The organism is Paenibacillus sp. Root444D2 (assembly GCF_001426375.1).
GTDB lineage: Bacteria > Bacillota > Bacilli > Paenibacillales > NBRC-103111 > Paenibacillus_E.
Genome location: NZ_LMEO01000001.1, coordinates 1 through 57671, shown reverse-complemented (window position 1 = coordinate 57671; position 57671 = coordinate 1). Strand labels below are relative to the sequence as shown.

Sequence of the window (57671 nt, the reverse complement as noted above, 5' to 3'; positions counted from 1 at the left end):
GTCGGCGGTTGGGACGGTCTGGATAAGCTGAACGAAGAATTCTCCAAGATGAGCAAGCCGGACATTTTCTCGCCGATATCCATGGACTACGATGCAGTGAAGACAGAATACGCTGCTGTAAATCAAGTCATCGACCAATACGGCAAGCCGCTCATGATGGGATTGGTACCGAATGTGGACCAGGCCATCAAGACTTACCAGGATAAATTGAAATCAGCTGGCATCGATAAAGTTCTTGATTATGTGAAAAAGCAAGCAACGGCATACTACGATGAAAAAGGCATTAAGTAAAAGAAGAATAAACAACAAGTAAAGAACACGGGGCCGAAAGGGCTGCAGCCGGTGTGATCGCCTGCAGCTAGACGTTGGCCTCTTGTTTTTTAGAATCGGGTTGAGGAGCTGACGTTATGAGCAACGTGCAAGTATGGCAATCGACGATGGATGAGTCGAAAAAATTAACACAAATGGAATCGCTTACATTTTCCGAAAGTAATAAGGATATAACTGATTACTTGATCATTATTGACGAAGAGGTCACTTATCAGCAGATGGACGGTTTTGGAGCTTCTTTTACCGATGCCTCGGCCTGGCTGGTGTATAACGCTTTAACTGAGGAGCTTAGGGGTGATCTCATACGGAAGCTATTTGACCGGGAGGAGGGCATTGGGATTTCGTTCATACGTCAGCCGATGGGAGCTAGTGATTTCGCATGGAAGATCTATAGCTATAACGATGTCGAGCCTGGAGAAAGCGACTATGAGCTTGCAAGGTTTTCAATCGATCACGATCGGACCTACATTATACCTGTTATCCATCAGGCTTTGCAGTTGAACCCTGAGCTCAAGGTGATGGCTTCGCCATGGAGCGCACCGGGCTGGATGAAGACTTCCGATGCGATGATCGGCGGCACGTTGAAGCCGGATTGCTACGGGGTTTATGCAGATTATTTCGTCAAGTTTCTAGATGCCTATCAAGCGGAGGGGATTCCAATCTATGCGGTTACCATGCAAAACGAGCCGGGCTACGAGCCGAAGGAATACCCGGGCATGATTGTGAAGCCGGCGGAAGAAGCCGCGTTTATCAAATCGCACTTAGGACCACGCCTAGCTAAGCGGAAGTTGCCGACCAAGATCATGTGCTACGACCATAACTGGGACGCTCCCGGCCATCCCCGTGAGATCTACGAAGACCGCGAAGCTAGCAAGTATATCGCAGGAACCGCATGGCACGTGTACGGAGGGCGCCACGAGGCAATGTCGCAGATTAAGGAACAGTTCCCGGATAAGGATGTTTGGTTTACCGAGGCATCCGGAGGGCAGTGGATTCCGCCGTTCCACGACGCGTTCATGGACCAGATGAAGCATGTGATCCGTACGACTAGAAACTGGTCGAAGTCAGTTATTTGGTGGAACATAGCTCTGGATGAGAACAACGGACCTACCGTCCTGTCCCGTAGCACGTGCCGCGGCGTGGTCAAGATCAATCAGCAGACAGGAGAGCTTACGTATAATCTTGATTACTACACCCTCGGACATATCAGCAAGTTTGTGAGTCCAGGTGCTTATCGGATCGAATCCAACACGTTCGAAGACGACTTGGAAACGGTAGCGTTTCGCAACGTGGATGGTTCCAAGGTATTGATTGTTTCAAACCGAACGACGAAGCCGAAAACGTTCACCGTTGCAATCTATGAAAGGACATTCGAGTACACGATTGATGGGGAAGCAGCCGTTACTTTTAAGTGGGAACGATGAGGGGTAAATCAATACCGATTGTGTTGGGCATGATCATTGTGCTGATTGCGATGCTCGGCTTCCATAAGTACGGTCTTCATTCATCACAAAGCCCAGTGAACATGTGGATCACCACAGCCGATCAAAGTAAGCTGCTTCATCAAGAGGCGGATCTAGTTTGGGTAAAGGACAACACACCGAATAATACTACCATTGTCATCGACTGGGAGAAGGAGTATCAGCAGATTGATGGCTTCGGTGCGGCTATGACGGATTCGTCCGCCTGGCTGATTGCGAACAAGCTGAATTCTGAGCAAAGAAGCGATCTGATGAATAAGTTGTTCGATCATAAGCAAGGCATCGGCGTTAGCTATTTGCGGCTCCCGATGGGAGCCACGGATTTCTCGTTAAAGAGCTACACGTACGATGATGTGCCAGAAGGGCAAACGGATCCGAATCTGCATAACTTTTCGATCGATTATGACAAAGCTTACATCATCCCGACCCTGCGCAAGGCCAAGGACCTCAATCCGGATCTGAAAATCATGGGCTCTCCCTGGAGCGCGCCGGCCTGGATGAAGATGTCAGACTCCTTGATTAAAGGAAGCTTGAATCCGGACTTTTATCAAGCCTACGCTGATTATTTCACGAAGTTCGTTCAGGCTTATGCTGCAGAAGGGTTGTCATCGATGCTATCACGCCGCAGAATGAGCCCCACTTCGAGCCTGACGGATACCCGGGGATGAGAATGGAACCGGCTGATCAAGCGAATTTTATCAAATCTCATCTGGGTCCAGCCTTTGAGAAGGCAAAGCTTGGAACGAAGATCGTGATATGGGATCACAACTGGGATGAACCGTACTTTCCGATTCAGATTCTGACCGACCCGGAAGCAAGCAAGTACATTGCAGGCTCTGCGTTCCACGGTTATGCAGGCGAAGTGTCCAGCCAGCAGAAGGTGCACGACTTGTTTCCGAATAAAGACATTTACTTCACGGAGAGCTCGGGAGGAAATTGGGCCCCTGATTTCGCGGGCAGTCTGAAGTGGGATATGCAGAACCTCATCATCGGCTCGACTCGCTACTTCGCAAAGACGGTGCTGAAGTGGAATTTGGCCCTTGATGAATTGAATGGACCAAAGAACGGGGGCTGTCCCAACTGCCGCGGCTTCGTGAAAATCGATCAAAAGACCGGGGCAATCTCCTATAACCCGGAGTATTATTCATTTGGGCATGCGAGTAAGTTTATAAGGGCTGGAGCATATAGGATTGATTCGAACACGCTGGGCAGCGGAAATATCGAGGACGTCGCCTTCCGAAATCCGGACGGATCCGAGGTGCTCATCGCGTTTAATTCAGCTGCGGAGAGAAGGAAGTTCAAGGTGCAGCGGGGAAACAAGTCGTTCTTCTACACGCTTCCGGCTGGCGCGGCAGCTACATTCGTATGGACGGGAGAGAAGAGAAGCACGAAGTAAGGCGAGATTCATAAGTCATTAATAAATAAAACCGCCATATTAGGCGGTTAAAGAACTAAGGTTCATCGATATATTCTTCTTCGTTCGGGATGCTGTTCAAAAGGTTTTTGTCTATTTTTTTCTGATCTTGCTCGGTGTTGGTGTCGCAGTTAACAATACAATTCATTATTTCTTCGGAGTTGTCCTGAATATTTGTGTACTCAACCATGTTTGAACCTCCTTTCATTGAATTAGAGTTTCCAAGATCAAACCAATTATTCGAGAAGTGATTTGGACGCTAATGTAGAAACATCGTTTTCTCAATTGCTATTATTAATCAATAGTGAGTGTTGACCCGGTTTCAAGCAATGTCTTCATTCCCGAAAGTACAACCGGTAGACCCATTTCAAGAATCTTTGCAGTGTTTATGGCCTGTTCAAACTCATCATGCACGACGGTTACAAGGGTCACACCGTTTAACTCGGTATGTGAATCAATTTCCCACGTTATACGTGAAGGGCTCTCAGAGGCCGTGTCTGGAAAAGCGGGGAACTGCCAACTCAAAACCAGCTTATGCGGAGGAGCTATTTCGAGAATGATCCCTTCTGCTAGTTTTTTCTCCTCTGGGTTCCATAGTTCGAAAGAGGAGCCGATTTCCCAGTTGGATCGGATCGAGCAATTGTACCAAAACTTAGACGTCTTGGCCGGATCTGTAAGTGCTTGCCAAACTTGTTCGGGTGTCGCTTTAATAGCAATCCGATTTACATGTCGAGGTTTGTTCTCCATATTCGTTTCACGCTCCAATTCGTTTTTAAGAGATGTTAATTCGATAGCCCAGGGCTCGGCGTATTTGCTCACCCATCTGTCGTAAATTTGCCGTATGGGCACTGAATTTAGATAATGCAGCTTTTCTCTGCCAACTTTTCTGGTGGTAATGAGGTTAGCTTCCTCCAGAATATTAAGATGCTTCATTACACCGAATCTTGACATTTGTAAAGGGGTACAAAGATCGTTCAACGTTCGCCCATCAGTTGCGTGAAGCAGGTCTAATAGTGTGCGACGGCTCGGATCAGCAAGTGCCTTAAATATATCGTTATCTACTTGGAACGCCTCCTTCTCACAGTATGCTTACGAGCATGCTTTTTTTGTTATAGACATGTTACCAAATGGTAACGTATTATAAAGGTGACAGTATAGTCACATATTAGCACAAACAAGTTTGATTGTCAGCCGGCGACAAACAGACCCATCTAACTCGACTAGATATTTTAACATAATCACCCAGTTTGAAAAATATTGTTGTCTCAAAGCATTTCAATTAAGCACAAAAAAGGAGATGTTTTATTATGAAATCGATTGAACAGAAAAACATTGAAACGGTAACAGCATTTATTGAGGCTTTCTCGAATCAAAATGATTTGGATCGTACAGATCAATTTTTTTCTAACCAAATAGGGGAAGCATTTTCTGATAAACACTACTCCGTGGAAGAGGTCATAGCCCAAGGGGAGAAGGTAATAGCAAGAATTTTTATGACAGGTACGCATAAAGGTACGTTTGCAGGAAATTCACCTACGGGCAATTTAATTAAAGCCACTCAGTTTCGTGAATTTCGAGTAGTAGATGGCAAGATTGTCGAGCATCGTGGTTGGTTCGATACAGCGTCACTTTTGCCCCAAATTAAAGCCAATTAACCAAAACAAAGGAGATGTATTATTGTGATGACTATTGAACAGAAAAATATTGAAACGGTAACAGCGTTTATCGAGTCTTTTTGGAATCAAAGTGATATGGATAGTACAGAACAATTTTTGTCAACTGATTATCAAGAGCACTCATATCAATCTAAAGAAGGTCTGAAACAATTTGCTGGAAAAATATTAGAGGCCTTTCCTGATAAACGCTATACGGTGGAAGAGATCATAGCCCAAGGGGAGAAGGTAATCGTAAGAATGGTTGTGAAAGGTACGCATAAAGGGGTGTTTTTTGGAAACTCACCTACAGGCAATTCAATTGATGTCACGCTGTACCGTCAATATCGAGTCGTAGATGGTAAGATTGCCGAACATCGCGGTTGGATTGATATGATGACAATGTGGCGCCAAATACAAGGCAACTAATTTCCGCATGCAATCAATTAGCAACAGTGAATACATGCAGAATCAAATCATACACTCAAAATAGGAATTCATATCGAGGAGGCACATTATAATGTTGAAAATCGGAATCATATTGGGAAGTACAAGACCTGGACGGGTGAGTCCACAAGTTGGAAATTGGGTTAAGGAAATTGCAGATAAACGCGGAGATGCCAACTACGAGTTAGTGGATATCGCAGATTACAAATTGCCCTTTTTTGGTGACGCGGGCAGCGAAGAACAAATCAAAAATTGGACTGAAAAATTGAAAAGCCTTGATGGGTTTGTATTTATTACGCCAGAATACAATCACAGCATTACTGGTGCTTTGAAAAATGCACTTGATTTAGCACGTGAGGAATGGAATAACAAAGCTGCGGGTATCATCAGTTATGGCTCAACTGGCGGGGCACGAGCGGCTGAACACTTGAGAGGAATATTAGGAGAGTTACTAGTTGCTGATGTGAAAGCACATCCAACCTTTTCGATATTTACTGATTTTGAGAATTATAGCTCATTTAAGCCAGCTGAATTGCATCTCAATAATATAAAGCTTATGCTGGATCAATTAATAGCATGGAGTGGAGCGCTTCAAACATTGCGCAAGTAGGTGCTGGACTAGACTATCGATTACCAGATAAGAAACGCATGGTCCTTCAAGTTAGGGATCATGCGTTTCTTATTTATTTGCAAAATAAACGGATTAGTGATTTGATACATACATAAATACGATTTATAAATAACCTTATAGGAACGATGATGATTATGAAAATTGAATTTGAAAATGAAACGATAGAATTTAATGTTCAATATGGAATTAGAAAAAAGATTACGATTCATATCGATTCTATGGGTTTCATAACCGTTAAAGCTCCTAATGATACAAGTAAGGAGATGGTTATGAGTGCTGTGAAGCAACATGGGAAAACGATCCTGGAGAAAGTACAACTCATTGCGAAAGCTCGAGAAACTCCGAAGACAAGAGAGTATCAGGATAACGGAAAGTTTCTTCATCTTGGGAAATATTATTTTCTTCATGAATTAATCGAGACGAATGAGTTAAATGAAGAAGAATTGAAAATGAATCTGAAGAAATTCTATTTCTCAAGCTGCAAGAAGATTATAGGGGAACGAATCAAAATTTATCAAACTCAACTGAAAGTAAAACCCAAAATCATTGAGGTAGATGAGTCAAAAACCAAGTGGGGAAGCTGCAGCTCGGATAAAAAAATAACCTTCAATTATCGGTTAGCCATGGCGCCAGTTGAAGTTATTGATTATGTCATTATCCATGAGCTATGTCATCTTCTTCATATGAATCATGATCGATCATTCTGGAGACGTGTAGGAAGCATTATGCCGGATTATAAAGAAAAGGAAGCGTATTTGACAAGGCACGGGCATGCTATGACGCTTTGAGAAACGAGAACTCAAAAACAATAGGAAAAGTCAGCCGGTCTAAGTAGATCAGCTGACTTTTTTCTTTGCAAACATTCAGCGGAATGTCACACAATGTGTGTTCCAAAGGTAGTAACATCGCATTTATATTACAAATTATGGTATTATGTTTAAGGGTTAATGGAATGAGGGGGAAATATGGGAGCAAATAAGTTTACTGGAATACTTGCGATAATTGTCATTGCGGGCACGATCTCTTTGGCCGTTGTACATGATTCTGTAAATCGTAAAGTTAAGGACTTTGCAATAACAATTGATAACAAAACAGATGCTTCGACATGGTTAGCGACTCCAGAATCGTTATTTGACGGAAATGAAAACATGAAACTTAAGCCTTTACTAGGCCCAATGTCAGGGGCAGTTGCACTACATTACCAAGGGCCAAGTCAAATGCTAGCTGTCAATATCGAATACTGGAAAGACGGCGTGAAAACAAATATATCGAGTGGTATGGGAACGACCTTTCAGGGAAAAAACAATCAAGGTAATTATCAATATGACGGAGATTTCGTATATTCGTTTCAGGACCGTCATGATCCGAGTGGAACTGTATATAGTGAACTGGTTTATGCATTTATTTCCGAAAGTGGTTACGCCAGCACGGCCGTCAGGGTTGACAAACCAGCTGGGCTGAACATCATAGGGGAGATGAGATTGCAACAGAAGGAAAAAGTCCCGCTTGATGAAAGTACGATAGTTTGGGGGTTGCAGGGTACTGATAAGCAACAGATGTTATCTTACTCTTCAATTGCTGAGACTCTTCAAAGCGTACAGTGGGCGATGGTCGTTCGGGTTGGGTTTAATGCTAATAAGTATCTAACGAGGAACGTTAACTAATATAAAACGCTAATGAAGCAGGCGCCGCGGCGACCTGCTTTTTTTTTGTGATAGTGGACAGGTTAAAGTGATGAATATCATTCCTTTTGGAAAACTTATCAATGTAGTTTAACAAAGGGGGATTTTTCAAATAAAGAAAATGGGTGTAGTGACTGTTATTACGGTGGCAGATGGATTTAATGAGTTCATTAAGTTTAATGTGCCTGTAAACGAGAATGCAGATGGAAAAGGCACGGCTTTAATCAACTCTTAGAAGGATTAGACCTGATGTTCGCAATGAACCCTCCTTCGATGCTGCATTTCATCGTTTTACTGTTTTTGGTATGTTGGATTATTACGCCAATCAAATCGGACTTGCAAAACAGGAACAGATTAAAGGTGCAGATGGCTTTGGTGAAGTTGATATGCCTTGGAGTTCAAAGTTGAAGTAAACATGCTGGGAAAATTAATCTTGATTATTACTTTATTTTTGTGACTTTTGATGCATAATCAGCTATCAAGACTGAATATGCATCAATTTAATGACATTAATAATTAATATGGATAAATAAAGGTATTACTAACATAATCCTAAGAAAACAGTCAAACTATCGGTAATTGTCGAAGGTTGACTGTTTTTGCGTATTCCCAAAAGCCCGCGTTTTGCTAACAAAAAAAATGCTACACAGCAGGAATAGACTTTATTATAATGTAAATATATCGAAAAATTCTTTTGCCAAAAAAGGACAAAGGAGGAACGCCTTGAAATCTTTGGATGAACGGATCCAACAGATTATGGACAAGCATCGGATCGTTGGTTTAGCAGCATCGATGATTTATGAAGGGCGTAAGATTTGGAGTGGAGGGTATGGATGGGCGAATGTGGAAAGGCGCATACCCGTTTCGACTCAAACCATTTTCCGGATTGCTTCCATTTCGAAGACAGTGGTCGCGACAGCAATTATGCAGCTTGTGGAGAAGGGCTTATGCGGTATCGATCAGGATGTAGGAGACCTACTTGGGTTTCCGGTGCGTAATCCAAAGTATCCAGATAAACCGATAACGCTCAAACACATCATGACCCATACTTCGGGTCTGCAAGATGAATATGTTCGATTTGTCGTTGATTCGCGAAGTGAGAACCCGCCACAAAAACGTCTTGCGGATATTTTACTGCCAGGCGGAACTTATTACACGGACAACCTCTGGGGAGAAGGGAAGCCTGGGGATCCGGATTGCTTTGAATATTCAAATCTGGGTGCCGTCATCTTGGCAACTGTCGTGGAACAGCTTTCGAATGAGCGTTTTGACGAATATTGCAAATGTCATTTGTTCGAACCGCTTCAAATGAACGAGACGAGTTTTCATATCGGCGATCTGAAGGATATGGATTCCGTTGCTGTGCTTTACGAATATTCCGATGTTGATGATCGATTTGTGGTAGGAACGGACGATTTTCGTGGAAGAAAACCGGACGCAATCGATTACAGCGGATATGTTCCGGGCACCAACGGAGCGCTTTTTAGCCCACAAGGCGGTCTGCGCACAAATGTGGATGACTTAACGCGTTTTTTGAAAGCGCATATAAATACGGGTGAATTGAACGGCGTTCAAATCCTGAAGCCTGAGACAGTGGATCTTATGCACTCCCCTCATTGGTCGGGACATCGGCGAGCCGGCTTCTTCCGTAATTGCGGGCTCCAGTTTCAGATTACAGACGATCTGATCCCGGGGCACAGACTTATTGGACATTCCGGTGATGCTTATGGACTGCTTAGCGATATGTATTTTCATAAACAGGAGAAATGGGGATTTATTTTGCTGATGAACGGTCTTATCCAACGAAAAGAGCAGGGCGTTTATTTTGAAGCAGAAGAAGAGCTTACACGCTTATTGCATGCCACTTTCCTCTAGTAGGTGATTCATTATTTACAACATGTTAATTCGATGTTAGAATATATTACATCATTAGTATTCTAGCTTCTGGCGGTCGTAGGAAGCAATACCCTTCCCACATCCCGCTCGGAAACCGAACAGAATGCTAATTAGGAGAGTGGTCGTTTGCTATACGACAAAGACACAATTTATGTTATCGGCGACGCTCAAGCTTCCGTGAACAATCCCATTACCCAGCAGTACAACGCATTTTTTATCGGACTTGTCGTGGATACCACTAGCCATAAAATTATCGATGCAGGATGTTCATCCACAATTCCGCTCACATCCGATTTTGTCCGCTCAATCTTTATCGGTCACAATATGCTGCTCCTTGATGTGGTGACGGAGGAAATCCGACGCAGATATCATGGATCATCCCAAAAGGCTCTGATCGTAGCGTATAAAGACGCACAAAAAAAATATAAATTAGCACTTAACGGCCGGGAAGAACTGGGTTTCCAATCTTCCGGTACAGTGTAAGCTGCTTTATTTATCCGTATGGAAACATACACGTAAATAAAACCCAGCAAATAGTCTCTTGGAATGAATGTTCCCAAGGCTGTTTGCTGGGTTTTTGCAACTCTACACTATGGGGGGATAACCTATGAAACTGTATATTTCCATTGATATGGAAGGCATCACCGGACTTGTCGATAACACGTTTATCGATTCTAGACAGTACAACTACACACGTGGGCAGCACATCATGACGGATGAAGCTAATCATGTTATTGGAACTGCTTTTGATGAAGGCTGCAAGGAAGTCATTGTCAATGATAGTCACTCCAAAATGAACAATCTGTTGATCGAGAAGCTCCATCCCGAAACACAGTTGATCTCAGGTGATGTGAAGCCTTTTTCTATGGTACAGGGACTGGACGCTTCTTTCGAAGGGGCCGCTTTTCTAGGCTATCATACTAGAGCTGCTACCAAAGGGGTACTAAGTCATACGATGATCTTCGGAGTACGAAATATGTACATTAATGATAGAGTAATTGGCGAACTGGGTTTTAATGCTTATGTTGCCGGACATTACGGCGTACCAGTTCTATTGATAGCTGGGGACGATGAGACTGCGATTGAAGCGGAGGAGCTAATTCCGGGAATCACGACAGCGATTGTGAAAAGGAGGATATCACGGACTTCGGCTTTGTGCCTAACCCCGGAAAAAAGCGGACAGCTGCTCCGGGAAAAAACGAAGGAAGCATTGGTTAACCGCAGCAAGATCAAGCCGCTCGTACCTCCCGATAATCCGGTACTGAAGATTGAATTTGCCAACTACGGTCAGGCAGAATGGGCACACTTGATGCCAGGCACGACCATTGATGATAACAGCCCAATTGTTACTTTCCAAGCTAAACATATTTTGGAGGCTTACCAAGCCATGCTGGTTATGACGGAATTGGCGATGAGAACGGCATTTTGTTAAAAGGCGGGAGTGGGTGATAGCGTGGCACAATATATTCTTCGTAGGTTTATCTCCATGATTGTCACACTGTGGCTAATAATTACGGTTACTTTTGCACTGATGCATGCTGTTCCAGGGTCTCCGTTTGAAAAGGATGGTAAGAATTCGAATCCGACGGCGGTTGAGAACATGATGGCGTTTTACCATTTGGACAAACCCGTTTCTACCCAGTATCTGCTTTATCTAAAATCACTGCTTTCATTGGACCTTGGACCGTCCATCGGTCACTTTCCCGATACCGTCAATTCAATGATCGACAGGGGATTTCCAGTTTCATTTAAGCTCGGTATTGTGTCCATCCTTATTTCTATCGTGACCGGTATCGCGCTCGGCACTGTCGCTGCGTTGAGGCAGAACCGAATCATCGACTACCTCGCCATGATCTTTGCCGTTATTGGCATTGCGGTACCTAACTTCATTGTGGCGACCTTGCTGATCAAATATGTTGCAGTCGAGTGGAAGCTCCTTCCGGTAGCCACTTGGGGAACTTGGAAACATGTCATCCTGCCCGCACTTGCGTTATCGACAGGGCCTCTTGCGATAATTGCAAGATTGACAAGGGCCAGTATGTTGGAAGTGTTGACGGCAGACTATATTGAAACGGCAAGGGCCAAAGGACTGTCGCCCGTAACAATTGTCATTAAGCACGCACTCCGTAATGCGGTGCTTCCGGTTATCACACTGCTTGGCGCTTTGGTAGCCAACGTTCTCACGGGGAGCTTCGTTATCGAAAAGATTTTCGCCATTCCGGGAATGGGCAAATATTTCGTTGATGGCATTAATAATCGTGATTACTCGCTGATTATGGGAACGACTGTTTTCTATAGCGCTCTTTTGGTCTTTATGATGTTCTTGGTAGATATCGCCTACGGCATCATTGACCCCCGCATCAAGCTGCACAGGAAGGAGGGGTAGGATGAACGTTCCAGATTCCTTATTTGTCCCAATGAACAAGAGTAAAGGTACGGCTGAAGCGATTGTCCGAATACGGCTGTCGTTCTGGCAGGAGGCATGGATTAGGCTTCGTGCAAACAAGCTGGCGATGGTGGGGTTAATCATCGTTCTATTGATGTCGCTGCTGGCTATCCTTGGACCGTTCCTTACCGATCATAGCTACTCGAAACAGGTGCTGCTCGATGCCAATCAAAAACCATCGGCAGCCCACTGGTTCGGTACGGATGAACTTGGACGTGACGTCTATGCCCGTATCCTTTATGGAGCACGCATCTCGCTATTTATCGGTCTCATGGCTGCTTTGATCGATTTGCTAATTGGCATTATATATGGCGGCATTGCCGGTTACTTAGGCGGACGGATCGACAATCTCATGATGCGGTTCGTTGATCTTTTGTACGGGATTCCTTATTTGCTTGTCGTCATCCTGTTGATGGTCGTCATGGGCCCAGGCCTATTGACCATTATCGTGGCTTTAAGTGCCACAGGCTGGATCGGAATGGCACGCATCGTGCGCGGACAAGTGCTTAGTTTGAAATCATCGGAGTACGTGCTGGCGGCAAGGACGTTAGGCGGAGGCGCGGGTTATATTATCCGCAAACATTTGCTGCCTAATGCTCTTGGAGTCATTATCGTGCAAGTGACGTTCTCGGTGCCATCGGCCATCTTCGCAGAAGCGTTCTTAAGCTTTCTTGGCCTAGGGATCCAGCCTCCCTTGGCAAGCTGGGGCGTCATGGCCAACGACGGCCTGTCGACCATTTTGTCAGGCCAATGGTGGCGGCTGTTCTATCCAGCGTTTTTCATATCGATGACGATGCTTGCCTTTAACTTGGTGGGCGATGGACTGCAGGACGCTTTTAATCCGAAGAGGAGGAGGTAGCCAACGTGAATGCAACGAACTCGTCCGACGTTCTATTGGAAGTGGACAATCTTCATGTCTCGTTCACCACACATGGTGGAGAAGTGAAGGCGGTTCGCGGAGTCAGCTTTATGCTAGGTAAGGGAGAGACTTTGGCTATTGTAGGTGAGTCCGGCTGCGGTAAAAGTGTAACCGCCCGCAGCATGACGCGCCTTCTTCCCGAGCATAGCTCGAAGATCAGCCAAGGCAGCATCCGCTATAAGGGCAGGGAACTGACATTACTCAGTGAGAAGCAGCTGCGAGAGCTAAGAGGCTCTGAAATTTCAATGATTTTCCAAGATGCGATGACAGCCTTAAATCCCACCATCTCCATCGGTGAGCAGATTATGGAAGGAATCATCCGCCATCAGAAAATATCGCGTGCAGAAGCCCGTAAACAAGCAACTGAAATGCTCGGTCTGGTAGGCATTTCCAACCCCGAGATGCGTTTGAAGCAGTATTTGCATGAGTTCAGCGGAGGTATGAGACAGCGGATTATGATCGCTATCGCAGCGGTGTGCAAGCCTTCCGTACTGATTGCAGACGAGCCGACTACGGCTCTAGATGTCACTATTCAAGCCCAAATCATTGAGCTGTTCAAAATGCTCCAGAAGAAAACTGGTGTTTCCATTATCATCATCACGCATGACCTTGGTGTTGTTGCGAATATGGCCGATCGGGTCAATGTGATGTATGCCGGTAAGGTCGTTGAAGCAGGGACAGTGGATGAGCTGTTCCATAATCCGCAGCATCCCTACACCAAAGGGCTGCTAGCTTCCATGCCGCGTCTGGACACAGATAAGTCGCTTCCGCTTACACCGATTGCGGGAACACCGCCGGATCTGTTTGCTCCGCCCAAAGGCTGCGCTTTTGCAGCGCGCTGCAGTTATGCCATGGAAGTATGCGGTGCCTATCAGCCGGAGCAGACTGCTGTATCGAGCAGCCACTCGGTTGCCTGCTGGCTTCAGGATCCGCGCTCTCAATTTGTATTCCAGCCGCCGATGAAGAGTAACATGATGTCGGCTCTAGGATAAATAAGATCATGAACGAAGGGGAGAAGTGCTCATGAAAAAAGTTTCAGCAATGCTAATCAGCTCCGTATTGGTTATCGGTACGTTATTAGCCGGATGCAGCAAAGATCCAGGGTCCGGAACGCAAGAGTCTGGAGCCAAACAGACGGAAGCAGCCAAAGAAACGAAGTCCAAAATTCTCCTTTACAACAACTTAAAAGAACCGACATCCCTCGATCCTCCGAAAGGGTTTGACCAAGTTTCTTATGATATTGTCAACAACGCGTTTGAGGGATTGACGCGTCTTGGCAAGAACCACTCTCCTGAGCCAGCTATGGCGAAAGAGTGGAAAGTCACTCCCGATGGGAAAAAGTACACGTTCACGCTTCGTGACGGTATGAAGTGGTCCAATGGAGATCCTGTAAAAGCTGCCGACTTTGAGTATGCATGGAAGCGTCTGTTGGATCCGAAAACTGCTTCGGACGCAGCTTTCCTCGCATATCCCATTGAAGGTGCAGAAGCTTTCAACTCCGGTAAGGGGACAGAGGGCGATGTGAAAATTAAGGCTCTGGATGACAAGACACTTGAAGTTGCTTTGACACAGCCTGCTTCTTGGCTGATTGGCATGGTATCCAGTCCGGCGTTCTTCCCGGTACATAAGGCAACAGTTGAAAGCAACGCCAAATGGGCCGGCGAAGCGGCTACGATTGTAAGTAACGGGCCGTTCAAAATTACCGAATGGAAGCACGATAGCGAGCTGAAAATGGTGAAAAACGACCAGTACTGGGATGCCGCAAACGTAAAACTGACGGGTGTTACTTTCAAAATGATCAATGATACCAACACCGCTTACCAGCTGTTCACTACTGGCGAGCTTCATACAACCGGATCCATTCCGGCTGACATGAGCGATAAATTGTTTGCTGAAAACAAAGTGAAGGTTGAAGATGCCGCAGGAACTGCGTTCTACCGCTTTAATGTGAAAATGGCACCTTTCAATAACGTCAACATTCGTAAAGCTTTTGTTGCGGCTGTAGACAGACAAAAGCTTGTAGACTTGGTATTAAAGCAAAAGCAGAAACCGGCAGACGGTTATGTATCTCCTGGACTAAAGGATCCTGCGGGTGGAGACTTCCGCACGGTTGGCGGCAGCCTAATCAAGTTTGATGCAGCCGAAGCGAAAAAGCTTTTGGAAAAAGGGATGCAGGAAGCTGGATACACGAAGCTGCCTGAAGTTACTTTAACTTATAACACGAATGATGTGAGTCAACGGATCGCTCAAACGCTTCAAGCTATGCTCAAAGATAACCTAGGTATCGATGTGAAACTGGCAAATAAAGAAGGTAAAGTTCTGACTACCGAACAAAAGGCTCTGCAGCTGCAATTGTCCCGTTCTTCGTTCCTTCCTGACTTTGCAGATCCGATCAACTTCCTGGACGGCTTCCAATCGACGAATCCGTTCAGCCGAACAGGGTGGGTTAATGCTTCTTATGATAAATTGATCAAAGACGCATATGTAGAATCTGACGAGGCTAAACGATACAAAATGATGCACGATGCAGAGAAGATTTTGATGGACGAAGCTCCAGTTCTGCCGCTTTATTTCTATAACTCCACTTACCTGCAAAGCGAAAAATTGGAAGGCGTCGTTAGACACGCTTTCGGCTTCCTCGACTTTAAGTGGGCAGATTTGAAATAAAATCGGATGATCAAGGGATGCACCTGTAAGAGGTGCTTCTCCCTTTTTTTTCAGTCGTGAAAGGAGTGCTTCGTTGATGGTTGAGCTTATAAAGCCTCAGCGGTTAAACCCTGGCGATACGGTAGCCATAACGGCCCCGGCGAGTTGGGCTGACAAGGATCAAGTGAAAGCGGCTTCGTCCTATCTGGAGGAGCTGGGGCTCCATGTGCGGCTGGGAGATACCCTCTCTATGCGGTATGGCTATCTGGCAGGAACGGATGAGCAGCGGGCAGCGGAATTGAATGCTATGTTCGCCGATCCGGCGATCAAAGGGATCATTTGTGCGCGTGGCGGTTACGGTACGGGAAGAATAGCGGATATGCTAGACTATGAACTCATTCGAGCTAATCCGAAGATTTTCTGGGGCTATAGCGACATCACTTTTCTACATGCGGCGATAGGACGTTTCGCGGGTCTGGTTACTTTTCATGGTCCGATGTTGATCGATCTGGGAAAAGAGGATGTGCACCCGCTCACGATTCAAAATTATGAAATGCTTCTACGTCCGTCTATTCTTCACTATACGGAGGAGATTTCCCCTCTGCAAACCTTAGTTGAAGGAGAAGCGTTCGGGGCCCTCGTGGGCGGGAACATTTCTTTGATTGTTAGTACGCTTGGTACTCCTTATGAGCTGGACACGCGGGGGAAACTCTTTTTTATTGAAGATATTGACGAAGAGCCCTATAGGTTGGATCGGATGTTAAACCAGTTAAGGCTAGCAGGTAAATTCGCCGATGCGGCCGGCATTCTGATCTGCGATTTTAACAATTGCGTGCCGAACAAACGGAAGGTGTCGTTTACTTTAGAGCAAATATTTAACGATCACATCGTTTCTGCAGGGAAGCCGACACTCGCTGGATTTAAGATCGGCCACTGCTCTCCCAATATTGCGGTTCCGATTGGCATAAGGGCAAAAATGAGTACTTATGATAAGCTGCTGGCATTTACGGAACCCGGTGTAGAGGCATAAGCTTATGCTTCCGAAGTCGTTTTGTGGCATAAGCCCGCTTCGCTTGCATAGCTGCACAAAACTTTCAGGAGGCAAACATGAACATTCAAAGTGTTGAAGTAATGCGGCAATCGACTCCGCTCATTAAGCCATTTAAAACAGCACTGCGTACGGTGTATAAAACGGAGTCTATCATCGTTCGGATTCAGGCTAACGATGGCAGAGTCGGATGGGGAGAGGCACCGGCAACGATCGTAATAACCGGCGACAGCTTGGATAGTATCCATTCGGCAATTGTAAATACGTTCACTCCTTTACTCATTGGCAAAAACCTACTGGCGTACGAACGTATTCTTCAGGAGATTCATCATTCGATGATTGGCAGCAGCAGTGCCAAAGCGGCTGTAGATATGGCTATTTACGATCTGGTAGCTCAGTATTGCGGTCTGCCATTGTACCAGTTCCTCGGTGGATATAAGGATCACATAGAAACAGATTACACGGTAAGCGTCAATTCACCTAAGGAAATGGGAGAAGACGCTATCCGTTATGTGCGGGAAGGCTTCAATGTATTGAAGATTAAGGTAGGTAAAGATGATATCCAAGAGGATATTGAAAGAATGAAGGAAATCCGCAGCTGTGTCGGCAGCAGTGTGAAAATTCGCATAGATGCGAATCAGGGGTGGCAGGTAAAGGACGCCATCCGGACGATCCGCCGCATGGAGGATTTGGGGCTTGATATTGAATTGGTAGAACAGCCGGTGAAGGCTAACGACATAGAAGGGCTGAAAATGGTTACAGATAGCGTTGAAACCCCCATTATGGCAGATGAAAGTGTGTTTTCTCCGGCACAAGCCTTTGAAGTGCTGAAACACCGCGCAGCCGATCTGATTAATATCAAGCTGATGAAATCCGGCGGAATTTACAAAGCGCAAATTATTAACCATATCGCAGAAGAATTCGGTGTCGAGTGTATGGTTGGAAGCATGATCGAATCTCGTGTGGCTGTGACAGCAGCAGCTCATCTGGCAGCTAGCAAGAAGAACATTACACGGTTCGATTTCGATGCCCCGCTCATGATGCTTAACGATATTGTGGTTGGCGGTGTGAAGTACGACGGCAGAATGATGACCTTCCCGAAAGAAGCAGGCCTTGGTATTCGTGATGTGGTACCCAGCGAAAGTGTAGTGGGGTCATGAGTATGCAGAAACGGATGATAGTCGCTGTTTCTGTCGCAACGGTTTGGACGAAGCCGGAATCTCCTAGGCCTTTGGATGAATCTGCTCTAAAGCATCCGGTTGAAATTAGAGAATGGCTGAGGCGCATGACGATAGACGATAAGCTGGATTTGTGGGAAGGGAACCGGATTCAGACTCAAATTCTTTATGGTACCTCCGTGCTGGTTGCAGAAGAACTGGAAGATTGGATCAAAGTGCTCATTCCGCAGCAGGGAACACGCAAAGAAGCTTTGGGATACCCCGGCTGGGTGCCAAGATGCCAGCTGGTTATAGAGCCGGAAGCCCCAGCTGGCTTGAAGAGAGCGGAAGTGATAACAGCTCAAGCGTGGCTGTATCGGAATCCGTCCGAACGCTCGATCGAGTTGAGCTATCTGACCTCTCTTCCTGTCCTTGATGAAACTGAACAATGGGTAAAAGTGAAGACACCAGAGGGTGCTGGTTATTTAAAAGCGAACGAGGTCCGCTTGAGCGATGGCTCTCTGATCCCCGAACCTGGTGAAGGCCACATCGGATGTGGAATTGTGGAGCAGGGGAGAAGATTTCTTGATCTGCCTTATTTATGGGGCGGAATGTCCTCATTTGGCTACGATTGCTCCGGTTTTGCTTATAGCATGCACAGATATTTTGGGATTTCGATTCCAAGAGACGCCTCTGACCAAGCTAAGCAGGGAATGCTCATTGCAAAGGAACAGCTGGAACCGGGGGATTTGCTCTTTTTCGCTTATGAAGAAGGCAAAGGAGCTATTCACCATGTAGGGATCTATGCCGGAGACAATCGGATGATCCATTCCCCTGAATCGATCAAATCAATTGAAATTATGGATTTAAGCAGCTATAAGTTAGCCAAAGAGCACTGCGTGTCCAGGAGGTATTGGGGATAATGCAGCAAATTACTTGATCGTATTATAGTCAGTATCGTTAAAATGAGGCGGCAAGTTATTCTTGCTTTCTCATTTTTTTATTTTTCTGTCGATTGCAAGGGAAAGAAAGGTGTTAACCTGCCGAGAAGCTTCGGAAGTACATGCAGCAATGCCCCTTGGTCGCAGCTTCTGCTGGACGAAGGGGTCTTCATGGTAATGACCAAGTTTTTTACTATGAGCTTTATGTACCTTTAGCAGAAGGAAGCATAGGAAGTGATTCAATCTGAGAAATTCGACGGTCTCTCATGTTCTTCTAAACACTGACGTTCCGCTAAATAATCCGTTTAAGGATGTCAGATTCTGTTGCACAATATCCAATAGGATTGCCTAAATAAAATGTTTATAAGCATTTCCGTTGGAGTAATTACAATGTTTTTTTCGAAAATGGCTTGTGATTAGGCTTAGTGGAAAATCCCATTGCATAGTATCCAATGAAATCGTGTATTCACGAAAAAGATGTTGGATTTCATTGTATTTGCTCCAATGGTTTTAATCCTATGGCAAAAAACCGAAAAAAAAGCATCGTGTTTCTCTTCCTCATGATATCGGGCGTTTTTCGGCCAATTAGCGCGTCGTAGTTCCTCAGCAAATCCTGGTTACCTTAGCTGTACAAAAATGGGGAGAGGCCGAACATCCAAATATGATTTTTTGGATTGCCCTTTCTTTCTAGTCGAAATGGACAAAAAGGGATCGAACTTGAATACATATAGAAGCAATAAACATAAAGGGGTGATGTACATGCGCCCAGGATACGGAATGTTCCAACAGCAAGCCGCAAAATTGCGGTTAACTCCGCAATTGCGAAAAGCCATAACGATTCTCCAGCTCTCAACACCGGAATTGCTGGAGGTTGTCCAGCAGGAGATGAATGATAACCCGGTATTGGAATTCGCCGGAAACGAATGGGATGCTTATAGCGCCTCTCCTAAATACCATAGTGCAGCAGGCAGGAGTGATTACATCTATGACCCCCTGCATCATGCAGCATCGAATGAGGTATCCCTAGAAAGGCATTTAAAGGAGCAGTTGGGCTTTGTAAAAAAGATCCCGCCATCCATTCGTAAAATGATCGCGTTTATGATCGGAAATCTCGATAATAATGGCTATCTGGGACCCTCCTTAAATGAAATTTCCGATGTGTTTAAGGTCGATCTTGTTCAAGCGGAGCTTGCGCTAAGGATCTTGCAGGGGTTCGAGCCCGTCGGCGTGGGGGCAAGAAATTTGAGTGAATGTCTGCTTCTTCAGGTCCAGTCCTTGTCGGAGTGCTTTCCGTTACTATCCATACTAATTCGTAATCATCTGAAGGATGTTGCCGATTATCGCATTCATAAATTGTCGACGAAGCTGCAAGTGACAGCACAAGAAATTCAGGCTGCGATTGATGTGATCAAAGGGTTGAATCCTAGGCCTGGCGCAGCATTTTATACAGAAACAGTGCCATATATGATTCCCGAGGTTATCATCGAAAAGGCAGATGAACAGCTCGTTGTGTTGATTCATCAAGCAGCGTCGCCTCGCCTCGCGATTAATGGTTATTACGAACGCATGGTGAAGGATAGCAGCGACAATAATGAGGTAACAAAGTTCCTCTTTGGTAAATTAAATTCAGCGAGTTTCTTCCTGAAGTGTTTGGAGCAAAGACGAAAGACCATATTCCGCGTAGCCCAAGCCATTGTGGAGGAACAGAACGATTTTTTCTGGAAGGGAGCTTCCCATCTCAAACCCATGACTTTGAAGCGTATTGCCGATAAATTAGGTGTGCATGAATCAACGGTCAGCCGCGCGACGTCTGGCAAATATGCTCAAACGCCATGGGGCATCTTCGAGCTGAAGCACTTCTTTCCCTCCGGTTTGCAAATGGACCTTGGAGATGCTGCGTCTTCGGAACGCGTAAAAGCGAGAATAAAGGAATGGATCCATGGGGAAAACCATGAGAAGCCTTACTCCGACCAAAAGTTGGCTGAGCTAATGAGGAAGGAAGGCATTCAAATTTCTCGCCGTACCGTGACCAAATATCGGGAGGAGTTAGGCATTTCTTCTTCCTTGAGAAGGAAACGCATATAGTTTTTAAAGGGGGTAAAATCACTTCAACATTTTGGCCCACAAATTCATATCCTCAAATTTATCGTAGATATCGCAATTTTTCGTAAGTCTGCCGTAATAACGGTATCCCATCTGGAAGAAAACGGCATTCATACCGAAAGAAAGGGCTCTGGATAAGGAGTAAGCGCAAGTGATGTTTCGCATGATCAATTCATCTTCCAAAGCATGCATAAGCAGTCTCATGAGTCCTTGATTACGATAGGCAGGAAGTGTGGCGCAATCCGTCATTTCTGCATTGGCGTAAACCCTATTGATCTCTGCGGAGGCAGCGCTAATGAGTTGATGCGGCGATTCTACGAGATAATAAATCGTACCCTCGCGCATTGTTTTTTCTACGTATTCAGGATCATTCATCGGTGTTGGGTACGTCTGAAATATTTGATCGTATAATCCAGAAAGCCGCTCTGCATCCTCCGTCCGAGCTATACGCAGTGTATATTGTTCCGGAATCAAGGGGCGACTGGGCTTGAGGGGAAGAGCCAGCACTTGCTTGAGAATGTGATCCTCCTCCATCCAATAATCGCTAGTCCGCCGCTCAAGATCATCATACAGAGCCATACAGTAAGCGTCGCGACCGTTGAAATATCCTTTATAAATTCCCTCCAGCATGCAGCCTTTGGATAGAAAGGTTTGCCAGTCATCCTCTCGCGATTTAATAAACACTTTGGTCAAAGCATTTGCTTTGGCAATTTCCACTATTCGCTTGCAGATGGTATCCACATTTCCCAGATAGTCATCCACCCGCAATCTTTTGTTAAAAAAATCGAGGCAAAAGCTTACTGTAAAATCCTCGCCATTTTCTACCTGATTTAAATACGTTGGGAGATGACTTGGCATCCAGCATTCCCCTTTCTCCCTAAAATCGTTCCATTCAACTATCTGCAAAAATGGTGCCAACTGCAACGAGATCATGGTTTGTGCTGAAAGCAGGCAATACCGTATGATTTCTAATTTTTTGCTGCCAAAAAAATAGCAACTGCAAAATGTTTGGCAGCTTTTCCCGCGAAAACTTACCCTGAAAGAAGTCTAGATGCCTATTTCGAAAAGTTGGCATTTATTTTGCATAGTAATCAGGTAGCGATAAGAATGTTCTAAACAACTATGAGGGAGGACTAACGCATATGAAGTGCATGTGGTGTGAAACGGAGGAAATCCGTGAAAGCGTGAAAGATTGCTACTGGGTCATGCCGGATGGGAGAGTGGCGATTCAGATTTTGGATGTCCCTGCTATCGAATGTTCCAACTGCGGTACTTACGTATTGGAGAGCACCGCGCAGCAAATCGAAGAGACACTTTATTGGCATGATGTATCTGCGCTTGGAACCACATTTCGCTATGAAGATCTGTTGAAGGCTCCGCGGGTTAAGAATATGTTTCTCAAATAAAACCATAACAATGGTTATCAATGGGGGGTGTCTTATGAAGCGGGAGCATTTAATCAAGCCGGTTTTGGATCACCATTATCCCACCATTCAATATGGAAAAGGCGTCTTTTTGTACGATGATCAAGGCAAAGCCTATTTAGACGCTTCCTCGGGGGCTGTGACAGCTGGAATCGGGCACGGGGTTCAAGAAATCATCGATGCGATGCTGGAGCAAGCAGGTAAGGTCTCTTTTGTCTACCGCTCTCAGTTTACAAGTGAACCAGCCGAAAAGCTGGCAAAGAAGCTCAGTGATTTGGCGCCAGGCAATGATTACTGGTCTTTCTTTGTGAACAGCGGATCCGAAGCAACAGAGACGGCGATGAAGATTGCTATTCAGCACTGGCAGGAGAAGGGGCGCCATGGAAAAAATAAAGTGATTTCACGACGAATGAGCTATCACGGTATAACGATGGGCGCTCTTTCGATGTCAGGCCATGTCCTCAGAAGAAGACGATTTATTCCGTTATTAGAGGACTATCCGGTTGTCGTGCCCCCTTATTGCTACCGCTGTCCTTTGAACAAGACCTTTCCGGACTGTAAGTTAGCGTGTGCGGAAGACTTGGAAACCGCTATAAAACGGATTGGTGCCGAACATATTGCTGCATTTATTGCAGAGCCGATCATTGGTGCTGCAGGAGGCGCTATTGTTCCGCCTGAAGGATATTACAAGAGGATCAAGGAGATCTGCGAACGAAATGAGATCTTATTCATCGCCGATGAGGTCATGACGGGGATTGCCCGTACAGGAGCTATGTTCGGCATGGAGCATTATGGCGTCGAACCGGATCTGATAGCTCTAGGAAAAGGCATGAGCGCCGGATATACGCCAATGGCGGCAACGCTTACCAAAGATCGCGTGATGGAACCCATTTTGCAGGGATCCAAAAGCATCATGTCGGGCCACACCTACAGCGCAAATCCGCAATCAGCGGCAGTTTCCCTAGCGGTTCTCGCCTATATCGAAAAGCATCAGTTAGTCAGGGCTGCAGAGGTCAAAGGCAGCTATTTGCTGGGCAAGATGCGACAAATGGCTGATCAGATCGAAATCATCGGCGATGTAAGAGGCAGAGGACTTCTTCTCGCTATTGAATTTGTTTCCGATCGGTCCGACAAGCTTCCGTTTCCATCGGGGCTAGGTATCACCTCTAGAATCGTCGAAAATGCCTTTCAAAAAGGTCTTCTCGTTTACCCTGCGGCCGGTGCGTTGGACGGGGGAGGAGATGCCATTATTGTGGCTCCTCCTTTTGTGATTACAGAAGAAGAAATCGACCAGCTCGTGCGGATTTTGGATGAATCCATTCGGGAAGTCATGGCTGAGCTTACCCGATCCGAATTGGAGGAGATATGATGGAGCCATATGCGAACGCACACGCGAACACAAATACGGTCATATCCGGTAAAGTAAGCACTTTGGAAGAGGCACTTCTAGCAATAACCGATGGCTGTACGTTAATGTATGGCGGATTCGGCGGCATTGGAACTCCTCCAACGTTGATCGAAGGTATTTTGCAAAAGGGGGTTAAAGACCTAACGATCATTGGGAATGATACCGGGTTTCCGCAGATCGGCATTGGCAGCTTAATCACAGCAGGCAGAGTAAAGAAGGTGATTGCCTCCCATATCGGCTCCAATCCTAATGCTGGCCTAATGATGGAGGAAGGTACCATGGAGGTGGTGTTTTACCCACAAGGAACGTTAGCGGAAAAAATTCGGGCAGGCGGCGTAGGTCTTGGAGGAATACTGGTGGATGTCGGCATCGGAACGATTATGGAGCAGGGAAAGGCGACCGTGTCCATCGATGAGAAAAAGTATCTGGTCGAGCCGGCTTTGACGGCAGACGTTGCCATTGTTCATGCGAAAAAAGCCGATCCATACGGGAATCTTGTCTATGATAAAAGCGGCAGAAATCTAAATCCATTGGTCGCCATGGCCGGGAAATTTACGATTGCGGAAGTCGATGAGATTGTACCGCTAGGCGAGCTAGACCCCGAAAGCATTATAACGCCGGGCATTTTCGTAGATATGGTGATATTGAGCAGAGGGGTGACTTGGGAATGGGTATGGGAAAAGAAACCCGCGTCCGAATAGCAAAGCGGGCTGCGGGGGAATTGAAGGACGGCATGGCCGTCAATCTAGGAATCGGCATCCCGACCCAGGTTGCGGATTACGTTCCTGAAGGCATTCACGTTGTTTTTCATGCGGAAAATGGGATTTTGGCCGCAGGAGGTGCCCCGCTTCCTGGGGAAGAAGACGCTTTTCTTTGCAACGCGGGAGGATACCCTGTCACAATTACCAACGGTGCTTCCTACTGTGATAGCAGCATTGCTTTTGCCATGATTCGCAGGGGATGTATAGATATCACGATACTTGGGGCGTTAGAGGTCAGTGAGCGCGGGGATTTGGCCAATTGGATCGTGCCGGGGAAGCGGGTGGCAGGAATCGGAGGGGCGATGGAGCTTGCGCAAAAAGCCAAGAAAGTCATTGTTCTTATGAACCATGTCAACCGGCAGGGAGAATCAAAAGTTAAAAAACAATGTGACTTACCGCTAACAGCGCAGGCCTGTGTCAAAATGATTATTACGGAAATGGCCGTGATGGAGGTCACGGATCGAGGATTGCTTTTAAAAGAAATCATGCTGCCTTATACGGTAGAGGACGTTGTAAATCACACCGAGGCTGCATTAATCATTCCGGAGAACATCTCGTACATTCCATAAATGTGTATTACAAACTCGTTTTCTTATGCCTATCTGAAGGAGGAATCCCTTTGCCCAATCTGAACGCTGAACTGCAAAAACAAATTCATGAGTGGATTAGGCTTCATCGTGAAGAAGGAACCTGTTTTCTGCAGAAGATGGTCAGAATCCCCAGCACGCAAGGTAATGAGAAAGAAGTCCAGGCCTTAATTACCGATAAATTTCGCGAGTTGGGATTAGACGTTGATGTCTGGGAGCCGGATGGAGAGACCCTGGAAACACATCCTTATTTTTGTTCTCCTAGAAACCGTTTTACAGGCAGTCCCAATGTAGTCGGTGTCATGAAAGGGACCGGAGGGGGACGTTCTATCCTGCTCAATGGTCATATCGATGTCGTTCCGGAAGGAAATCGGGATCAATGGCAAGATGATCCTTTCAGCGGCAATGTGGTGGACGGGAAGCTATACGGGCGCGGAGCAACGGATATGAAAGGCGGAAATCTCTCTCTCCTACTTGCTGTTGAGGCTGTTCAGAGTCTTGGCATTAAATTGAAAGGCGACGTCATTGTTCAAAGCGTTATTGAAGAGGAAAGCGGCGGGGTAGGGACTCTGGCTGCGATTGTAAAGGGATATCGAGCAGATGCGGCCCTTATTCCAGAGCCTACCAATTTGCGCATATTTCCTAAGCAGCAGGGCTCTATGTGGTTCCGTACCCACGTCAAAGGCCGTTCGGCGCATGGCGGAACCAGGTATGAAGGGGTTAGTGCCATTGAGAAAAGTATGATCGTGCTGCAGCATATCCGGGAGCTTGAGAAGCAAAGAAATGCTCGGATCTCGGATCCTTTGTACGCTCAAAACCCCATTCCTATCCCTATCAATATAGGTGTCATTCAAGGAGGAAATTGGCCTTCATCCGTACCGGACACCGTAAAATTAGAGGGAAGAATGGGCGTTGCCCCTGAGGAAAAGCTTGATGAGGCTAAGGAGGAAATGATTCGGTGGATGGAGGAGCTTAAGGGAAAAGACCCTTGGTTTGAAGAACATCCACCTGTAGTTGAATGGTTCGGCGCCCGGTGGGTACCAGGCAGCGTGGATCCAGGACATGATTTGATGAGGGTTCTGATGGAGCAGTATCGGGAGGTAAGGCAAGAAGAACCTACGATTGAAGCATCGCCATGGGGAACAGACGGCGGTTTGCTGACGCAACTTGGCGAGACGCCTTGTATTGTTTTCGGTCCAGGCATCACACAAGTGGCCCATTATCCTAATGAGCACATCTTGCTGGATCATGTGTTTGAAGCAGCGGAAATCATCGCATTGACCCTGATTCATTGGTGTGGTTTTACGGAATGGAGGCATAGTGATGGATCAGAACCCGAGACTGACGAAATACATTGATAGGAAGACGGCGATCCCGGGACCTCAGGCTCAGGCACTGCTGGAGCGGCGCATGGCAAGTATCCCGAGAGGTCCTTTCAATACGGTTCCTACCTTTGCGGCCAAAGGGAAGGGGGCGCTGCTGACGGATGTTGACGGGAATACCTTTATCGATTTTGCCGGTGCGATCGGCTCTTTAAATGTTGGTCATTGTCCGCCAAAAGTCGTGGAAGCGCTGAAGGCGCAGCTAGAACAATATCTGCATCCCTGCTTTCACGTCATGATGTATGAGCCTTACGTGGCATTGGCGGAGAAACTCAATGCGATAACCCCGGGAGACCATAAGAAGAAAACGTTCTTCTTGAACAGCGGTGCGGAGGCAGTTGAAAATGCGGTGAAAATTGCACGTAAATATACGGGGCGAAGAGCCGTGATTTCATTTGAGCGCGGCTTTCATGGCAGAACCTATATGGCGATGTCTTTGACTAGCAAGGTAAAGCCTTATAAGAACGGCTTCGGCCCTTTTGCGCCTGATACGTACAAAATGCCCTATCCTTACTACTATCGTGCTCCTTCCGGGATGTCTCAGGATGAGGTGGATGATCAAATTTTACAGAAATTTGAGGACTTTTTCCTGGCGGAAGTCCCGGGTGAAGAGGTCGCAGCTATCATGATGGAGCCGGTTCAAGGGGAAGGGGGCTTTGTCATACCATCCGTCCGGTTTGTGCAAGGTGTGAAAGCAATATGTGATAAATACGGTATTTTGCTAATTGCCGACGAAGTACAGACGGGGTTCGGACGGACCGGAAAAAACTTTGCCATGGAGCACTATGGAGTTGTGCCAGATTTAATGACCATGTCCAAATCGATCGCCGCTGGTCTTCCGATAAGTGCTGTGACCGGACGGGCGGAGGTCATGGATGCACCCGGTGTCGGTGAAATCGGGGGTACCTATGGAGGCAGCCCGCTTGGCTGTGTAGCTGCGTTAAAAGTAATTGAAATGTTAGAGGAGGATCGGCTAGCTGAACGGGCTGTCTCGATTGGGTCAGCAGTCAGCGAACGGTTCCTCCAGCTGCAGCAGGAAGTTGACTGCATTGGCGACGTGCGTACGTTGGGTGCGATGAGTGCGATTGAGCTGGTGAAGGATCCAGTGACGAAAGAACCGTATAAAGAGCTAACGACTCGGATATTACAGGAGGCTCATCAACACGGAGTCATCGTGATGGGTGCTGGCGTATACAGTAATGTTATTCGCATTCTAAGTCCGCTGGTCATTACGGATGAGCAGCTTTCTGAGGGCTTAGATGTTCTGGAGCGGGCTGTTAAGGCGTGTATCAGTAAGAATATTTCTGAATAAGCCTGAAGGCTTTAAGGAAAGCGGGACTGGGCGTGAAGGCGTTTAATACGTCATTCAGGAAATGACGGAGCTGAAATTGATTTGTTTTAAAAAGTTGTCGTCACATAGGAAAGACCCCACCCACGCAATGATGATTGGCGTGTGAGTGAGGTCTTTTTTTGCTTATCCAGTACCTGCGGATAGCCATCCGCAACAACGAGCCTTAGAATAAGCGAGTATTGGACTCGAAACGGTCCGTAGAAGCAACAAGGGGAACTACGATGCGTTAATTATCAAAATCAACGCCTTTTTGAGCGCAAAGGGAACTACGATACGTTATTTCGCCATTTTTGTCTTAAAACGTCAGATAAATCCGAAATAAGTGATTGACGTTCCGTTTGGCTAGCTTATTAGGGGTTTTTAAGCAAATTAACGCATCGTCGTTCCCTTTCGTAATGATAGGAGCCCAAACTCCCTGACGCTGCCCATGCGAATAAAAGTAAATCTTAATCTGTATTTGGAATATTCTCCGTATCCTCCTTAATCTCTTTCTGCTGTGCTTTCATCAATTTGTCCTTCATTTCATCCCGCTTTGGCCGACGATCCTTCAACGACGCGTGCTCCGGTGTATCCTGATAAATTTTCCTTCTGCCCATCCGACGCAAATTTTCTGGCACTAGGTTAAATTTTTCATCTTTCATGAGCGCAATAATTCCGGTGCTTTCTGGCTGCTTCTCGATGCTGTAGATTTCGTTGAAATATTCGTCTGCCCGGCCCGGTACATAGTTTTTAGGCTCTGGGTAACCGACGATGACACCCTCATAATTACGCAGAATGACTTTATCCTGGCTTTGCGAGATTAAATAATTGGGCTGAAGCGCGATTTTTCCTCCTCCTCCTGGAGCGTCGACGACGAAGGTTGGTACGGCATACCCGGAGGTATGGCCGCGAAGGGCTTCGATTATTTCCAAACCTTTGGAAACAGGTGCCCGGAAATGACCGATTCCTTCAGATAAATCGCATTGATAAATATAGTAAGGGCGTACACGAATTTTCACAAGATCATGCATGAGCTTCTTCATAATATAGGTGCTGTCGTTAATACCGGCCAATATCACTGACTGATTGCCTAAAGGTACTCCAGCATTTGCGAGCATTTCGCAGGACTTTTTCGCTTCGTCCGTCATTTCCAAAGGATGATTAAAATGGGTATTCAGCCATACCGGGTGATATTTTTTGATAATACTGCACAAATGCTCCGTAATCCGCTGCGGGAAAACGACCGGGGCTCTCGTGCCAATACGAATGATCTCAACATGGGGAATCGCCCGTAAATTTTTCAAAATATATTCCAAGATGTTGTCGTTAATTAACAGTCCATCGCCGCCAGAAAGCAGAACATCACGCACCTCTGGCGTATTTCGAATATAAGCAATCGCATCATCCAATTGTTTTTTGGGAACCCCCATGCCCACCTGGCCGGAGAAACGGCGGCGTGTGCAGTACCTGCAGTACATTGAACATTGATTCGTTACCAAAAATAGAACCCTATCAGGATAACGATGTGTTAAACCAGGGGTAGGGGAGTCTTCGTCCTCGTAAAGGGGATCCTCGAGATCATACTTTGTTTTCAATAATTCGGCGGAAATCGGAACAGATTGCATGCGAATCGGGCATCGCGGGTCATCTGGATTCATCAATGATGCGTAATAGGGGGTAATATTTAATGGAATGGTTTGCGTTGATATCCGAACGCCTTCTTCTTCCTCGGGAGTTAAATTCACTACTTTCTTCAGATCTTCCAGAGTACGAATGGTATGTGTCAGCTGCCAAAGCCAATCATTCCACTGCTCATCCGTTACATTTTTCCATAGCTCAACTTGCTTCCAGTCACGTCGTTCCATTATTGCACCTCCAGTAATGATGCCTTCTCATGAGTAGTAAGATGCAAAAAGCGTGCCAACATTTCCCCGCAAGCTGAAAAGCAAAAAAGACTCCTGTCGGAGTCTTCATCACTGATGTTTATGGCTTTTTCACGATGCCGTAGCGGCTCAGTTTATACTGTAAAGCTTGGCGCTTGATTCCTAGAGCTTGTGCGGTGAGAGTGATGTTATATTGATGGTTTTCCAATGCGTCCGTGATAGTTTCCTTTTCCATTTGCTTCACTTTATCGGTCAATCTACCGGCAGAGATTGTTGTCATTTGGTCACCCCACGGTGTAGATCGTAGAGAGAGAGAGGCTGTTTTTATAGGATTCCCTAAGAAATAAGCGGGAAGGTGATTCTCTTCAATGATTTCGCATTCCAGCTCCATCATATTGTAGGTGGATTCGATGGCATGGCTTAATTCCCGTATATTGCCTGGCCAATGGTAGTTCATTAAGCTATTCATTGCAGCTGGGGTAATGCCCGTTATTTTCATGCCAAATATGTGATTAAATGTATCAATAAAGTGATAGGTGAGGAGAGGAATATCTTCTTTTCTTTGCACAAGAGGAGGCAGGTATAGGTTCACGACATTTAGCCGGTAGAACAGATCGCTGCGCAGCAATCCTTTGTCTAACGCTTCCTTCGGATCTATATTCATGGCGGTAATGATGCGGACATCGACTTGCTGTTCCTGGGTTCCCCCGACTCGGCGAACAATCCCGTCTTGAAGCACCCGCAATAGTTTGGCCTGCAAAAATAAATCTAAGCTATTTAACTCATCCAGAAAAAGAGTTCCGCCGCTAGCTTGCTCAAATAATCCAGCACGGTCAATAGCGCCAGTAAACGCGCCTCGCGCAGTTCCAAACATTATACCTTCCATGAGCTCGTTGGGGACAGCCGCGCAATTTTGAGCAATAAATAGACGGTTACGGCGGGCACCGGCATTGTGAATGCTCTGGGCGAACAATTCTTTACCGGTGCCGGTAGGTCCGGATATCAAAACAGGCGAGCTAGTACGTGATGCCTTTTTGGCGAAGGAGACTGTATGTAAGAAGGCTTCACTTTTGCCGATTAAATCACTGAAATGGTATCGAGCAGAGCTGGCGTTTTTCTTATCTTTTGACGGTGATTCGTAGATTTGATGCCTGAGATCAAGGATTTGGTCGTGGAGATGAACAATGCTTGTAATATCCTTTGCCACTTCTAAGGCACCGATGATTTCGCCATTTTCCATTAAAGGATACGTACTGTTAATGGTTGTGATCCGTTTCCCTGTCACACTCACGTAGGTTTGTATTTTTTCTCGTATTTCGATACCTGTTTGTAGAACTTTAATGAAAGTGCTAGTTTCATTCGTTAAGGAAGGAAAAAGGTCGAAGAAGTTCTTTCCTACCACTTGTTCTCGCTTAAAACCATCGGTTTCAGCCATCTTATCATTATAAAAAATGGTTATTCCCTTGTTATCAATCAGATGAACACCGACATCAATAATATTCAACATTTTCTCAAAATACTTTGATCCATGATCGTTCTGCTCGAACATTATGTTCACCTGCCTCCGAAGAATGCTTCAATGGCTCAATTAACACCTTATGATATTTTGTCTGGAAAAATGACCCGTGGAATAATAAAAGGCGAAATCGGCTAAATAAGAGACAAGCTAATGTAAATTTATATTGACATGACGTATATTATAAAATACATTGTGTATATAATACTTTACATTATGTAAATGGTAACGTACAGTTCGAGGAGGAACATGAATGAATAACCGAATGAAAGCAATCGTATGCACCAAATACGGATCGCCGGATGTTCTTCAGCTTAGAGAGGTAGAAAAACCTACCCCCAAGGACAATGAGGTACGGATCAGAATATGTGCGGCAACAGTTGGGCCAGCGGACTGCGCCTTTCGAAAGGGAGACCCTTTTATTGTCAGACTTTTTTACGGTCTTAGTAAACCGAAAAACCCCATAATGGGGTTTGAGTTAGCCGGGGAAATTGAGGCAGTAGGTAAGGATGTGAAATTATTTAAAGAAGGTGACCAGGTTTTTGGTTTAAGTGCAAAGATTTCAGGTGCTCATGCCGAGTACAAATGTCTATCTGAAGACGCGCCGTTAGCAATCAAATCGTCCTCTATGTCTTATGAAGAAGCTGTTTCTGTCTGTGATGGGGCAACAACTGCATTGACTTTCCTTAGAGATAAAGCAAAGATTCAGAGAGGACAAAAAGTCTTGATCAATGGCGCTTCCGGATCGGTAGGTGTTCATGCGATTCAGCTTGCCAAGTTCTATGGGGCAGAAGTTACCGGGGTATGCAGTACCGCGAATGTAAGTTTGGTGAAGTCATTGGGAGCTGATAAGGTAATAGACTATACCAAAGAGGATTTCACACAAGCCAACCAGTCCTATGATGTTATTTTTGACGCGGTAGGCAAACGTTCATTTGCTCAGTGTAAAGCATCGCTAACTCAGAGAGGTGTCTATCTTTCTACGGTCCCTACGCTGTCCATTGTGCTGCAAATGTTATGGACTTCAACGATCGGCGGCAAAAAAGCAATTTTTACGACTGCAGGCTTAATGCAGACTAAAGAAAATCTAGTCTTCCTTAAAGAGCTGTATGAGGCGGGGAAGATCAGATCGGTCATCGATCAACGATATTCGTTGGAGCAGACTGCCGAGGCTCACCGCTATGTAGATAAAGGACACAAAAAGGGAAGTGTTGTCATCACTGTGGGACATAATAGTAAGAGTTAACGAAGCGTTGCAGTTGATTGCGGAGAACTGTGATAATATAAGTTTAACGTATTAGAAATACTAAAATACAAAAGACAAATGAAAAGGGAGCTATGATGACAGAGAAAAAAACAAGGATAGAAACAGGATGGAACTTCGACAACAGCTATGCTCGTCTACCGGAATCACTTTTTACCAGAATTCATCCAACTCCTGTTCGCTCACCGGAGATTATTATTCTTAATGATCAGTTGGCAAAATCATTGGGCTTAGCCGTCGAATCGCTGCAAAGCAATGATGGTGCAGCGGTGCTGGCTGGCAACCAGATTCCTGAAGGCGCTTTGCCTATTGCCCAAGCCTATGCTGGTCATCAATTCGGGCATTTCAACCGGCTAGGGGACGGCCGGGCTCATCTGCTTGGCGAACAGATCACTCCCGAAGGTATACGGGTTGATATTCAGCTGAAGGGTTCGGGTAGGACGCCTTACTCCCGCGGGGGCGATGGTCGGGCGGCACTTGGACCGATGCTGCGTGAATACATCATCAGTGAAGCCATGCACGCGCTTGGTATTCCTTCAACACGCAGCCTAGCTGTGGTAACAACCGGTGAGTCCATATTCCGTGAAACCGAGCAGCCCGGTGCGATTCTTACCCGCGTAGCTGCAAGTCATCTGCGTGTCGCAACTTTTCAGTTTGCTTCAAAATTTGGCGCTGCCCAGGATCTCCAAGCCCTGGCTGATTATACATTGCAAAGACATTTTCCAGAAGTTGAAGCTGCTGATGAGAGTCGCTACCTTTTGCTACTTCAGGAAGTGATCAAGCGTCAGGCTGTACTCATCTCCAAGTGGCAGCTCGTTGGTTTTATTCATGGGGTGATGAACACCGACAATATGGCGATTAGTGGGGAAACCATTGATTACGGTCCTTGCGCTTTCATGGATGCCTATGATCCGGCAACGGTATTCAGTTCTATTGATAAGCAGGGCCGCTATGCTTATGGTAACCAGCCCTATATTGCCGCATGGAATCTCGCCAGATTCGCTGAAACTCTACTACCGTTGATTCATGACGACGAGGAGCAAGCAGTCAAACTAGCCGAGGGAGCCATTGCAAGTTTTTCCGAGGTGTATCACCGCAATTGGTTCGCAGGTATGAGGGCAAAACTGGGAATCTTTAATGAAGAACAGCAGGATGAATCTCTTATTAAAGATCTGCTTACTATGATGCAGAAGTATAGTGCGGACTATACCAATACTTTCCGCGCATTAACTTTTGATAAGCCGGAAGAGTCTGCTCTGTTTGGTAACACTGAATTTACTCAATGGCATGAGCAGTGGCAGGAGAGACTAGGCAGGCAGCAGGAAACAAAAGACTCTTCACAGCAGTTGATGCGCAGCAGCAATCCTGCGATAATCCCCCGTAACCACCGGGTAGAAGAGGCATTGGAAGCCGCGGTAAAACAAGGAGACTACAGCGTGATGGAGCGACTTCTTAATGTTCTTTCAAGACCCTTCGCGCACTCCCCCGAACAGGCGGATTTCTCTACATTGCCTTTGCTATCAGACCATCCCTACCAAACCTTTTGCGGTACTTGATATAGAAGGAGTAAGCTTCGAAAAATAACCTGATTAACAGGTTATTTTTTTTGAATTTTAGTTTTCTTGGTAATTGAATCGTTAATGTCATTAATAAAAATGAATTAGGGGAGGAATTCGTTTTTTTGTTTACATAATATATATTATGAATTCTTATAAAGGTTCACTCAACAAATTGAATCAAAGTGAGAATATAAGATAATAGAAACACACCGTTAATTTATAACGTATAATTGAAGAAAATACATAACTTAACGCCGAAAGGTAGGTTTCCTGATGCCAACTATAGACCCAGACGCTGTTTCCGCGCCCACGGTTATCCGTGTTACAGATTATGGAGCAATACCCGATTCGGGTCAAGATGCTGTGATGGCAGTGAAAACAGCAATCGGCGCAGCTAAAGCAATGGATGGTCCTGTCGTACTTGAGTTTCCGAAAGGTCGGTATGATTTTTTTCCTGAACATGCAGCAAAATTAAAGTATTTCATTTCAAACACAACGACTGAGGACGAAAACCCTGATGTAACTAAAATCATTGGCTTGTTTTTCAAAGGAATCCGACATCTTATAGTGGATGGTCTTGGATCACTTTTCATATTTCACGGGAAGATGACGATGATCGCGTTGGATCAATGCGAGAATGTGACCCTACGCAATTTTCGTACTGATTTCGAACGTCCTACAATGTCCGAAATAACTGTTGAAGCAGTGGGAAGTCATTATCTGGATGTTCGAACGCATTCCGATTCTTGGTATGTGATTGAGGAGGGGAAGGTGTCTTGGATTGGTGAAGGTTGGAAGTATTCGGACGGACCTGCACAGGAATATGATCCCCTGACGAATACAACTTGGCGTGTTGCTAATCCGGTGTCAATGGCCAATAAGATAGAGCAGCTTAGCCCCTTGCAACTACGGCTCCATTTTGATCATACGCCTGTAACGAAAGTAGGACGAGTGTTTCAAATGCGAGATGGTATACGGGATCAGGTAGGCGTATTTATCAATCAGAGCTTGAACATCACAGGGACCCAACTTCATATACATTACATGCATGGTTTAGGCATAGTCGGGCAATTCAGCGAAAATCTTACGTTTGACGGCTTGAAATTAGCGCCGCGCCCTGAGACAGGACGTACTTGTGCCGCGTTTGCTGATTTTGTACATATGTCTAGTGTGAAAGGAAAAGTAACCATCATCAACAGCCATTTTGAGGGGGCTCATGATGATGCAATCAATGTACATGGAACACATTTGCAAATCATCGAGCAACCTTCTCCAAATCAAATTGTCGTACGATATATGCATGGACAAACCTATGGCTTTGATGGATTTTTTCCAGGAGATTCAATTGATTTTGTTCATGGACATTCGCTTACGGTATATGCCAATAATACGGTGAAAAATTCAGAAATGATTAGCTTGCGAGAGCTGTTACTGACGCTTGAGCAACCCATACCTGAGGGGATTGAAGCAGGTGATGTGGTAGAGAATATTTCATGGACAGCTGAAGTTGAAATTCGTAATAATCGTTTTTTTCGGATACCAACCCGGGGAATTCTTGTAACAACGCGAAAAAAGGTCGTCATTGCAGACAATCATATGAAAGGAATTCAAATGAGTGGGGTCTTGATAGCCGACGATGCGGAAAGTTGGTATGAATCCGGAATTGTAAACGATGTACTAATTCGTAATAATAACTTTATTGAGTGTGGCGTTCCTGTTATCAATATCACACCTGAAAATAAAGAAATGCTTGTGGAGAATCCCGTTCATAGACATATACGCATTGAAGAAAATGAGTTTTATAATCAGAGTCTTCCTCTTCTTTACGGTAAAAGCACGCAGGGACTACATTTTCTTAATAATCAAGTTTTTGGATCATATGTAGGATCAAATGTAGCTAATAGGTCGGATGATACCAATTTTGTCATTCATTTGGAGGCATGCAGTGATGTGATTGTCCAGGGCAATCATTTTTTGGGAGTAAATAAAAATAATGTTAGGTACATGAAACATGATTTATCTATTGTGCCATTGGATTGAAAGTCACTATATACATTCCAACTATATCTTTTTAAACTCGTTTAAATAGAATACTATATTGACAAAGTGTATCTATAAAGCTATGATATCTCTTGTTGTTTTATGAAATGAACAGGAGGTGTTTTGAATATGGCTGTTCCTCAAAGAAGAACGTCCAAAACACGTCGCGATAAGCGCCGTACTCACTTTAAACTGGCTGTGCCAGGAATGGTGAAGTGTGAACAATGTGCAGAATTAAAAATGGCACATCACGTTTGCAAAAACTGCGGTTCATATAAGGGTAGAGAGATCGTAAAAGCTCAATAATCATATGAATGGCATCTTAAATGACACTTCTAAGCAATTAGAGTGTCATTTTTGTTTTTTTGAGCTTGCTTCGAGGGGGATTTTATTAAAATTTTTATTTATGGGATCAAGTACTTGTCAATTGATGATGACAAGTACTTGATCCCATTCTCGATAGTGATAAGAACATTGTCCCATTTTCGACGGGAGAATATCCTGGGGAACTTACAATTAGTGATTTTGTATTAAGAAGGAGTATAAGATAGACTGGCGCTAAACGAGAGCTGGGTGATATCAGCTGCTGAAGCATCAGTCTCAGCAAGCGTCCTTACACGAATACCAATACGATCACCCGCTGCAACTACTAATGAGCCCCCAACATTTATATTCGTTGCGGTTCGGAATCCCGATGGGTTTCCAGGTGTAATGACCGTATTCGGAAATCCGAATCTAACCGAACTAGTCAGCGGAGTTGTCACGTAGGGTGAAGAACTATGATCAATCCCATTATTAGGAACTGATGGTGCGCGGAATACTGTAAAATCATATTGAAGACCAAGAGTATTTATAGAGACGACAGAAGCAACCAATAAGTCTACACTAATTTGTAAATCTTGAACGGTACCCGCAAACGGAATTGGGAAAGCAAAACCACCTGCTTCGGGTGGCATAGTTGATTCTCCGGTAGCGCCAATAACTTCAACCGTATGACTACCAAAACCCATTAAAATTGGAGCAGCTGATACTACAGTTGCACCACTTATGATGATCCCCGTTGAGAATGGAATTAATCCTCCTCCTGGTGGTCCTGCCGGTCCAGTAGCTCCAATTGGACCAGGTATACCTTGAGGTCCTGTTGCTCCTGCTGGCCCTGCTGGCCCTGCCAGTCCGGCTGCGCCAATTGCTCCTGCAATTCCTGCCAGTCCAGCAGGTCCAAGTGCTCCTGCCAGTCCAGCAGGTCCAGTTTCGCCAATCGCTCCTACAAGTCCTGCAAGACCAGCAGGTCCTAATGCTCCTGCAGTTCCAGTGGGCCCAGCTGCTGCTATTGCTCCTCCAAGTTCTTGAAGCAACTGCGGTCCTACTAGTCCTGGAGGTCCTTGCGGCCCTCTCGGTCCTTCTGGTCCTGGAGGTCCTGGAGGACAATTACATCTTCCCATAGTCTCATCTCCCTATTATCAAACGTAATTTATCATATTAAAAACATAAAAAAATAAACACACCAAATACCTATCAACTAAAATTTAGGCTAATAGAGTAATAAATTCGCTGATTTTCTACTCAACTATGTTCTTGTCCCATAGCAATTTGTCTATTCTGGCATTAGATAATAAAAGAGATCGAAGGCTAGGGAAGCTTGAGAGTAGAGAATCGTCCATTAAATAGGTATTATGGTAACTATAAGGAACAGTAGAATAAGAATTTTGGAGCTTTATCAACGTTATCACAACCTAAACCTGAAACTTTATGCCTTTACATCGGCAGATTTAATGTGGAAGGAACATCGAATTATTGGACTTAGCCTGAAGAAGGGGCATATGTAAACAAGGTTCGTTTCCTTTACCTCAAGTCGTCTATAACCGGTGTTTTTTACAAAAAATCAGTAACTATTCAACGCCTAGAGAAGGCGATTGGTAGAAACAAATGTTTCAATAATATCAATTTTTTTAATAAATGGGATCTCCATAACCTATTAAAGCAGTCAAATCTTAAACCCTATGTACCAGACACATATATATATAATGAAGTGAATATATCCGAACTATGAGAGAAATATAAACTTTTATATTTATAGTAGACCGTTGGAAGACGCTTATTTTCTCTCGTAATTTGAGAGAGAATAGACTCTTTCGTACTATTCAAGTAAAACCTCTTGTTTAACAATTCTCGTTAAAACAAGAGGTTTTTTTGCGTCAATCGACACCTTCAGTATACTTTCAGTTAACTTTCATGTGCCTATCAGCCAAACTTAAGTAACACTTCAGGTTAACGCCCTATACTTTTATCTATCAACACCAAACAAATAAACGGGCATATGAAAGGCGGTAATCGTATGAATGAAGATATGAAAAATATAATTAATTTAGATGAAGTAAAGGTTGAAAACAAAATGGGGAGCACCAAATTGAGATCCATGTTTGCAGCTTTTATGGCTGGCGCGGTCGTTGTCGGTGGGTTGATGTTCACGTCGGATAAGATGAATCTGTTTGGGTATGATGCCGGGCCCGTTCAATCAGCTGTCGCCGCTGCTTCAGCCAACTCGGCAGCTGCTGATGTCCAAACTGCATCGTTAACCCCTTCAGGGACGAACAGCATCTCATCCATTGCAAAAGCTACAAGTCCAGCCATTGTCAAAATCGAGACCAAAGTAAAACAGACGAATAATGGACAGAATAGAAGAAATACACTAGGGCAAGGTACTGAAAGCGGAGATACCATTGAAAATGGGATTGGATCAGGCTTCGTTTTCGACGCAAGTGGATATATTTTAACGAATGAACATGTTATTGATGGCGCAGACGAAATCGATGTCTACGTGCAAGGCTATGACACACCGTTTACGGCAAATCTTCTTGGAAGCAGCTATGATTTAGACTTGGCTGTGCTGAAAATTCAAGGGGATAAAGCCTTTCCAGCTTTGAATATTGGTAACTCCGACAACACGCAAGTAGGGGATTGGCTTGTTGCGATCGGTAACCCGTATGACTTCGATTACTCCGTAACAACGGGCGTTTTAAGCGCCAAAGAGCGCACGATCAGCATCGATGATGAGCAGGGCACTCGAAATTACAAACATTTGCTGCAAACGGACACAGCGATTAATCCTGGTAACTCCGGCGGCCCGCTTTTGAACTTGAATGGTGAAGTTATCGGTATCAATACAGCTGTAAATTCTGAAGCGCAAGGAATGGGCTTTGCAATTCCCGCAAGTACGATTAGTTCTGTTGTAGATAAATTGAAAAATAACGAAACGATTCCAAAAGAGCCAGCACCCTACATCGGTGTAGCTTTACAAAATATTTCGGAGGATATGCTGGAAGACTTAAAAATTAACAGCACAAAAGGTGCGATAATTGCAGAAGTGCAGCAAGGCACGCCAGCTTTTGTAGCGGGCATTCGTCAATACGATGTTATTTTGGATGTGAATGGCACAGCAATTTCAAGCACGGATGAATTTACAAAAGCGGTGCAGGCCGCGGCCGTTGGAGATAAATTGAAGTTAACAATCTCACGTAATGGTCAAACGATGGATGTTACTGTTGAAGTTGGGAATAGAAACGCAGCGACCAGCTATCAAAGTTAATATAAATTGTTTAAAAGATTGCTACTATCTTGCCATTCTGGCTTGGTGGTTGGCAATCTTTTTCATGTTTGGGCTGTCATTGAAGGTAGTTGCCCCAAGACGGAGAACGTGATAGAATGTTCCTGACGAACGTTCGGAAGGATGGATCAAATGACTGCAACTCGAATCAAAGAGGTAGCCCTCAAACAGTTTGCCAATAATGGATATGAAGGTGCATCGCTTGCAGATATTGCTACGGAAGTAGGCATCAAAAAACAATCCATTTATACACATTTCAAGGGGAAAGATGAACTTTTTCTTGATCTGTTTAACGCTGTGCTAGCGAAGGAATTGAATTTTGTTTTTGAGTATCTCGATCGACATAAGCAACTTTCGATTGATCAACTTCTTTATGGCTTTCTTATCCAATATAAAGATGGTTACGAACATGATGACAATACCAAATTTTTCTTAAGGGTTGCCTTTTTCCCGCCTTCCCATCTCTATGAGGAGATTGTCAAACAAGGTTATAACTATTTAGATACACTTGAAACGATGTTAATTCCTGTCTTCGATCAAGCGATAGCAGCAGGGAACATCCATTCTGATGTCAGCAGTGAAATGGCGACAGTTTCTTTCCTTGCTGTGCTGGATGGCATGTTTGTAGAGTTGTTATTTGGAGGAGCTGAAAAGTCGCTTAAAAGGATTGAAGCTTCATGGTTCGTATACTGGCGTGGCATCAAATCGTAAATCAACAGGAGGATTGTACACATGAATCGAAATTGGATTTATATATTTGTCGGCGCTTTTTTTGAAGTTATTTGGGTTACGGGCTTAAAACATTCGGATACAACGATGATGTGGGTAGGCACGATCATAGCAATGTATATTTCTTTTCATTTAGTTATTAACGCGTCTACCAAGCTTCCTGTGGGGACTGTGTATGCTGTCTTCACCGGAATGGGGACAGCCGGCACCGTATTGGTGGAAATGCTGCTATTCGGAGAGCCGTTCAGGATTCTTAAAGTATTCCTTATTTTGCTGCTTTTATCCGGCGTATTTGGGCTCAAATTTGTGACAAAAGAGCAAGAAAAGAAAGGAGCGACAGTCTAATGGCTTGGATTTTTCTCTTGTTTGCCGGCATGTTCGAGGTCGTAGGCGTCGTAGGCATGAACCAAATAAATAAAGCGAAAACCATCCGCTCCTTTAGTCTTTTCATCGTTGGCATTGTTATGAGTTTTATGCTTCTGAGCCTAGCGATGAAAAGCCTGCCGATGGGCACGTCTTATGCGGTTTGGACAGGAATCGGAACAGTTGGCGGCGCAATCGTCGGGATGCTGTACTATGGCGAGTCCAGTGATTGGAAGCGGATTATGTTCATCGCTATGGTGTTAAGCGCTGCGGTTGGTTTGAAATTAATTTCTTGATCGATTATCTATAATCAAAAGGTTGGCTGCAAAATTCAGGCCGCGCGGAATGGCGACGCGGTGAAGCTGTCCGCCGCTCAATTCGCTTCATTTTTGCTGAAACATGCTACGATTCTTGCAATTGCCCTGATTTCCGGCGCCGCCGACTCATGAATACCAAGGACAAAGCAATTACCGTAAGGATAATCCCAAGCACTCGAAACCCTTCAAAGCTGAAGTTACCTCCCATTACGATGCCTATCAACAATGAAGAGAGAATGGTTCCCAGGTATCTTGATGTATGAAATAATCCGGATGCTACACCGATTATTTCTTTTGGAGAACTGTTGAACAAGGCTGCTTGCATACCTACATTATTTAACCCGTTGCTAATACCGAAGGCAGCCAAAGCCAAACACACACTGATAACTGGTGAAGTTTGATTCAATGTCACGAGCCACACCGACCCAAGTGTCATCAGTATTGCGGACACGAGCAATGCCGGCCTGGGGCCTGATTTATCGATCCATCGGCCTGCTATGGGAGAAGTAACGAGCGAGCACAAGCCTAAGCTTAGCATGAGAATCCCTGTTTGGAACTCGCTGACATGACGTACCATTTGCAAGTAGGACGGAAGCCCGAAAAAGAGCGAGTAAAAAAGTACGTTTACAAGCATGAATTCGACATTAACCCAAGTCATCGCAGGATATTTGGCAAATGTACGCAAAGGAATAAAGGGTGATTTCGCTTTTAACTCATATCGTATGAAAGCCCCTAGTAGAGCGAGGCCTATCAGCCCGACAATAACATGACTTAATGAGATTTGCCCGGATGATTTTGCTGAGAGTAAGGAGGCGAGCAGGGCAACCAGACCCACTGTGAAGAGCAGGATCCCTGTCGCATCAATCAAATCAAACCATTTACGAAAGGACATGCCCCGTGCAACGGATGTTGATGGTTCGTCCTTAGGAATATTCCTCCAAGATAATAGAAAGCTTGCCACCACGAATGGAATATTGACGAAAAAGATAGCAGGCCAGCCCCACCAGTGAATCAAGACCCCTCCAATAAAGGGTCCAATGGCTGCCGCTCCGGATAGGAATATAGACAAAACAGACAGCGCAGTCGCTTGTTTCTCCGTAATATGAATTCGCACAATGGCCATTCCAACCCCAACCATCATGCTTGTTCCGATGGATTGCACAATGCGGAACACGATGAGCCAACCAAAGTTTGGCGATAGTGGAGCTAATAATGATGCAACGAAGGCTACAACAAGTCCGGTAAGAAATATCTTCCTGCGACCGAATAAATCACTGGCCTTCCCCATGACAGGTTGAGCGATAGCACTTGCAATGTAGAAAGAAAATATAATCCAGGAAACAACTGTAAAATCAAGTTGGAACACATTTTGCAGCCTTGGAATAGCAACTGAAACCATGGAAGAATTTAATGGGTTTAATAGTATCCCAAGGCCAACGGAAATCATCAACCACCTGCTGCGAGCATTCATTTTGGTCACCCCTCAAAGTGTATTGATGTCATCGTACTTGAAATCGGTTATTTATTCCAATGCATTTTATGTTATGACTTCATTGACTCGAGGGAATGAATGGAGTGTACAAAATGGAACTTCTACAACTGCAATATTTTCTCGCGGTGGCCCGTTTGGAACATGTGACCGAAGCTGCACGAAGCCTGCACGTTACACAATCGTCACTAAGCAAAACGATTCAACGCTTGGAGGAGGATTTAGGGGTTCATATCCTTCGAGAGTTTCGGAAAAAGCAGCCATATATCCAATTTCATGTGCAATACTGATTCTACTGCGGAACAAAACTAGCGTAACCAATACAAGTTAGAAGAGCCAATCCTTCGGCAAATGCTAAAGGATTTTTTATTTTGCTCGATAATGGGATTCTCTCATTTCGGCGGAACGCGGCCAAGTCATCCTGAAGCATAGTACGACCTGTCCGGTCAGCTATAACGCACTTAAGGAATATAACCACTATTTGAAGGACGCCCCGAACGTCGATGTTGATAACGTGCTTGTCAAAGTGATCGAATCGCGTCCGGTTTCGAACCAGATCGCGGAAGACCTTGGCGTGAAGCACGAATCGCCGCAAGTCATTTACGTAAAGGACAAAGCCAAATATTGGACCGCATCGCAATTGGTCGATCACGACCGAGCATATGACGGCAGTACTGAACTAATCATAGATTGGCAACGGCTCATAAGGAGCAAAATGGCGAATTACTATATACAGGGACACCTGTGCCAGTCTAAAACTTTATTTTCAGAGAACCTTTAAACCAAAGGGGTAGAAGTCTTAGGTAGCAATCGACTGCTGTATCAGAGAAGCCATGTACCCCTTGGCTTTTTTCTGACGTGTGGCGATGGCAAGAGCTGCTCATTCGAGAGGGCAATGTAAACAAATGTATACGACAAGTAATAACTAGTCTCTTTGCATCACGAGACAAGTTACTTAATGTAATAGGTACAGACACTGCTATTAGCTTATACTGTGATTTCGGAAAGGAGGAAGGTTCACCGTAATAAGTTGAAACGAACAACAAGTTAATGTGGTTTAATGAGTATTTATTCATGAAGGGAGCAAGGATAATATGAGGATAAAAAAGAAATGGGCAGCCATGACCGTCTTAGCGGCTATGTTATTGTCGGTGGTACCGGTAGCACAAGCGGAACAAGGACAGCCCGCACCAGTAATTCGGAATCTTGCGCTGGGTCTGGATTATAAGTGGTCGGAAGAGCCGGAAGCAAGCCATCCTGATGGCAGCAAGAAGCTGACGGATGGAAAACATGGCCTACTAAATATGTCAGATCCTGCATGGATAGGACATGTGAAGAAAATGACCCGCGAAGTTACTTTCGACCTGGGCGAGTCTAAATCGATTTCAAAAATCAATGCCCGGTTTTTGCAAGACTGGCCAACGAATGAGGCTCTTGTCCCGTTAACTGTCTCAATGTATGTCTCTGACGATAAAGTGAATTGGGGATGCAGCGGTTGGATCGACAATAAAGGGATAGAAACATGCTTACTTGACAAGCTGAATGCAGGAAATGTGAAAAGCTTCATTCATGAAGTGGAGGCACAATCCGGCAAGCATATATCGAATGAGGCAGCAAATGTACTGCTTCGCGATGCTCGGACACTGTAAAAAGCATATAACATGACTGAAAAGCAGGCCTACTTTTAACTAAGGGGTCTGCTTTTCAGACGAAGTTCAAGATGTTTTTCTAGGAGGAGAAAATGAAAAGGAATGGGAAATGGGGAATGGGGAAAGAGAGAGCATAATGGATATATGACAAAAGTGTGAAAGTGGATTGCTAAAAAAACAGTATATTGGATGGGGACAGTGTTCCTATGCAATTATATAATACTAATGAAAGAAGTTTTGTAAGAGTTTATATGGCCGAATGAACGTACTTGAAGGGAGTAATAAGAATGAATAATTCGAATAGAAACAACTACGAGCAAAAGATGGATGGTCTTCTCCCATTAACAGTAATTTTGTTCTTATCGATATTCTCAGGGTTCTTTTACTTTTTGATTAAACACTTTTTATGAAAGTTAATGAACATTCTATTTCGTATCTTAACAACATTTATGAGTTCATTTAAGAAAAGTCTACAAACATAATTGTGAAATCACTAAAAAACCTTTATAAATAAAGGTTTTTTTCTTTGTTTGGAAATTCCGATATGGAAGGATATTGAGTGCGAAATTTAACCGATTTGTCGCCCTATGAAAAGCTATAGGCTCTACCTCTTGATAGATGAACCAGTACAATAAATCAGTTTCTGATTTATTTGACAACATCGCATTTAGACCTTAATGCAACGCTAGTAATAATAAATAGTAACGGGATATAGGCAAAGATGAAATAAAATCCTAACTCATGAATGAATTTTTCTAATACATCGATCTCCATTCGTTCGTTAAACGTAAGCGCGACGATGAAAAGGGCTGCCAGTGTAATAGGTAATGACACTCCAGGTTTAAGCGAAGCAACTCTTTTCATAATTCTTGTACAGCACCAAATAGGGATACAAACCGTTGGGATGATAACCAGAAGCCACATAAATACATAAAGATATTCGAACCTTGCAATGAAGGATAACTCAATGATTTTCGACATCGCCAAAGTTGGCCAAAGCGTATGTTTCAGTAGTCCCTGACTAAAATACATGAGGGTTACAATAATTATTGCCGTGTATTTGAATGTAGTGAATAGCAAGGCGAAATGCGCCCATTTTACGTTTTTTTCAGGTAATTTTAAGAAAGGAAAGTAAATAAGCAATGCTTCAAGCCCGAAGAAAATGAAACTGGAAGATCTAGAACCTTTAAGCAAATCAAGAAAAGAATGATTGAGTAAAGGCAATAAATGATGGATATTGCCTTGTCGAATCGGAAAGTAAAGCAAAAAGAGGAAGGGGATCAGAGCTATGTAAAAAAAGCTAAACCCGGCAACAACCCTGAACCCGCCGGATACGACATAATATATTATGCAAATTAAGAAACCTGCCAAAGCCCATGTTTCAAAGTTTGGAAATACCCACACTTGAATGATTTCAATGTAAACTCGGAAGTAAAATAGAGCCATTAGGAAAAAGTATCCGACTAATAATAGAGAAACAGCATTGCCTATGAATTTGCCGAAAATCGTTCGATGTAAGTCAATTACGTCTTTAGCTGGATTACCGAGCATCTTATAAACCATCCAGATGATTAAATGCAAGCTCAAACCCATTAGGATAATTGATATCCAAGCATCTTGACCAGCTTCCACCAAGATAAGACTTTGAAAATTAAAAATGTTAGCGGCTGCCTGGGAAACGCCGATTAAGAAAAATACAAAGTATCCGGATATTGTGTAATTTTCCTGTACCCGATTCTGCACTAATGCCCAACCCCTGAGTGTAAAATAATAATCTTCGTATTAACTTCAAAATCCAGATTAGGATAGATTTTTCCATAAAATTCATTCTCGCTATACTTTCTATGCTGCCACCTATATTGCTCTCCGAAGCCGATAGGATCGACGTTGTTCTTTTGTAATCGGATTAGCATCATTTTGATTTCCGATGATAATTTATCTTCGATTTGCTTCTTTACTTCTTGCGAATCGTCTTTTTTCTGAATGTTAATTTTTTTCGGAATTCCTCTAAGTGCTATGGATAATTTAAGGGATATCGTTGTCTTTCCGTTTTGCGCGATAGCTATTTTGCTCTTTCCACGCAGAATGACAAAGGAATACATATCTTTTTGACCGGTAATGAAATCATATTCGCCTGTCAGGGCTTTGTCTTTAAGAAACTTTAAATATAATCCTTCTTCGTTGGTTAACCAAAGTTTTAATTCGTCTCCTTTAAAGACGGCGACACCATCCATATGTAATAAGCCCTGATCTTTATTGATAACGGGTAAATAAACATCCTGGCCTTCTCCATAGTACTGATTTACGAATGAATGATAATTTGTCATCGGCGTATTCCCATGGTACATGTTTTGTTCGATAAGCTCCGATAAGAAAAAGGATGTTTTTTTTGAGGTTTCAGATATTATAGAGCTTGCTTGTTGTTTTGTAATAACAAGGGTAGCATTGCTGCTTTTAATGAATTCTCGATTGATGTAGTCGGCAAGCTCAGAGATGGCTTCTTTTGCGAATTTTTCGCTAATTACCAATGTGCGCATTTGTCCCAATTCGACAGGTTGAGAAGACTTGGTAGTTAGGGTTGTGAAAATCCCGTAAAGGTTTTTCGACTCCGCGGTTATCGGGGATACGGATTGTTGCCGGGAAGCTTTTATATATGTTGGATAAGAAGTGCTCATCTTAATCGTATCGCCTTCGACGTCAACGCCCATGCTTTGGATGATATTTATCCGGTCTGTTATGCGTTTTTGTGCACAACCGGATAATAGGCAACAGCAGAAGAGAACTAGAATATGCCCTTTCATTATTTCATCCTCCTATCAACACAAAATTATTCATTATTATAGTCGTCGCCGATATCTTTATTTTTTTGTACGGAAAATCTTTTTGTCGAGAGCGGACGCGTAGTAAAAAATCGATTAGAAAGAAGGGTGAAGGAAGAGCGGATAAAACTGTCGCTGTAACTGTTGTGGCGAAAAGGGAACAGGGGCACGATATACGGCGAACCCAACGATTTCAAACGTAATAAATGGCCTAAAATAAACATTATCCCAATCATTATTCCTAAACCACCGCATAAGGATGCTAAGACAATCAATGGAAAACGCAAAAACCGAATTGTGTTGGAGATTTTAAAGATAGGCGTGGTAAAGGAAGCCAATGCAGAAAGAGAAACGATGATGAGCAAAATATTACTGGTTAAACCAGCTTGTACCGCTGCTTGCCCAAGTATGATACCTCCTACAATGCCCAACGTTTGACTGACTTTTGTAGGTAATCTGGACCCGGCTTCGCGCAACAACTCGATGGTTATTTCCAAGAACAGGACCTCCAGCACAGGAGGAAAGGGAACGTTCGTTCTGGATTCTATAATCGGACCTAAAAGATCCCTGGGAATGACGGTGTAATGAAAGGTGAGAATCGCAACATAAATGGAGGTGGCCAGAATTGAATACGCAATCCCAAAAAAACGAATAAGACGAAAGAACGAACCCATAATCCATGGTAAATAGTAATCTTCGGGAGAAATAATAAAGTTAAATAAACTCACGGGTCCCGTAATTACAATAGGAGAACCGTCGCATAGAATGGCTACTTCCCCGTTTAACAAAGAATACTTGATTCTGTCCAGGCGTTCACTGGACAAGAATAATGGGAAGGGAGAATTCGAGTTGTCGGTAATAAGTTGTTCCAGAAGAGAAGTCTCAAACAACACGTCATAATCTAGATCCAAGAGCCTCTGCCTTGCCGTATTTACATATTGAAGATTGGTAATACCCTCCAGATAAGCGATAGCGATTCTTGTTTTTGAAAGTGAACCAACGATGTGTTCCTCAAATATAAGTTTTTCGGTTACAAGCCCTCTTCGAAGTAAAGTCAAATTGGTATCTATATTTTCGACAAAACCGAGTTTCGGACCGATTACGCTGTATTCATTTTCGGTATCATTATGAACACGATGGCCCAGTTTTAAATCTGCGATGTCCACGATAAGTCCTTCATCTAGATGAGGATCTATTTGAAGAAAAATTGAACCGTGAGCCAAACTTTGTGGAATTTCTTCCAGGTTTGAAGAAATTTTGATTCCTTCAATGGGAATCAAGGCTTTTAAATCATGCAAATTTTTGATTTCACAATTCGAGGTTTGAATAAAAGAGAGTAAATCATGGTGATATTGTTCATGGTTTATAAGCGTTTTATAGTAAGAAAAATGAATTAGTTTATCTTTTATATTAATGGTTGTTTGTAGAAAATCATCTGATTTTAAGATCTCTCTTAAAGCCTTATGTATATTTGGGAGCATACGACGTACCACCTGTCTAAGAAAAATAACTCGTCTTATTATGATGTTCTGATGTTGAAGTTATCCCTTTATTTTACAACATAGAAGTACTCAAGAACTTATGATCTGATTTTGATGAGTTATGAGGAGAACTACTAATATTCTTTGACGATTGAGGCTATATTACAGATGTGTTGAAATTACATTTACTTTGGATTTCCCGATTATTAACCTGCTATCGAAATTTGTTTTGTTTTATGTCACACATTGAAGTCACCAATTGTCTTAATAGTGTAAAAAAACACATTAAAGGAGATTAACCAAAATGGCAACAGTATTGTATATTACAGCTCATCCGCATGATCACCAGAACTCTTATAGTTTAAGTGTTGGAAAAGAATTTATTAATGAATATCGAGAAGCTAATCCTACCGATGAAGTACTGCATCTTGATCTTTATCAAGTAAATATCCCGCAAATTGATGCAGATGTATTTAGCGGATGGGGAAAATTAAGTTCTGGCACTGATTTTAATCAGTTAAGCACAGAAGAAAAAGCGAAAGTAAGTCGTTTAGGTGAACTGGTAGACCAATTTGTTGCTGCAGATAAATATGTATTTGTTAATCCAATGTGGAATTTTTCTTTCCCACCAGTTATGAAAGCATACATTGATTCTATATGCGTTGCGGGGAAAACCTTCAAATATGTTCAGGATGTAGGTCCAGTTGGGTTACTTGGTGATAAAAAGGCTGTGCATATTCAGGCAGCTGGTAACTTCTATTCGCAAGGGGGACCATTTGCAGACTTTGAAATAGGTCATCGTCACTTAACTATGATTATGAAGTTTTTTGGTGTTCCTTCATTCGAAGGTATCTTTATTGAAGGTGTCGCTGCAACGCCGGATCAAGCACCGGCAATTAAAGAGAAAGCCATCCAGAAAGCTCGTGAATTAGCTCGAAAGTTTTAATAACAAGGACAAAGTGGAACATATCCCTATTGAAAAAGAGTCTTCTAAGACTCTTTTTTTCTTTTCAGTCGTTAACAGTGAAAATGGGCAAAAGGGCTATATTCGGACTACCGTATTTACGTGTTGAAGATTGATAATACCCTCCATATAAGCGATAACGTTTTTGAAATAGAACCAACGAAGTGTTCCTCAAATACAAGTTATTCGGTTGTTTCTTCAGATGGATGTCATTTTGGATTAAAAATTGTTTAGATTTGTGTCACATATGGGCACCGTCAATTGTCTTATCAATGATCATTTCTACATCGTATGGGTCATTTCATTTTGTCAATAATAAGCTAAAAAAGTTTAACCAACTTACAAAGGGGGGATATAATGCAAAGTTATACCATTGAACCATCATCGAATAACATTGAAGATTTATATAGGACCTACAAACCTCATCTATTTGCAATTGCTTACCGCATGCTTGGCTCTCGATCGGATGCAGAGGATATGGTTCAAGATTTGTTTATTAGCATGCATGGATTTTTAAACGACAACATTCAAAATTTTAAGTCGTACTTAAGTAAAATGATGATCAATCGTTGTTTGAACGAGTTAAAATCAGCACGAAAAAAAAGAATAAGCTACGTAGGCAATTGGCTTCCAGAACCAACCGTGCAACTGATTGAGCATAGTCCATTAGATCGTGTTGAGCGTCAGGATACAATGTCTTACGCATTTCTTATTCTTATGGATAAACTGACACCCTTGGAGCGAGCGGTGTTTATTTTAAGAGAAGTGTTCGAATATGAACATAGTGAAATTGGAGAAATGTTCAACAAAACAGAAGTCAATTGCCGCAAGATTTACAGTCGTGTCAAGAAAAAAGTAGACGCATCCAATGAAAAAGATGAAATTCTTTTATCACATCTACACGAGGAAAAGGAAAGGGTAAGCCGTTTCATTGCTGCTCTTTCGAACGGTAACATTCAATCCCTGGTGAACATGTTAACTGAGGATGTCATTTTCATTGCTGATGGCGGGGGTAAAGTGTCTGCCGCAATTAATCAAATTTACAATAAGAAACGTGTGCTCACTATATTGAATGCTCTTTCATCAAGTCGATTTCCTGCATCTAAAGCGCAGCTTGTCGAGGTCAATCATCAGCCAGGAATATTGATAACCAAAGAGGGGATTTCAACTGGGGTCATTTGTTTTGATTGGGATATCGAGACGATGGCTATTCAACGGGTTTACCTGATTGTAAATCCGGATAAATTGCAGAATTTAAACTGAGTTTGAAGGATCAAAAAAAAATGATGGAATTCAACAACGCCGAGAAAGAAAGGGCCATTTAAGAGAAGATCCTTGATCTCATTCAGATCAGGGCGTTGCAAATGAATGGTTGCCATCGCCCAGAACATGAAAAAGATTGCCAACCACCTGGCCAGAGCGGCCGGTAGCAGGCAGTCTTTATTTGTTTAATTGGAAAGGTTATTATAGGCTGAATTTATTGATTAAATATAGTGTTTCTCAACAATGCGTTTATGAAGATTATGGGAATTAAGACTCTGAAAGATGTCACATATTCATATCACCAATTGCCTTATTATTATCAAACAAATTTGATCAGAAAAGAAAGGGATGAAGACAGCTTGAGCAATTGTCCTGTTTGTCTTGTAGGTATTGTTGAGCCAATTGGTTACGTCGAATTAAAGGAGGGACCATTGGAATTCAAACTGTGCCAATTTCCACCGGCTAAAAAAGAAACAATCACCATTGGGATATGTAGTCGGAAATCATGTCAGCATATAAATATGGGGGCAGTTCCGGAATCCCTTACTCCAGCCAAAAATTTATTGAAGGAGCTTATTCTATCACTTGAAAAGAGAACTCGGTAAAAGCAATAACACGATTTCATACTCACGATATGGCTAAAAATGACTGACCAAAATACTCTTCGAGACGCTAAAGGAGTAGAAAAACGAATGCTACAAATCCTGAATTGATGCAGATGTATTTAGCGGATAGGGGAAATTATGCTCTGGCACTGATTTTAATCAATTGATCATGTTTTATGTCACACATTGAAGTCGCCAATTGTCTTATTAGTGTCAAAAAAATTAGGAGGTACACAATTATGACGCAACGTGTAAATTATATGGAGCAATCTCCTGAGCTTTTCAAAAAAATGGTGGAGTTCAGCTTAGCCGAGAATAAAAGCTCAATTGAAAAGAAGATACTAGATCTTATTCACATCAGGGCATCACAAATGAATGGATGCGGATTCTGCCTGGACATGCATATGAAGGAAGCCAAGATTCATGGTGAGCGTGAGCTTCGCTTATACCACATCTCGATTTGGCGAGAATCGACACTATTTGATTCGCGTGAACGCGCTGCGCTGGCATGGACCGAGATTCTTACCAAGCTGCCTGAGCATGGTGTGCCCGATGAGCTGTATGAACGCGTTCGCGGTCAGTTTACTGAGAAAGAAATTTCGGATCTGACTTTCTCCGTTATGGCTATTAATGCTTGGAATCGTATTAACGTAGCATTCAAAACGGAACCGGGCACAGCTGACGCCGCATATGGTTTGAACAAAGCTGGCTTGAGCTAATCAGTTACAGAAGCAAAGAAGCAAAGCATAGTTCACTTATATAAGCACTTTAGAACCTATATAGAATATATGTTTAGACATTACTTGCTCTTTATGGGCAAAACAACTAGGAGGATTAATATGAAAATTGTAGTTATTGGCGGCAGTGGGTTAATTGGAAAAAAACTTGTAAACAACCTTCGTCAGCTTGACCATGAGGTAGTGGCAGCATCACCTTCCTTAGGTGTCAACACGATCACTGGTGAGGGGCTGGCAGAAGCGCTTAGCGGCGCACAGGTTGTTGTCGACGTGTCAAACGCGCCTTCGTGGGAGGACCAGGCAGTTTTGGAGTTCTTTGAGACGTCTACTCGTAATCTCCTTGCTGCTGAAGCAAACGCTGGAGTAAGTCATCATGTTGCGTTGTCGGTCGTTGGTACCGAACGCCTTCTCCAAAGTGGTTATTTCCGTGCGAAAATGGCTCAAGAAGAGCTAATCCAGAATTCCAAGAATCCTTATACGATCGTCCGCGCAACGCAGTTCTTCGAATTCGTCGGTGGCATCGCCGATGTGGCTACAGAAGGGGAAACCGTTCGTTTGCCATCCGCCCTTATGCAGCCTATCGTTTCGGATGACGTTGCAGCCGCGTTGGCCGATTTCACACTTGGGACGCCAGTGAATGGCATTGTCGATGTGTCCGGTCCAGATCAGATTCGTATGGACGAATTCGTTCGACAATACTTTAGCGTAACTCAAGACAAACGTCAGGTGGTCACAGACGATAACGCGCCCTACTACGGATCGATAGAGGTGAATGATCAATCTCTCGTTCCAAATGGTGATAGACCCGTGAGCATCACTACGACACACTTCCAAGATTGGCTCAGCCGCTCTGCATCTCAGGGGTAATTCTCCAAGACAGAGTCACAAATTTTTTATGTAGAACATAGAAGCTTCCAAAAATAATTAAGAATGTGAATGAAAGGAGAACCGGTTGTTTACGGTTCTCCTTTTCTATTAGTTTAGTGTCTACTCAGGACCAGAAGGGGTTCGCTAATTACGTGCCTGCATTACGATTTCACCACACGATCCCATTCATATCAGGGCATCGTAAATGAATGGGTGCGAGACCTCGACACACGAGTCGGGTGGTGACAAGAACAATAAATATCCGCCTAAACGGGATTCAGGAGAAAATCAAAGAGGAATTAGGGGCAAGCCCAAATCCAAAGAAAGTACATATTCATAAAACCCGTATTTTATACATATGTCTATAATTCAGTTTCTATGCCTTTGCTTCGATACTTTTTGAGTTAGAAGTGCATTTTTGTCTTTTTTGCGAACTTCGTAAATTCGTCATGACTACCCACGAAATCCATACCCATGTCAGTCAACTCAGGCATATTTCCCGCAGGATATAAAATTAATTGATAGTCCCCTAATCCCATGGTTGCCTCCTTTATCACTTTCAAGTCTATCAGTTAAATATTATGTTCATTATAATGATCTACCCCGAGTTCTGCCACGCAAACCCACCCTTTTTTTCAACTATCAAATACATTTTCCTTCCCTCTGCTCGGATAGGTACGTACTATCTCCACAATCACTTTCAAACACTCGCTACTGGATAAATCGGCATCATAAACATACCCTTCTACGTATTTGCGCAACTTCTTTATGAGAAACTCTTCCGTCTCCTGGTATTCCATGCACGCAGCTCCTTACCAGACACTTTTTATGTCTTGCTTAGTTTCCCCAAAAAGCATAATAACCACCTAATTGAAGCCAATTAGGCGGTTTAGTTTAACTTATTGCCACCCTGGAGTAAGGTGCTATTATACTGATTCAAACCAGCATTACGGAATAGCAGTGAACGCCTAAAAGAATTGACGATATAGTTCTCTTCTGCGCTCGCCGCGGAGCTGTGCATATATTTGAGTCGTGGATGCCTTCTCATGTCCCAGCATGCCTTGAATGAACTCCAAAGGTGCTCCGTTGTCCAGCAACTGGCACGTATAAGTATGGAGAAAACGATGAGGGTACACGTTGGTTTCGACTTCTCCCCGATCTGCAAGCCGCTTTAATAACCACCTGATCGTGGGAATGGCCATTCTGCGAGTAGGATAAGTTTCGGTTACAAACAAAGCTTTACAGGAGTCCTTACGATTTGCTAGATACTTTTTCAACCAGACCTTGCACTCGGTAGTGAAATATACATCTGAAATATGGATATCGCCAAGTTCATTAACCAGCATTCTCAGCTGCAGGGCGTAGGCTTTTAGAGTGTTTATACTAAATCCCTGGATGCGCTTATCGTCCTCATACACTTTCCACAATTGACTTATATTCATAATAAAACCTCCCATTAGTCCTATTAAGTCTAGGTTTTCTTCTAATGAGAGGTTTTAATCTGTTTGTATTGAACTAGCGTTTCCGTTAGTTCAATGATATTTGAAGAAGTCACTTACTAAAATAGTCACTTAGTCACTCCAAATTCGTTCTATATTTGGAGTTTCCTTCATAAAGGAGAGGTGGAACACGTCTGGATTAGATAGGTTTTGCCACTCCTTATACCCAAACCGATCATCAAAATATTTCAAGAGCAGAGATATGAGATTTCCATGTGAAGCTATTATAATATTTTTAAATCGACTATTTAATAGTTCTTTAACCACAGTAATTACACGGTGCGTAGCTACATTGCTCGACTCGCCACCCTCATAACACAAATCTAAATCGTAGTACGTTTGTCGAAGCATTTCACGCCAATCGGGGTGACTTTTTACAGATAATATCCTTTCGATCAATCGATTATCTGTTACAATTTCGATACCAAGTCTTTCAGCTAATGGAGAAATTGTTCGATAAGCCCTTTCATAAGGACTTGAAATAATATAATCAATGTTTNTCAATCGATTATCTGTTACAATTTCGATACCAAGTCTTTCAGCTAATGGAGAAATTGTTCGATAAGCCCTTTCATAAGGACTTGAAATAATATAATCAATGTTTTTCGGTATAAGAAACTCAGTAAGTTTGTTTGCCTGATTTAGACCTAAATCCGATAATCGTGCATCAGCAGATTGTCCTTCTGCTTGACAATGTCTGACTATANGGTATAAGAAACTCAGTAAGTTTGTTTGCCTGATTTAGACCTAAATCCGATAATCGTGCATCAGCAGATTGTCCTTCTGCTTGACAATGTCTGACTATAAATACATTTTTCAATTTTAAAAATACCTCCTAACAATCCGATAGTAAATCAGAGCACATGTAGTATAGTTTTACATCATTTCAATATATTTTAAGTAAAATATAATTCCTGCTCTRTCTACATTGGAAAATTGGAGGGGATCCTCATTCATTAGTTGTCTTAATTCTCCTACGGTAATCCATTTGGGGTTCTTAGTTTCATCACCTAATTTTAATAACTCACCTTGTACTTTACAACGGAAGTACACACCAACCGAATCAAAGGGTCCATTAATGGTCTGATAAACCCCGAAGGGTTTTATACATTCCACTTCAAAACTTGGATCGATACCCACTGTATCAATCCTTGTATCCTCACCTTCTATTTCTACTACATCAAGCCCAGTCTCTTCCTTTACTTCTCTAATAAGTGCTGTTACTAAKGATTCGTATTGTTCTATTCTCCCACCAGGAAGTTCAATCCGTTGAGATTCACCAGGTTTATTTCGTGTTTGAACTACAATTTCGATTGTTCCATCCAAAGTTCTTTCAATTATTGCACGAGAATTAACTAAAAACATACGTCATCACAGCACCCTTCTTTTTCTTCCATGTAGATTTCTAGATTCTCAACTAGAGTAAAGGGCTGAATATTCAGCCCCTCCTCATCAAACCGTACATGAAGTTTTCCCTCATACGGCTTTCCGATGTTCTTCAATCATGAGCATGCGGATTACAACAATGTTTTAAGCCCCATTTGTCTGGCAATATATTTAACTTCTTGAAATGAACCCATCCATCTATTTCTTTGTCTTTTCTTAGCATACCAGCGGGTTAACCTTTGCAGTATGTACCAGTCCAACTTCGCTAATTTCCTATGGCTGTAGGTCGTGTGGTAGTAATTTCTCCATCCTTGAATTTTAGGATTGAGCCATCCTACCTGTTCCTCAAAAGAACGTGAACGTGAACTCGGTGGTGCAAGTCTTTCTTTAACCACTTCCCGTATGCGTTCTTCTGCCTTTTTCGTTAACCACTGTTGCGTTGTGAAATACACGTTTCCTTGGGATGTTTCTGCTTTTGTTTTCCGATGGTGCATGCCTAGAAAGTCGAATCCTTCGTCTCCTATCCACAAGCCTACTATGCGTGTTTTGGTGGGGTGTAAGGTGAGTTCTAAACGCTCCATAATCGTAACGATGAGTTTGTACGCATGGTCCGCTTCTTTCTTCGTCTTGCAAACTACAACCATGTCGTCTGCGTACCGTGTCAACTCACCTACTCCTTTTCCATGTTTCTCCCACATTTGATCGAAGTAGTTGAGGTAGATATTCGCTAGTAACGGCGAGATGACGCCACCTTGTGGTGTGCCTAAGTCGGAGCGTCTTACCGATCCTTCTTCCATAACTCCCGCTTGTAGCCACTTCCTAATTAACTTCAATATCCGCCTGTCATTGATGCGCATTTGCACCAGTTTCATTAGCTTGTCTTGGTTAATGTTGTCGAAGTAGCCTTGGATATCGATGTCGACTACCCAATTCCCTTTACGGTTGCAGGCTTTACGGATTCGGTCTAGTGCTCCCTTTGCACCACGTTTCGGGCGAAATCCGAAGGATGTTTCATGAAAATCCGCTTCAAAGATGGGTTCAATCATTAGTTTTGTTGCCATTTGTACGACTCGGTCTCGAACCGTCGGTATTCCGAGCGGTCTTTGTTTTCCATCCTTTTTAGGAATGTATTGACGTCTCACTGGATCAGGATGGTATGTGCCTTCTTGTAGCTCACGCTGACATTCCTTGATGAACGAAATCTCCCCGTGCTTTTCGATGTCTGCAAGAGTAACGGCATCAATACCAGCCGCGCCTTTGTTAGCACGCACTCTTTTCCATGCTTCGCATAGAACGTCCCATCTGTGAACCTTGTCGTACAAGGAGTGGAACTTACGTTTCTTGTTTTCCTCGGCTGCATGACCTAGCTTTTCTTGGAGTTGTTGAACTTTTTCCTTTGGTGTCGTTAGCCGGTTGGCATTCACTCACTCGTACCTCCTTAAAAAGCATAAACAAAGCAGGGCTCCTTCCCTCCCGAAGGTTATGTTGTCCTTCGGTTCTTTGGTACTATGAGCCCCTCGGACTCCCTTCCTACAGACGGCTCACTTCGCTTTTCGAGCTTATAGAGTGTCTCTTTACGGTTTCTAAAAAAAAATCCGTGCAGGGGAGGGTCTCCCCAGTTCACTGCATTATCTTTCATACCATGCCGATCCCTTTACACCGGAGGATTCTTCACTGCTGTTCYAAGATCTACGCAGCTTCCTTGGCCTTCGTCTATGTTCACGAGACTCAGCTTCCTCTTGTCCCTCTTGCGAGGCCTCTTTGACGATGCGGCAGGATTCACTTGATGTTACGGCCTAGTATGTCGCTCGCCCTGCCTCTGACAAGTACTTTTGTCGATGCGCTTTTACGCACAGATTTCGCCATACGCAAGCATCCTAGCTACAAGGGTGGCTTGGTCCCTCCCGTGGTTGGACTTGCACCAACTAGATAATGCGTGCCTCTGGGCACGC

At 43.8% G+C, this 57671-nt stretch carries 53 protein-coding genes and 4 pseudogenes (1 of these 57 running past the window's edge); 41 read left to right on the top strand and 16 right to left on the bottom strand.

Annotated elements, in window-relative coordinates; all coding sequences use genetic code 11:
- The 4 genes and pseudogenes from ASD40_RS00265 to ASD40_RS39305 all read left to right on the top strand — a co-directional run.
- Nucleotides 1–291, top strand: the final stretch of a protein-coding gene (locus ASD40_RS00265) for an extracellular solute-binding protein (protein ID WP_057301363.1). The gene continues 1287 nt to the left of window position 1, outside the view; the window shows 291 of its 1578 coding nt (coding positions 1288–1578); its start codon lies beyond the left edge, outside the window; it ends in the stop codon at nt 289–291.
- Between the two features lie 116 nt (nt 292–407).
- The gene (locus ASD40_RS00260; RefSeq protein WP_057301362.1) at nt 408–1754 is read left to right on the top strand and encodes a glycoside hydrolase family 30 protein; all 1347 of its coding nucleotides are present in this window, start codon (nt 408–410) and stop codon (nt 1752–1754) included.
- Nucleotides 1751–2922: pseudogene (locus ASD40_RS39310) on the top strand (glycoside hydrolase family 30 protein); the annotation flags it as partial. The gene ASD40_RS00260 and the pseudogene ASD40_RS39310, both read left to right, overlap by 4 nt.
- On the top strand, nt 2905–3207 hold the full coding sequence (locus ASD40_RS39305; RefSeq protein WP_442952621.1) for a glycoside hydrolase family 30 beta sandwich domain-containing protein: 303 nt from the start codon (nt 2905–2907) through the stop codon (nt 3205–3207). The pseudogene ASD40_RS39310 and the gene ASD40_RS39305, both read left to right, overlap by 18 nt.
- A gap of 55 nt (nt 3208–3262) precedes the next feature.
- Here the strand turns inward: ASD40_RS39305 and ASD40_RS36920 are convergent, their stop codons facing one another.
- Nucleotides 3263–3415: a hypothetical protein gene (locus ASD40_RS36920; RefSeq protein ID WP_154669613.1), complete on the bottom strand. Its 153-nt coding sequence runs from the start codon at nt 3413–3415 to the stop codon at nt 3263–3265.
- Nucleotides 3416–3519: 104 nt separating this feature from the next.
- Nucleotides 3520–4275 (bottom strand): ArsR/SmtB family transcription factor, encoded by a 756-nt coding sequence (locus ASD40_RS00250; RefSeq protein WP_057301361.1) that lies wholly within the window; start codon nt 4273–4275, stop codon nt 3520–3522.
- A gap of 257 nt (nt 4276–4532) precedes the next feature.
- Between ASD40_RS00250 and ASD40_RS00245 the strand changes: the two genes are divergently transcribed.
- From ASD40_RS00245 to rpoN, 16 genes are all read left to right on the top strand, one after another.
- Nucleotides 4533–4880, top strand: coding sequence for an ester cyclase (locus ASD40_RS00245; RefSeq protein ID WP_057301360.1), 348 nt, complete (start codon nt 4533–4535; stop codon nt 4878–4880).
- A 27-nt stretch (nt 4881–4907) separates the two neighbouring features.
- Complete coding sequence (locus ASD40_RS00240) at nt 4908–5306, top strand: ester cyclase (protein WP_442952620.1); 399 nt, start codon at nt 4908–4910, stop codon at nt 5304–5306.
- Nucleotides 5307–5397: 91 nt separating this feature from the next.
- Nucleotides 5398–5934: an NADPH-dependent FMN reductase gene (locus ASD40_RS00235; protein ID WP_057301358.1), complete on the top strand. Its 537-nt coding sequence runs from the start codon at nt 5398–5400 to the stop codon at nt 5932–5934.
- A 155-nt stretch (nt 5935–6089) separates the two neighbouring features.
- A complete protein-coding gene (locus ASD40_RS00230; RefSeq protein ID WP_057301357.1) occupies nt 6090–6743 on the top strand; it encodes a M48 family metallopeptidase in 654 nt (217 codons plus the stop codon).
- A gap of 177 nt (nt 6744–6920) precedes the next feature.
- Nucleotides 6921–7619, top strand: a complete 699-nt coding sequence (locus ASD40_RS00225) for a hypothetical protein (protein WP_057301356.1) — start codon at nt 6921–6923, stop codon at nt 7617–7619.
- A gap of 741 nt (nt 7620–8360) precedes the next feature.
- Nucleotides 8361–9512, top strand: a complete 1152-nt coding sequence (locus tag ASD40_RS00220; protein WP_057301355.1) for a serine hydrolase domain-containing protein — start codon at nt 8361–8363, stop codon at nt 9510–9512.
- Nucleotides 9513–9659: 147 nt separating this feature from the next.
- A complete protein-coding gene (locus tag ASD40_RS00215) occupies nt 9660–10016 on the top strand; it encodes a DUF3870 domain-containing protein (RefSeq protein ID WP_057301354.1) in 357 nt (118 codons plus the stop codon).
- 124 nt (nt 10017–10140) lie between these two features.
- Nucleotides 10141–10965: a M55 family metallopeptidase gene (locus ASD40_RS00210; protein ID WP_057301353.1), complete on the top strand. Its 825-nt coding sequence runs from the start codon at nt 10141–10143 to the stop codon at nt 10963–10965.
- Between the two features lie 21 nt (nt 10966–10986).
- On the top strand, nt 10987–11919 hold the full coding sequence (locus ASD40_RS00205; RefSeq protein ID WP_156389841.1) for an ABC transporter permease: 933 nt from the start codon (nt 10987–10989) through the stop codon (nt 11917–11919).
- A 1-nt stretch (nt 11920) separates the two neighbouring features.
- The gene (locus ASD40_RS00200) at nt 11921–12838 is read left to right on the top strand and encodes an ABC transporter permease (RefSeq protein WP_057301352.1); all 918 of its coding nucleotides are present in this window, start codon (nt 11921–11923) and stop codon (nt 12836–12838) included.
- 5 nt (nt 12839–12843) lie between these two features.
- Nucleotides 12844–13890, top strand: coding sequence for an ABC transporter ATP-binding protein (locus tag ASD40_RS00195; RefSeq protein WP_057301351.1), 1047 nt, complete (start codon nt 12844–12846; stop codon nt 13888–13890).
- Between the two features lie 31 nt (nt 13891–13921).
- Complete coding sequence (locus ASD40_RS00190) at nt 13922–15565, top strand: peptide ABC transporter substrate-binding protein (protein ID WP_057301350.1); 1644 nt, start codon at nt 13922–13924, stop codon at nt 15563–15565.
- Nucleotides 15566–15641: 76 nt separating this feature from the next.
- On the top strand, nt 15642–16574 hold the full coding sequence (locus ASD40_RS00185; protein WP_057301349.1) for a S66 peptidase family protein: 933 nt from the start codon (nt 15642–15644) through the stop codon (nt 16572–16574).
- Between the two features lie 77 nt (nt 16575–16651).
- Nucleotides 16652–17752 carry a dipeptide epimerase gene (locus ASD40_RS00180; protein ID WP_057301348.1) on the top strand — a complete coding sequence of 367 codons (1101 nt, stop codon included), beginning with the start codon at nt 16652–16654 and terminating at the stop codon, nt 17750–17752.
- A gap of 2 nt (nt 17753–17754) precedes the next feature.
- Nucleotides 17755–18672, top strand: a complete 918-nt coding sequence (locus tag ASD40_RS00175; protein ID WP_321166588.1) for a C40 family peptidase — start codon at nt 17755–17757, stop codon at nt 18670–18672.
- A gap of 777 nt (nt 18673–19449) precedes the next feature.
- Nucleotides 19450–20775, top strand: coding sequence for an RNA polymerase factor sigma-54 (gene rpoN / locus ASD40_RS00170; RefSeq protein WP_057301346.1), 1326 nt, complete (start codon nt 19450–19452; stop codon nt 20773–20775).
- Nucleotides 20776–20793: 18 nt separating this feature from the next.
- On the opposite strand, the gene ablB is transcribed toward rpoN, so the two are convergent.
- Nucleotides 20794–21651: a putative beta-lysine N-acetyltransferase gene (gene ablB, locus ASD40_RS00165; RefSeq protein WP_057301345.1), complete on the bottom strand. Its 858-nt coding sequence runs from the start codon at nt 21649–21651 to the stop codon at nt 20794–20796.
- Nucleotides 21652–21935: 284 nt separating this feature from the next.
- On the opposite strand from ablB, the gene ASD40_RS00160 reads away from it, so the two are divergent.
- Genes ASD40_RS00160 through gabT form a run of 6 tightly spaced genes read left to right on the top strand, consistent with a single transcriptional unit; the run spans nt 21936 to nt 27667 of the window.
- Nucleotides 21936–22199: a YokU family protein gene (locus ASD40_RS00160; protein ID WP_057301344.1), complete on the top strand. Its 264-nt coding sequence runs from the start codon at nt 21936–21938 to the stop codon at nt 22197–22199.
- Nucleotides 22200–22233: 34 nt separating this feature from the next.
- Entirely contained in the window at nt 22234–23586 is a 1353-nt protein-coding gene (locus ASD40_RS00155; protein ID WP_057301343.1) for an aspartate aminotransferase family protein, read from the top strand.
- Nucleotides 23583–24326 carry a CoA transferase subunit A gene (locus tag ASD40_RS00150; protein WP_268795860.1) on the top strand — a complete coding sequence of 248 codons (744 nt, stop codon included), beginning with the start codon at nt 23583–23585 and terminating at the stop codon, nt 24324–24326. Before ASD40_RS00155 ends, ASD40_RS00150 begins: the two co-directional genes overlap by 4 nt.
- Nucleotides 24293–24955: a 3-oxoacid CoA-transferase subunit B gene (locus ASD40_RS00145; protein ID WP_057301341.1), complete on the top strand. Its 663-nt coding sequence runs from the start codon at nt 24293–24295 to the stop codon at nt 24953–24955. Before ASD40_RS00150 ends, ASD40_RS00145 begins: the two co-directional genes overlap by 34 nt.
- A 59-nt stretch (nt 24956–25014) precedes the next feature.
- Nucleotides 25015–26331 (top strand): peptidase, encoded by a 1317-nt coding sequence (locus ASD40_RS00140; protein ID WP_057301666.1) that lies wholly within the window; start codon nt 25015–25017, stop codon nt 26329–26331.
- Nucleotides 26297–27667: a 4-aminobutyrate--2-oxoglutarate transaminase gene (gabT, locus tag ASD40_RS00135; protein WP_057301340.1), complete on the top strand. Its 1371-nt coding sequence runs from the start codon at nt 26297–26299 to the stop codon at nt 27665–27667. The genes ASD40_RS00140 and gabT overlap by 35 nt, the downstream gene beginning before the upstream one ends.
- Nucleotides 27668–28152: 485 nt before the next feature.
- On the opposite strand, the gene ablA is transcribed toward gabT, so the two are convergent.
- Together ablA and ASD40_RS00125 are read right to left on the bottom strand one after the other, a co-directional pair.
- Nucleotides 28153–29550 carry a lysine 2,3-aminomutase gene (gene ablA, locus ASD40_RS00130; protein WP_057301339.1) on the bottom strand — a complete coding sequence of 466 codons (1398 nt, stop codon included), beginning with the start codon at nt 29548–29550 and terminating at the stop codon, nt 28153–28155.
- A 118-nt stretch (nt 29551–29668) separates the two neighbouring features.
- A complete protein-coding gene (locus ASD40_RS00125; RefSeq protein WP_057301338.1) occupies nt 29669–31117 on the bottom strand; it encodes a sigma-54 interaction domain-containing protein in 1449 nt (482 codons plus the stop codon).
- A gap of 232 nt (nt 31118–31349) precedes the next feature.
- Between ASD40_RS00125 and ASD40_RS00120 the strand changes: the two genes are divergently transcribed.
- The 4 genes from ASD40_RS00120 (at nt 31350) to rpmF (ending at nt 36253) form a co-directional block, all read left to right on the top strand.
- Nucleotides 31350–32330 carry an NAD(P)-dependent alcohol dehydrogenase gene (locus ASD40_RS00120; protein WP_057301665.1) on the top strand — a complete coding sequence of 327 codons (981 nt, stop codon included), beginning with the start codon at nt 31350–31352 and terminating at the stop codon, nt 32328–32330.
- A 95-nt stretch (nt 32331–32425) separates the two neighbouring features.
- Entirely contained in the window at nt 32426–33904 is a 1479-nt protein-coding gene (locus ASD40_RS00115) for a protein adenylyltransferase SelO (RefSeq protein ID WP_057301337.1), read from the top strand.
- A gap of 276 nt (nt 33905–34180) precedes the next feature.
- Nucleotides 34181–35947, top strand: coding sequence for a right-handed parallel beta-helix repeat-containing protein (locus ASD40_RS00110; RefSeq protein WP_057301336.1), 1767 nt, complete (start codon nt 34181–34183; stop codon nt 35945–35947).
- Between the two features lie 129 nt (nt 35948–36076).
- Entirely contained in the window at nt 36077–36253 is a 177-nt protein-coding gene (gene rpmF / locus ASD40_RS00105) for a 50S ribosomal protein L32 (protein WP_029193705.1), read from the top strand.
- A gap of 224 nt (nt 36254–36477) precedes the next feature.
- Here the strand turns inward: rpmF and ASD40_RS00100 are convergent, their stop codons facing one another.
- Nucleotides 36478–37389 (bottom strand): hypothetical protein, encoded by a 912-nt coding sequence (locus tag ASD40_RS00100; RefSeq protein WP_057301335.1) that lies wholly within the window; start codon nt 37387–37389, stop codon nt 36478–36480.
- Between the two features lie 893 nt (nt 37390–38282).
- Between ASD40_RS00100 and ASD40_RS00095 the strand changes: the two genes are divergently transcribed.
- The 4 genes from ASD40_RS00095 to ASD40_RS00080 all read left to right on the top strand — a co-directional run bounded on the left by ASD40_RS00095 (nt 38283) and on the right by ASD40_RS00080 (nt 40939).
- Entirely contained in the window at nt 38283–39533 is a 1251-nt protein-coding gene (locus ASD40_RS00095) for a S1C family serine protease (RefSeq protein WP_057301334.1), read from the top strand.
- Between the two features lie 150 nt (nt 39534–39683).
- Nucleotides 39684–40262: a TetR/AcrR family transcriptional regulator gene (locus ASD40_RS00090; RefSeq protein WP_057301333.1), complete on the top strand. Its 579-nt coding sequence runs from the start codon at nt 39684–39686 to the stop codon at nt 40260–40262.
- A gap of 21 nt (nt 40263–40283) precedes the next feature.
- Nucleotides 40284–40625 (top strand): DMT family transporter, encoded by a 342-nt coding sequence (locus ASD40_RS00085; RefSeq protein WP_057301332.1) that lies wholly within the window; start codon nt 40284–40286, stop codon nt 40623–40625.
- Nucleotides 40625–40939: a DMT family transporter gene (locus ASD40_RS00080; RefSeq protein WP_057301331.1), complete on the top strand. Its 315-nt coding sequence runs from the start codon at nt 40625–40627 to the stop codon at nt 40937–40939. The genes ASD40_RS00085 and ASD40_RS00080 overlap by 1 nt, the downstream gene beginning before the upstream one ends.
- Nucleotides 40940–41045: 106 nt before the next feature.
- On the opposite strand, the gene ASD40_RS00075 is transcribed toward ASD40_RS00080, so the two are convergent.
- Entirely contained in the window at nt 41046–42431 is a 1386-nt protein-coding gene (locus ASD40_RS00075) for an MFS transporter (RefSeq protein WP_057301330.1), read from the bottom strand.
- Between the two features lie 113 nt (nt 42432–42544).
- Between ASD40_RS00075 and ASD40_RS00070 the strand changes: the two are divergent.
- From ASD40_RS00070 to ASD40_RS38115, 3 genes and pseudogenes are all read left to right on the top strand, one after another.
- Nucleotides 42545–42733: pseudogene (locus tag ASD40_RS00070) on the top strand (LysR family transcriptional regulator); the annotation flags it as partial.
- Nucleotides 42734–42843: 110 nt separating this feature from the next.
- Nucleotides 42844–43132 (top strand): annotated as a pseudogene (gene ytxJ, locus ASD40_RS00065) (bacillithiol system redox-active protein YtxJ).
- A 411-nt stretch (nt 43133–43543) separates the two neighbouring features.
- Entirely contained in the window at nt 43544–44098 is a 555-nt protein-coding gene (locus ASD40_RS38115) for a hypothetical protein (RefSeq protein WP_057301328.1), read from the top strand.
- Nucleotides 44099–44746: 648 nt separating this feature from the next.
- Here the strand turns inward: ASD40_RS38115 and ASD40_RS00055 are convergent.
- The 3 genes from ASD40_RS00055 to ASD40_RS00045 are packed head-to-tail and all read right to left on the bottom strand — an operon-like array spanning nt 44747 to nt 48398.
- Nucleotides 44747–45841 (bottom strand): GerAB/ArcD/ProY family transporter, encoded by a 1095-nt coding sequence (locus ASD40_RS00055; protein ID WP_057301327.1) that lies wholly within the window; start codon nt 45839–45841, stop codon nt 44747–44749.
- The gene (locus ASD40_RS00050; protein WP_057301326.1) at nt 45841–46899 is read right to left on the bottom strand and encodes a Ger(x)C family spore germination protein; all 1059 of its coding nucleotides are present in this window, start codon (nt 46897–46899) and stop codon (nt 45841–45843) included. The genes ASD40_RS00055 and ASD40_RS00050 overlap by 1 nt, the downstream gene beginning before the upstream one ends.
- 26 nt (nt 46900–46925) lie before the next feature.
- The gene (locus ASD40_RS00045; RefSeq protein ID WP_057301325.1) at nt 46926–48398 is read right to left on the bottom strand and encodes a spore germination protein; all 1473 of its coding nucleotides are present in this window, start codon (nt 48396–48398) and stop codon (nt 46926–46928) included.
- Between the two features lie 304 nt (nt 48399–48702).
- Here ASD40_RS00045 and ASD40_RS00040 point away from each other — a divergent pair, with 304 nt between their 5' ends.
- From ASD40_RS00040 to ASD40_RS00020, 4 genes are all read left to right on the top strand, one after another.
- Nucleotides 48703–49344: an FMN-dependent NADH-azoreductase gene (locus ASD40_RS00040; RefSeq protein WP_057301324.1), complete on the top strand. Its 642-nt coding sequence runs from the start codon at nt 48703–48705 to the stop codon at nt 49342–49344.
- A 375-nt stretch (nt 49345–49719) separates the two neighbouring features.
- Nucleotides 49720–50625 (top strand): RNA polymerase sigma factor SigJ, encoded by a 906-nt coding sequence (gene sigJ, locus ASD40_RS00035; protein WP_057301323.1) that lies wholly within the window; start codon nt 49720–49722, stop codon nt 50623–50625.
- 844 nt (nt 50626–51469) lie between these two features.
- A complete protein-coding gene (locus tag ASD40_RS00025; protein ID WP_057301321.1) occupies nt 51470–51949 on the top strand; it encodes a carboxymuconolactone decarboxylase family protein in 480 nt (159 codons plus the stop codon).
- A gap of 69 nt (nt 51950–52018) precedes the next feature.
- Entirely contained in the window at nt 52019–52834 is an 816-nt protein-coding gene (locus tag ASD40_RS00020) for an SDR family oxidoreductase (RefSeq protein ID WP_235549119.1), read from the top strand.
- A 635-nt stretch (nt 52835–53469) separates the two neighbouring features.
- Here the strand turns inward: ASD40_RS00020 and ASD40_RS36915 are convergent.
- The 6 genes and pseudogenes from ASD40_RS36915 to ltrA form a co-directional block, all read right to left on the bottom strand.
- On the bottom strand, nt 53470–53634 hold the full coding sequence (locus tag ASD40_RS36915; protein ID WP_156389840.1) for a hypothetical protein: 165 nt from the start codon (nt 53632–53634) through the stop codon (nt 53470–53472).
- Nucleotides 53635–53802: 168 nt separating this feature from the next.
- Nucleotides 53803–54276, bottom strand: coding sequence for a tyrosine-type recombinase/integrase (locus ASD40_RS00015; protein WP_057301319.1), 474 nt, complete (start codon nt 54274–54276; stop codon nt 53803–53805).
- 129 nt (nt 54277–54405) lie between these two features.
- Nucleotides 54406–54832: pseudogene (locus tag ASD40_RS36225) on the bottom strand (histidine phosphatase family protein); the annotation flags it as partial.
- 1 nt (nt 54833) lies between these two features.
- Nucleotides 54834–55038, bottom strand: a 205-nt coding sequence (locus ASD40_RS38395) for a histidine phosphatase family protein (protein ID WP_235549118.1), incomplete at its 3' end; no start/stop codon positions are given.
- Nucleotides 55039–55209: 171 nt separating this feature from the next.
- Entirely contained in the window at nt 55210–55698 is a 489-nt protein-coding gene (locus ASD40_RS00010; protein ID WP_057301318.1) for an NUDIX hydrolase, read from the bottom strand.
- A gap of 152 nt (nt 55699–55850) precedes the next feature.
- On the bottom strand, nt 55851–57143 hold the full coding sequence (gene ltrA, locus ASD40_RS00005; protein WP_057301317.1) for a group II intron reverse transcriptase/maturase: 1293 nt from the start codon (nt 57141–57143) through the stop codon (nt 55851–55853).
- Nucleotides 57144–57671 lie beyond the last annotated feature (528 nt).

Bases quoted from the DNA above. Each gene is read 5' to 3' on its own strand.
- ASD40_RS00180 (WP_057301348.1), top strand. From the start codon at position 16,652: ATGAACATTCAAAGTGTTGAAGTAATGCGGCAATCGACTCCGCTCATT.
- ASD40_RS36920 (WP_154669613.1), bottom strand. From the start codon at position 3,415: ATGGTTGAGTACACAAATATTCAGGACAACTCCGAAGAAATAATGAAT.
- ASD40_RS00185 (WP_057301349.1), top strand. From the start codon at position 15,642: ATGGTTGAGCTTATAAAGCCTCAGCGGTTAAACCCTGGCGATACGGTA.
- ASD40_RS00240 (WP_442952620.1), top strand. From the start codon at position 4,908: ATGACTATTGAACAGAAAAATATTGAAACGGTAACAGCGTTTATCGAG.
- ASD40_RS00080 (WP_057301331.1), top strand. From the start codon at position 40,625: ATGGCTTGGATTTTTCTCTTGTTTGCCGGCATGTTCGAGGTCGTAGGC.
- ASD40_RS00090 (WP_057301333.1), top strand. From the start codon at position 39,684: ATGACTGCAACTCGAATCAAAGAGGTAGCCCTCAAACAGTTTGCCAAT.
- ASD40_RS00160 (WP_057301344.1), top strand. From the start codon at position 21,936: ATGAAGTGCATGTGGTGTGAAACGGAGGAAATCCGTGAAAGCGTGAAA.
- ablB (WP_057301345.1), bottom strand. From the start codon at position 21,651: ATGCCAAGTCATCTCCCAACGTATTTAAATCAGGTAGAAAATGGCGAG.
- ASD40_RS00150 (WP_268795860.1), top strand. From the start codon at position 23,583: ATGATGGAGCCATATGCGAACGCACACGCGAACACAAATACGGTCATA.
- ASD40_RS00155 (WP_057301343.1), top strand. From the start codon at position 22,234: ATGAAGCGGGAGCATTTAATCAAGCCGGTTTTGGATCACCATTATCCC.
- ASD40_RS00075 (WP_057301330.1), bottom strand. From the start codon at position 42,431: ATGAATGCTCGCAGCAGGTGGTTGATGATTTCCGTTGGCCTTGGGATA.
- ASD40_RS00260 (WP_057301362.1), top strand. From the start codon at position 408: ATGAGCAACGTGCAAGTATGGCAATCGACGATGGATGAGTCGAAAAAA.
- ASD40_RS00125 (WP_057301338.1), bottom strand. From the start codon at position 31,117: ATGTTCGAGCAGAACGATCATGGATCAAAGTATTTTGAGAAAATGTTG.
- ASD40_RS00120 (WP_057301665.1), top strand. From the start codon at position 31,350: ATGAAAGCAATCGTATGCACCAAATACGGATCGCCGGATGTTCTTCAG.
- ASD40_RS00045 (WP_057301325.1), bottom strand. From the start codon at position 48,398: ATGCTCCCAAATATACATAAGGCTTTAAGAGAGATCTTAAAATCAGAT.
- gabT (WP_057301340.1), top strand. From the start codon at position 26,297: ATGGATCAGAACCCGAGACTGACGAAATACATTGATAGGAAGACGGCG.
- ASD40_RS00115 (WP_057301337.1), top strand. From the start codon at position 32,426: ATGACAGAGAAAAAAACAAGGATAGAAACAGGATGGAACTTCGACAAC.
- rpoN (WP_057301346.1), top strand. From the start codon at position 19,450: ATGCGCCCAGGATACGGAATGTTCCAACAGCAAGCCGCAAAATTGCGG.
- ASD40_RS00095 (WP_057301334.1), top strand. From the start codon at position 38,283: ATGAATGAAGATATGAAAAATATAATTAATTTAGATGAAGTAAAGGTT.
- ASD40_RS00210 (WP_057301353.1), top strand. From the start codon at position 10,141: ATGAAACTGTATATTTCCATTGATATGGAAGGCATCACCGGACTTGTC.
- ASD40_RS00225 (WP_057301356.1), top strand. From the start codon at position 6,921: ATGGGAGCAAATAAGTTTACTGGAATACTTGCGATAATTGTCATTGCG.
- ASD40_RS00085 (WP_057301332.1), top strand. From the start codon at position 40,284: ATGAATCGAAATTGGATTTATATATTTGTCGGCGCTTTTTTTGAAGTT.
- ASD40_RS00190 (WP_057301350.1), top strand. From the start codon at position 13,922: ATGAAAAAAGTTTCAGCAATGCTAATCAGCTCCGTATTGGTTATCGGT.
- ASD40_RS00100 (WP_057301335.1), bottom strand. From the start codon at position 37,389: ATGGGAAGATGTAATTGTCCTCCAGGACCTCCAGGACCAGAAGGACCG.
- rpmF (WP_029193705.1), top strand. From the start codon at position 36,077: ATGGCTGTTCCTCAAAGAAGAACGTCCAAAACACGTCGCGATAAGCGC.
- sigJ (WP_057301323.1), top strand. From the start codon at position 49,720: ATGCAAAGTTATACCATTGAACCATCATCGAATAACATTGAAGATTTA.
- ASD40_RS00110 (WP_057301336.1), top strand. From the start codon at position 34,181: ATGCCAACTATAGACCCAGACGCTGTTTCCGCGCCCACGGTTATCCGT.
- ASD40_RS00025 (WP_057301321.1), top strand. From the start codon at position 51,470: ATGACGCAACGTGTAAATTATATGGAGCAATCTCCTGAGCTTTTCAAA.
- ASD40_RS00175 (WP_321166588.1), top strand. From the start codon at position 17,755: ATGCAGAAACGGATGATAGTCGCTGTTTCTGTCGCAACGGTTTGGACG.
- ASD40_RS00200 (WP_057301352.1), top strand. From the start codon at position 11,921: ATGAACGTTCCAGATTCCTTATTTGTCCCAATGAACAAGAGTAAAGGT.
- ASD40_RS00230 (WP_057301357.1), top strand. From the start codon at position 6,090: ATGAAAATTGAATTTGAAAATGAAACGATAGAATTTAATGTTCAATAT.
- ASD40_RS00245 (WP_057301360.1), top strand. From the start codon at position 4,533: ATGAAATCGATTGAACAGAAAAACATTGAAACGGTAACAGCATTTATT.
- ASD40_RS00020 (WP_235549119.1), top strand. From the start codon at position 52,019: ATGTTTAGACATTACTTGCTCTTTATGGGCAAAACAACTAGGAGGATT.
- ablA (WP_057301339.1), bottom strand. From the start codon at position 29,550: ATGGAACGACGTGACTGGAAGCAAGTTGAGCTATGGAAAAATGTAACG.
- ASD40_RS38115 (WP_057301328.1), top strand. From the start codon at position 43,544: ATGAGGATAAAAAAGAAATGGGCAGCCATGACCGTCTTAGCGGCTATG.
- ASD40_RS00050 (WP_057301326.1), bottom strand. From the start codon at position 46,899: ATGAAAGGGCATATTCTAGTTCTCTTCTGCTGTTGCCTATTATCCGGT.
- ASD40_RS00015 (WP_057301319.1), bottom strand. From the start codon at position 54,276: ATGAATATAAGTCAATTGTGGAAAGTGTATGAGGACGATAAGCGCATC.
- ASD40_RS00235 (WP_057301358.1), top strand. From the start codon at position 5,398: ATGTTGAAAATCGGAATCATATTGGGAAGTACAAGACCTGGACGGGTG.
- ASD40_RS36915 (WP_156389840.1), bottom strand. From the start codon at position 53,634: ATGGAATACCAGGAGACGGAAGAGTTTCTCATAAAGAAGTTGCGCAAA.
- ASD40_RS00040 (WP_057301324.1), top strand. From the start codon at position 48,703: ATGGCAACAGTATTGTATATTACAGCTCATCCGCATGATCACCAGAAC.
- ASD40_RS00145 (WP_057301341.1), top strand. From the start codon at position 24,293: ATGGGTATGGGAAAAGAAACCCGCGTCCGAATAGCAAAGCGGGCTGCG.